We start from the raw sequence: 53,815 nt of genomic DNA on the forward strand, positions 1-53,815 counted from the left end.
GACAACGATGATCCGCACCGTTCGCGCCCCGGTACTGTTGGTACGCTGACATAGCCGGGGACGCGCCGGACCTTGATGCGCGGCGTCGGCAACTGCTGGCGCTTCGCGATCAGCTCGTCGCCGATGATGCGGCGGCCGAGGAAACGCGCGCCCCGGTCACGCTCGATCAGGAAAGCGTCGGCCGCCTGTCGCGGATCGACGCCATGCAGGTGCAGGCAATGGCACTGGCGGCGCAGCGGCACCGGCAAGCCGAATGTAGCCGCATCGACGCCGCACTGATGCGGATCGACAGCGGCGATTATGGCTGGTGCGTCCGCTGTGGTGAGGAAATCGAGGCCAAGCGCCTCGATCGTGCGCCCGCGACGACGATGTGCCTCGCCTGCGCCAAGGAGGGCTAGGCCCGAAAGGAAGGCATCATGCCGACCGGAACGATCAAATACCTCGACCGTGGTGGGGCCTGGGGCTTCATCTCTCGTGACGACAAGCAGCCCAAGGTCTTTGTCCACGTCCGAGCGGCGGAGCGCGCCGGGTTCACTGAGCTACGGCGCGGGCAGCGATGGCGCTTCACGCTCGTCGAGCGCCCCAAGGGCGGGTTTGAGGCCGATGATCTGGAAATGCTGTTCGACGAACCGCCCCCGCCCGGACGATAAGCAGTTTCCCAAAAACGAACCAGTGACGGGAATGCCGAGCCGCCGATCGCGCTGACGGACGCCTGCGGGTTCCGCTTTCCCAAAACCTGTTCCCGATTTACAATTCCCGAAACTGCCGATTTTGACGGGGAAACGGGAAAGATGCTGATCGGCTATGCGCGTGTCTCGACGGCCGATCAGGATTTGACGTTGCAACTCGATGCACTGGCAAAGGCCGGGTGCGAGAAGGTGTTCACCGACAAGGCGAGCGGTGCGAAGATCAACCGGCCGGGGCTGGTCGAGGCGCTGGGCTTCGCACGCGCCGGCGACACGCTGGTAATCTGGAAACTCGATCGGCTCGGCCGCTCGATCCAGGGTCTGATCGCGCTGGCTGCGGACCTGTCTGAGCGGGGGATCGACTTTCGATCGCTGACGGATGGGTTCGACACGTCGACGGCATCGGGCCGGCTCCTGTTCCACATCCTCGCATCGGTCGCGGAGATGGAACGCGAGCTGGTAAAGGAGCGGACGATCGCCGGGCTGGCGGCGGCGCGCGAGAAGGGCAGCACGGGGGGAGGGCGCAAGCTGGTGATGACACCCGACAGGATCGACACGGCCCGCAAACTGCTCGCCGTGGGCGAGAAACCGGCGCGGGTCGCGAAGCTGCTGGGCGTCGGCCTCTCTACCTTCTACCGGCAATTCCCGGCGAGCGAACGGGAGGCCGCGTCCAGCACCGAAGGGTGATGCCTAGCCACCCGCGCGTCCGATTATGCCGGCGATTGTGAGGCCACCTTCACGGTGCGAGGCCATTGGAACACCAGCGTGTCGCTCTCGTCACGAACCTCGACGCGCTCCGCCAAACCCATGTCAATGATCTCGCGGGCGTGATCCTGGACGGCGGTCAGGGGATGACCTTTCCAAGTCTCACTACCATCCCGGCGGTGTCCGTTGTTGAAGCGGATGATCTGGTAATCCATCGATCGGTCCTTTGGATGCGAGGGGTGAAGATGAACAAGCTGACCAGCGACGCCATCGAGGTCGTCAACCGTAACGCACTCGTCACGGTCGCCCTGAACCAAGGTTATAACGCCTATCTGCCTGTCTATGACAACGGCATCGACCTGATCCTGCACAACGAGGCCACGGGCGACACGCGGCTTGTTCAGCTCAAGGGTCGCTGGACGATCAATCAGAAATACCTTCGCCGCAATATCTGGATCGCCTTTCCTGATCGCGGCAATTGGTATGTCGCTCCCCACGATGAAATGGTCCGGCTCGGCGAGCGCCACACTAGGACCGCGAGTTGGGCAAAAGGCGAATATAGTAAGATGCCGCTCAGCGAGACCGACTGCGAAGACCTAGCAGAATACCGCTTCGGCGACCCAGAACCTGTGATTGCGGAGGCGGAGAAGCTGATGCTGTAAGGTACGTTGCGGGGCGCCTATATTACGAGCCAGCGCAACTCATGAACAGCGAAGGGGGAGGAACAATGACGGGGTTCTATGCTCGGTTGAGGCAGACCCGCGGCGATAGCGACGAGCTGGCCGCGTGCATCGAGCGCGTCGTCAACCAGCTCGAGGATGTCGATACGACCGGTGATCGGCCGGGGATGCTCCTGGGCAAAATCCAGTCGGGCAAAACGCGCGGGTTCGTGGGGGCGATTGCGCGTGCGTTCGATCGGGATTTCGATATCGCGTTGGTGCTGACCAAGGGCACCAAGACCTTGTCAGCGCAGACCGTTGCCCGCCTTAGCGCCGATTTTGCCGAGTTCATAGACGAGGACGAGATGATCGTTCTCGATATCATGAAGTTGCCTGGTAAGCTGACGCGCAGCGAGCTGAAGCGCAAAATCGTCATTGTGGCGAAGAAGCAGGCGCAGAATCTTGACCGCCTAATCGAATTTATGGAGGCCCATGCCGATCTGCAAAAGCGCAAGGTGCTGCTGATCGATGATGAAGCGGACCTCGCCAGCGTCCGGTTCGTGCGCAAGCGCGGGCAGCAAGCTATCGAGCAGGGCGCCATCGCTGAGAAAATGGACGATCTGCGCCGCATGGTTGAGGGCATTGCCTTCCTCCAGGTGACCGCGACGCCTTACTCGCTCTACCTCCAGCCGGAGGGCTATGAGGCAGCCAACGCCGGCGGCAACTTCGTGTTCAAACCCAAAAAGCCGGCGTTTACCGAACTGCTGCCGATCCACGGCGGTTACGTCGGAGGCGACGATTATTTTGGTGGCCACGATACCGACGATCCGCGTCACCACCTCATCGTAACGGTCAGCGACTTGGAGCAGGATGCGCTTCGCCGCCCCGACAAGCGACGCATTCATCCGAACTCGGTGTTGGACAGTCCCAACACCGTCGGTCTTCGGCGCGCCATCATCACTTTCGTCCTGGCCGCGTGCGTGCGGCGCTGGCAGCAGCACGAGGCCGGCGAGCGCAAGCGCAAGTACGCGATGATAATCCACAACGATACGCAGAAGGCGGCGCACGCTTGGCAGGATCAGGTGATCGAATGGATTAGCGAAGCGATCTTGGATCACGCGGAAAACGATCCGGAGACGCTGCGGCCACTGTTCGATGCGGCTTATGATGACCTCGATACGTCGGTCAGCGCCGACAAGGGTCGTATGCCCTCGCGCCAAGAGGCGTTCGAACTTTTTATTGATGCGCTGCAAAGCGATGACGTGGTGCGGGAGACGGTGAACTCCGACAAGGATGTGATGGCGCTGCTTGACACGCAAGCCGAGCTGAAGCTGCGCACGCCGTTTAATATCTATGTCGGCGGCAATATCCTCGACCGAGGCATCACCATCCCGAACCTGATCGCCTTCTACTACGGCCGAAACCCCCGAACGATGCAGGCTGATACCGTGCTTCAGCACTCACGCATGTATGGCAACCGGTCACGGCCCGATCTGGCGGTGACGAGGTTCTACACGTCGCAAGGGGTGTATGATCGGCTGTTCACGATCAACGGCTTTGAGAACGCGCTACGGGAAGCTTTCGAGACGGGCGCCCACGACCGCGGCGTCGTGTTCATTCAGACCGACCCCTTGCAGCGGGTGCGCCCGTGCGCGCCCAATAAGGTGATGCTCAGCTCGGTGGTGCCGGTCCGACCGAACGGCATGGTTTTGCCCACTGGGTTCCAGACGATCCGCGGTCGGGCAATGGCCGCGGCCCAGGCCAAGATCGATGCGCTAATTGATCCTCGATGGATCAACGCCGCCGGTTTCGCCGAGCTGGACCGCGCCCGCGCGATCGAGATTATCGACGCCATCGAGGAGACGATGGAGTTTGACGACACGGAGTTCGAGTGGGACGCCATGCGCGGCCTGATCGACTATTATTCCGACGTTCGCGACGGCGGCGACGGCAACCTGGTCGTGCTAGCAGAAACAGGGCGTCGGCTGACCAAAGGGGGTTCCGGTGACAAGTCCGGCCGCTCGATCTTGGGCACCGCGCTTCGATCAACCGTGATGGACCCTGGACGCTCGAAACCGGCGCTGGTGCTGCTACAACAGGAAGGCACTAAGGAGCAGGGCTGGAGCGGCCATAAGTTCTGGTGGCCTATCCTGGCAGCCCCTGCCGATGTGGAGCCCTGCATCTTCGCAACAAAGGTTGCGGCTTAGAAGCAGGCGAGGGGGAGCGCCGACACGCAGGCACCCGCGATGAGCTACTCGTCGGTGTCGGCGCCATCTTCCCGCTCCACGGATTCTGCGCCCCCCAGGGCCTGATATCGTCGATCGGCAAGCCATTGCAGGCGCTTTGCCTGGATCAGCATGACCCGCCGCAATCCACCTTGAACCTTTCGCTCGGCGATGACCTGGGCAAGTCTGGCGATGATGAGCGCACGTCGGGCAATCCTAAAATCAGGGTGCGAGCGGATCGCGAACACCTCATCAGAAACGATGCGTCCCCTGAACGATGGCGGTGCCTCGATCTCGACCTTCGCCAGCGGTGGGTCTTTCTCGTTCAGGATAGCTTTGAATCGGCTCTTTTCGATCGCCTGATCGTAAACCTTACGCTCCAGTGCATTGAGTTGATCGACGGCCGACTCCCATGCCGCCCAACGCGCGTCCGTCTTGCTTCTCGGCTTCGACACCTCTTGTAGGGCCGGAAGCGGCCAAACCTCGATCTCGTACACCTCGAAAGGGTCAAGCACAGACATAGCAACGGCATCGGTGCGTTGATTGGTCAGATGGCGCCGGATGCGAGTGCGAAGCTGCTCGTTAGTTTGCCCGACGTAGATCGGTTCCCCGTCATAATCGAAGAAGGCGTATACGCCCCACTTGAAGTTGCCGACTTTCGACGCAGCGGCAGCTCCTTCGGCGGTGAAGGCACTATCAAGATAACGTGCGAGATTCTTACGCAAATCCTCCGTTTCAAACGGAGGGAAGTTGATCTCGTCTGGATTCCGACCGTCCATGCACGCTCCACGTTTCAGTGACATATAGCTCGGCAGGGGAATAGGCGCGAGCCCGATCGGCCTTGCAAATTAGGAACACATGTAGAACATACTGGACAAGGTCAAAATGTGGCGCCACAATGGCGCCATGACTACGTCTTCCAAGCCCGCCACTGTGCGCGATCTCGATCGCATCAACCTCCGCCTATCGGCCGAGACGTTCGCTCTGATCGACGCGGCGCGCGCCGATCGCCTCGGCAACGTCTCGCGCAACACCTGGATCACCGAAGCCGTCGCGGAGAAGCTGGCGCGCGAGACGAGCGCCAACGATCGCCACGGGGAAGGGCGGGTCGCTAATGGCTAAGTTCTACGAGTTCTTCGCTGGCGGAGGCATGGCGCGCGCTGGCCTGGGGGCGGGTTGGACCTGCCTGTTCGCCAACGACTTCGACCATAAGAAGGGGCTCACCTACCAAGCAAATTGGGGCATGGGCGGCGAGCTGACGGTCGGTGACGTGAAGCAAATCACCGCCGCCAAGCTGCCCGGCGTGGCCGATCTCGTATGGGGTTCATTCCCCTGCCAAGACCTGTCACTGGCGGGGGGCGGGGCGGGGCTGCGCGGAGAGCGCTCGGGCACCTTCTACCCGTTCTGGGACGTGATCCGTGGCCTCATCGCGGACGGAAGGGCACCCAAGCTGATTGCGCTCGAGAACGTCTGCGGCACACTGACCTCGCATGAGGGCAAGGATTTCGAGGCGATCTGCCAGACCTTCGCGGACGCGGGCTACCGCTGCGGCGCCTTGGTCATCAACGCGGATCTCTTCCTTCCGCACTCCCGTCCTCGTCTATTCGTGATCGGTGTCCATGCCGACGTGACAGTCGACTCGACGCTACTCGCGCCTGGGCCGATTGAGCCGTTCCATACGCGGGGCCTGCAAAGCGCAGTCGAGCGGCTGCCGGCCGAGCTGCGACAGGGCATGTTGTGGTGGAACATGCCGACGCCCAACCGACGCAACACGACGTTCGCCAGCATGATCGAGGAGAACCCGTCGAGCGTGTCTTGGCACACGTCTGCGGAAACGCAGCAGCTCCTCGGCATGATGTCGCCCATCAACCTCGCCAAGGTGAACGCCGCCAAGCGGGCAGGGCGCCGCATGGTCGGAGGCGTCTACAAGCGCACGCGAGTTGAGGGAGGCAAAAAGGTGCAACGCGCCGAAGTTCGTTTCGACGACGTATCTGGCTGCCTACGCACGCCCGCCGGCGGCTCCAGCCGCCAAGTGATCGTCGTCATTGATGGCGCGAAAGTGCGGTCGCGACTGATCTCCGCGCGCGAGACAGCGCGTCTCATGGGTCTAGACGATGACTACAAGCTGCCGCGCAACTACAATGAAGCATACCACCTGACCGGCGACGGGGTGGCGGTGCCGGTTGTTCGGCACCTCGCCCACCATATCCTAGAGCCCCTGTTGGGCATGGCGGAGGCTGCCGAACGGGCTGCTGCATGAGCGTCATACCGTGCGAGCAGAACAGCGATCTGCGCGCGCAAATCGAGCGGTTCGCCGAGGTTCTGAAAACCGAGGCGCACCGGCTCGGTGATCATGGCCTGGACGAACGTGACTTCTACAATTCGGGCCTGTTCCGTGGTGCCGTCGAGCGGGTGAGAGGGCAATTCTCCGCGACGATGCGCACCAAGCGCGAGTTCGTCCAGCACGTCCTCAACCACATGGAGGACGAAGGCTTTATCGCCGGGTGGGATCTCACCGACGATTCCAGCCGCAACGACTATCGGGTCCGGCTTCCATCAGGTCGCACTGCCGTCATCGACCTCAAGGGTTGCTTAGACGGCAACAACACCAACATATTCGAGCGGCCGGCCGATGCCGACGAGTTTGTGATTTGGAGCATCTGCACCAACCTCGGCGCCGATCCACGTCGCAATGCTTGGTCGGGGATCCACACGCGCTTGAGCGTTGAGATGATCTCCCGCAACCAGCGTGTTGATGGCCTGATCGTCTGGGACATGGTGTGCGGCACGATCGGCCGCCCATGTCCCAAGGTCGCCGGTGACGATGGAGCACGGCTCACCGACATTGGCCCATTTCGCGTTCCGCCGGCCTGCACCTACCTGTTTCCAAGCATCGTGCCGTCCAGCGCCGCCCCCGCTGCTTCAGCTCAGCCGATCGAAGCGGTGGAGCTGCTGTTGGCGTTCCACCGCTGCTTCAAAGGCAACGATGCTGAATTGAACCATGTGGATTTCGAGCTGCTGCAAAGCGGCTCCGACCTCATGCGGCGCACCACGATCCGGCGTGCTGGCGTGGTCCAGAAGGTGTCGGACATGGCGCCGATCCGGCGTGCTTAACCGTCGAGGAAGCTGACCAGACGGCGTGATAGCTGGTCGGCATCCCGCATCTCGCATTCCCACAGCACCAGGACGCGCCAGCCTTCGTTTTCGAGCTGCTGCCGCGCCATTCCATCCCGCTCGACGTTCCGGGCGAGCTTGGGGTGCCAGTATGCCGCGTTGCTTGAAGGGCGGCGTGATCCGCGCGGACAGTCGTGCTGATGCCAAAAGCATCCATGCACGAATATCACCGCTCGGCGCGCGGGGAACACCAGGTCGGGGCTACCGGGTAGATCGCGGCGATGAAGACGGAAGCGGTAGCCGAGCCGATGGGCTAACCGCCGCACCACTATTTCCGGCCGAGTGTCCTTGCCGCGGACTCGGCGCATACGTTCTGATCGAGCGGCGGGTTCAAGCGTGTCCATCGCCCATTACCTACCATGCCGCATTGGCATTCGATCGCGCGGAAGAAAGGTAGACCTTTCTACCTCCGATAATGGCGACCCGTGTGCGCCATGGCAAAAATAGCTGACTCTACCCGCCTCCTGATGCCGCGTTCGCGGTCGCCGAAAAGCTCAAGGAATGATCGATCAGGCGGCAACGCTCCACGCTCTGAAGCTACTATCTGCGCCCTTGACCCTGATATCATCGCGCCTGCGTGTAGCCACGCCGATCGAAGCCATGTCGACCGTATCATAGAGATTGAGATATTCCTGGCTCGTATAGGATCGATCCGCAGCGGTGACGGGGAAAATGAAAACGCGCCGGGACGGATGGGTGAAGGCATCGAAATAGCCCAATTCCCACGGACACCACTTAGACTTGGTGGCATTCGCCGAATGCAGATAGAGCAGCGTCCGGCACTGCCGCATCCGCCCTCTGATCTTCTCGGCGGTCGCCCGCGTTACGGCGGTACGATCTAGCAGCGGATCGTCGATCCAGTCGACATAGACGGACAACCCTTTTTCCTCGAGCAGTTGCTTCGCTCCTAGGACAAGTTCCTGATCCATGAAAGAATGCGACAGGAATACATCGAATGAAGATTGGTATGTGTCACGCGATTCGCGCAACAAAATGCCCGCGGACTTGAACGTAGCTGCTTTCGCACGAGCAGCGGCAGCCCGGACCTCAGATTCGGTAACGTAGGACATGATCGATCTCGCCTTTAACGACCGGCGCGCTGGGCAGCGGCTTCAACCCACGACGAAAAGTTCTTTCTGCCGTCACCCTGCAACCAGGAATAAGTAGGGTAAGTTACTCTGGTCCCGAACCGATCGGTGGGACTGTCAGGAATTTTGTGCGGGAGGCCATAGGATGGAATGGAAGGGACCATCGATATGGCAATCGACAAGGACGTTTTGGACCAGCTTCTGGCTGGTCGTGACCCGCAGGAGCTGTTTGCAAAGGACGGTCTGCTCGACGAGCTGAAGAAGGCGTTGTCGGAGCGGATGCTGTCGGCTGAGCTCGACGATCATCTGGAAAGCGAAGGCGCCGCAGGCACCATCAACCGGCGCAACGGGTCATCGAGGAAGACGATGCTGACGGGCACGTCGAAGGTGACGCTGGACGTGCCACGCGACCGGGCGGGGACGTTCGACCCGAAGCTCATCGCCAAATACCAGCGCCGTTTCCCCGACTTCGACGACAAGATCGTCTCGATGTACGCGCGCGGGATGACGGTGCGCGAAATCCGCGGGCACCTCGAGGAGCTGTACGGGATCGGCGTCTCGCCGGACCTGATCTCGACCGTCACCGATGCGGTGCTGGAGGCGGTTGCCGAATGGCAGGGTCGGCCGCTCGACGCCTGCTATCCGCTGGTGTTTTTCGACGCGATCCGGGTGAAGATCCGCGACGAAGGGTTCGTCCGCAACAAGGCGGTCTACATCGCGCTGGGCATTCAGCCGGACGGGACCAAGGAGGTGCTCGGCATCTGGATCGAGCAGACCGAGGGGGCCAAATTCTGGCTGCGCGTTATGAACGAGCTCAGGAACCGCGGCGTCGCCGACATCCTGATCGCCGTCGTCGACGGCCTGAAGGGGTTCCCGGAGGCGATCAACGCTGTCTTCCCCGAGGCCATCGTCCAGACCTGCATCGTCCATCTGATCCGCAACAGCATGAGCTTTGCGTCCTGGAAGGAGCGCAAGTTCATCGCCCAGGCGTTGCGCGGCGTCTACCGTGCCGAGACGCCCGAGGCCGGCATGGCTGCGCTGGAGGCGTTCGAGGCAGGCCCCTGGGGCCAGAAACACCCGGCCATCGCCATAAGCTGGCGGCGACACTGGGACCAGGTGATCCCGTTCTTCGCCTTTCCCGAGGGCGTCCGCCGGATCATCTACACTACGAACGCCATCGAGGCCCTGAATTCGAAGGTTCGCCGTGCCGTCCGTACCCGCGGCCATTTCCCCGGTGACGATGCCGCGATGAAGCTGTTATATCTCGTGCTCAATCACGCGGCGGACGAATGGAAGCGCCCACCGCGCGAATGGGGTGAGGCCAAAAGTCAGTTCGCCGTAATCTTCGGTGAGCGCTTCGTCATCTAATGACGGTAACCGGCCTCCCGCACAAAATTCCTGACAGTCCCGCGATCGGTAAGCGCAAGCTTTGCGATCGGATCGGCCCCGGCCGGATCAACGGTGCCGTTACTATCCTTCATGCCAGCTAAGTGCACACCAAGGATGCCGCGTCCCTCGCGGTGGGCCTTGCGGATCTCATACTCCACCCACGGCCTCATATGCGTATCGCGACCGATCAGTACCGCTACCACGCTACTGCCGTTCATCTGCGTATCGATCCAGTTCTGGATCGCCTGCGGGCCATTGCGCATGATTTCTTCCCACGACGCATGATCGACAATGGTGTTGGAATCACGGTTTCCCGGCAACATCCAGGCATTGCGGACCTGCGACACGCGCCATGCATCTCGCGTGAAGTGAAAGCTGAAGAATACCCGCCTCGCCAATGCCGTTCTCCCAGATGTTCATCACAAACGATTTTTCAGCGTGCGATCCGCTTAATGATTTTCAAAACCGCATCAGCGAGTTGATCTGGCGTTGCCGAGGCGTCTGACAATATGCGCAACTCATCGTCCGTGGGGCGCCGGGCATTACTGCCAGTCGACGGAAGGGCTGATGTCAGCAACCCATTGGCGATAACCGAGGCAGCGCCTCCGGTGGCTCCGACAGGCAATAGAAATGCACCTCTACCATCGGCGAGGGCGCGCTCTTCGAACACACCGGTGGCAGACACCAGTTCGCCGGACTCGATCTTCGCACCGCCAACGAAAACCACGATACCCGCCAAGCGCGCCAACTCACCACGCAGCTCTGCCCAATGCTGACGATCCGGCTCAGCGTCACCGACCGGTTGCGGAAAGGGACGAACAACCAACCGCCGATCAAAGTCCCACTCACCGCGCCCCTGCATGGTTTCGAGGAACCCTGACAGCGAAGCTGATCCGACCAACAGCCCGGCCCCGGATAGCATGAAAAGATCTGTCGATCCGATCCTACGCCCGATCGCGCGCGCTACATCGTGAACGAACCCCGCGCTAGAATCACCGGCATTGAGCGGCCAGCTACCCGACACCCATATCCGACGACGTGCCACACGCCGTTCGAGTTCATCCATCAATTCATCAATTTCAGCGAACGCATTGATCTCGACGACGACAAGACCATAGCGTCGTAAGTCGCGCACCCAATAGTCATGCCGCTTCAACCGGGCGGCGTGGGCATCATCAGACCCAAAATCCGCCCGCTGTGGCCGCCGTGCGATCATGAAGTGTCGGGGCGGGGTCGTTGGAAAATGCTCACGCAGCAAGGCAAGCACGTGGCGGACGTTCGGGTCCGTCAGGCTCATACCCACGAACAGGAAGGTCATTCCTGTCAGATGAGCGTGCAGCAGACCCAAAAATGCACCGCGCCGCTGCCGGTACAGTTCGTAATCCTCGGTGGAAATTACCAGATCATCAACTGCATCGATGGTCCCGTGCATCTTGTAAATGCGGACCGCTCCCGCGCGGCGCTTGCGCAGTGCCAACTGCTCCTGGTTGGCCCGAACATCAACCGGGCGCCCAAGCTCGCCGAACGCACGCTCGATCAGCCGGTCGTAATTCGTCGTCCACACCTCGCGGATCGGCAGCCTTGCCAGCGACAGCAACGCCGAGGGGATGGCATGATCCGGCTCGATCTGCTCCCGTATGGCATTTAGTACGGTCGTGCGGTTCGAATGATCCGCACCAATCGCCCATTGAGCAACTGCCGTAAGATCGTCGACGTCCTCAATTTCGAGGCCGAGATCACCCGCAATTTCCTGCAGCAAGCCCTTCCACGAGGGATACCCCGCGGCCATGGAAGTGCCGGCACCGACAAGAACCGAAGCACCATCCTCAGCAAGTGCTGAGGTGTACTCTCTCAAAAATACATCGCGATCGCTCAAAGGGTACCGGCGAAGATTATCAGTATCATTCGTTCACATTACGTTCTTCCGAGGAGCGTTTCAAGCCGTGCGGTCTGCCATCGGCCATGACCAGCCGCGGCGCGCAATGCGTATCGATCCAATCGGTGATCTCGCCAGCCTCACCGCTGCTATATCATTCGAGATAGCTGCCTTCATCAGCACCGCCTGATTGGGTGTTTGACGTAGCGCAGCCCTAGTTACGATTCTCGCGGAGTGATATGATACGGCCATGCGCACGGTCCCCTTTCCCCGCACACCCGCCCAGGTCCGTGAATGCCTTGCGCTGGCAGCCGAAGGTGCGATCGCAGTCGAACGCGACGGATCGCCGATGATCGCCATCGTGCCGGTCGAAGAGTATGAGCGCCTTGTCGCACTCGACAGGACGGAAGCTGCGGAAGACTGAGTGAAGCCCGGCAAACGGGACACACGCGAAACACAACTTTCTACCTCGGCTTACATCTCCATACCGTAGTCCCGTTCGCGGCCACCTCCGCCCATGCCGGGGCCGTCGAGGCGTAGCTGGCGCTCGGGGATGCGGGCGTCGAGCGCCTTCTCCAGCGCCGGCTGCCGCGTCATGCGGTTCTCGAGACGCTCGAGGCGGCGCTCGGCCCGGTCTTCGATCCGCGGCGTTTTGCCCGCACCCCGGTCGCCCGACGCCGACCGCCAGTCGGCAACGAACCGGTCGGCATAGGCGCGAGGATCGGCACGCGCCTGCCCCTCCTCCGCCCAGACCTGCCGCAACTCTCCCGGAGCGATCTGCTCCAGACCCCGTACCGGGTCGGCGCTGCGGTCCAGCACGATCCGCAGATCCTCGGCCGCATAGGGCCGGACCCGGTCGAGCGCGGCCGAGGCCGCGTCCAGCTCGCGCACCTTGGACGGCGACAGCTCCCGCCCGTCCTCGCGCATTCGCTCAGCCGCCAGGAACAACTGGGCGTAACGCTCCAGCGCCCGGTCGAGCGGGGAGCCCGCATCCGGCAGGCGGATGGCGTCGGTCGCCTGGCCACGCTCGACCACATCAAGCGCCGAGGTCTTGTCGCCGGTGTTGCGGGTGACGTGCCGTTCGACCTTCCGCCCGTCGTCGAGCACCAGTCCCACCTTGTCCGCCACGCGGGTGAGCGCGACCAGGAACGACCGTTCGGTCAGCAGCTTGCGTTCCGACGAGCGCATCGCCACGATGCCGTGCTCGGTGGTGACCCCCTGTGCGACATGGACGTTGATCGCATAGGCAAGGTCCAGTCGCTCGGCCATATGATCGCCGGACGCGATCTCGTGCACTGTGCCGTCGACGAGGGAGGACACGACCAACCTGCCCCGCCCTACTTCCTCGACCCGCGCCATCGCACCGTTGTCGAGTCCGCGGGTCCGGTCGTTGTCGCTCCAGCGGATGCGATCACCGACGTGCAGCTCGACCTCCTTCACTGCGAAGATCGACACGGCATCGCGGTCGAGGTTCCTGGCTAACCGGCCGGGCCGGAACAGCTTCTCGCTACCGTCCGCCATGCCGAGCCGCACCCGGTCGCCCTCGACGCCGGTCACGACACCACGGTCGCCCCGAACCAGGCCCTGGCTGGGCAGGTTCGTGCGGACCTCGACCACATGGCCGGGCCGATAGGCGCGCATCAGTCGCGCGCCCTCCCTGATGGCGTTGACACGGTCGAGCACGGTGAACGACTTGCCCGTGGCGGCGATCTCGCCGCTCGCCTTCAGCTCGGCCTGTACCGCCTGGTTGGCCTCGCTGCGCATGGCGCGACCGGCGGTCAGCAGGAGGGTGGCGTCGCGTTCGCCTAGCGGCAGCGCTGCCCAACGCGCCGCGGCCGTCGTCGCCACCGCGTTCCCCGGCACCTCGGTCGTCGCGGGCCTGAGGATCACGAACGTACCCGACACATCGCCGCGGTCGAGCGCGGCGGTGACAGCCTTCATCTGATCGGACCGGGAACGCAGATTCTCGGTGATATGGGCCGTGGCGACGCCGGCTTTCTGGCTCGCCTCGAACGGCTTGCCGGCCGCAATCGCGGTCAGCTGGCGGGTATCGCCGGTCTGCACGACGCGGGCGACGCCCGTCATGTTGGCAAGACGCACGATCCGCTCCATGTCGCGCGTACCGAGCTGTCCGGCTTCCTCGACCATGACGATCGCACCGGCCAGCTCCGCCTTCACGCGGGCGACCTGTTCCGGTCGGGCCGTGCCGTCGATCACGCGGGCATGACGCGCGAGGAAGCGGGCAACCGTGCTCACGTCAGCACCGGTGTCGCGCCCGAACTCGCTCGCCTTCGCGCTGGCGATGGCGAGCCCGATCACCGCCCGTCCTTCTGCTTTCGCTACCGCCGTCACCGGCGCCATCGCGGTCGACTTGCCGCGTCCCGATCCGCCCTGCACGTTCACCACCCGGTCGGACGAGGACAGCATCAGCACGGCCGCGGCCTCCTGACCCGGGTTGAGGCGATGCAGCCCCAACTCGCGTGCTGCCTCCTGCACCCGGATCGCGGCATCGGCCGGCGGAACGATAGGAGCGGACTGCCCCCTCCCCGCCTCGACGGTGGCAAGGTACGCCTGCTCGAGCCGCACCGACCCTTGCGTCGTCACCATCCGATCGCCATCGCCGAGCAACAGGCCTTTCGCCTGCAGCAGCGCCAGTCGGGCCTCGACATCGGCGACCGTCACCGGCCCGCTGCGCGACAGGCTCTCCCGGATGAGCTCCAGGCGGTCGAACGCCGCCTCCCGCTCGCCAAGATCCCGCACCGCCGATGCGACCGCCTGCGCCGCGGCATAGGCGCGCGGCTCCAGTCGTCCCAGTCGCTCAGGGACCAGCGGATCGCCGTCGCGCGGGGTCAGCCCCATGCGTCCGGCGATGGCAAGACCGCGCTCCCCTATTCCGCGCACGCCCCGCATCGCGCGCGTCCACACATCATGCCCCCGCCCCGCCTCAGCCAGCGCGGCCTTCACCAATGCTGCCGGATCCAACCCCTTCTCCGCGGCCAACCGCCGCCACCCTTCCGCGCGCTGCTCCGGGGCAATCTCGGGGGATTTGGGATCGCGGGTAGCCAGCGCCGCATATTCGCGCGTCTGCGCCGTGTTCTCCAGCCCGCGCGCCTTGATGTACGCATCGATCTCGGCCGAGCGGACGGAGAATGCTTCCACCACAGCGCGGGACACACCGGCGATCTCAAAGGCGCCGTTGCGACCATCGTGCCGAGGAATTGTCGCAAAGCCGAGCGTCTCGACCCGGCTGCGCAGCGCAGACAGGAACACCGCATCCATGACGTGCTGGCGCTCGTACAGCTGGTCCGCGTGCAGCGCCCGCCACTTGCCGTCGGCGGTGCGGGTCGCATTGGCGATGACGTTGTGAACGTGGAGCTGCGGCTCGCCGCTGCGGTTCACGTCGTGGAGGAAGGTCGCGGCCACGAAGCGGCCGGTCGTCTCGGGCGCCTGTCCCCTGCCGTTCCAGACCCGCCCTTCCGCGATGTTGCGCTCCGTCCAGGCAAGGGTGGAGGCGGCCGATTCCCGTACCGCGACCACCAATCGCGCATCACCGCCCACCAGCGCCAGGATCGACACCGACTTGGGCACGGACATGGTGAGGTCCCAGCCCGCCCGGTGCCCACCCCGTTTGGCGTCCAGCACGACACCGTTGGGGAGTTCACCGGTGAGCACCTGTTCGAACCGCTCGGCGTCGACCGGCCCGGACAGACCCAGTTCTGCCGCCCCCTCGCCTGCCCAGGCGCTGGTCCCTTCTGCCTGATCGGCGGTGTAATAATTGTCTTGGGCGTAATAGGCGGCTGCGTCGGAGGCCGAACCGACCGCAGCGACCGAGATCATTGTCGGCCCTGCGACGTGCCGGGCCTCGCCCGCACCACAATCTTGCCTGCCTTGCCCTCGAACTGCGTCCGGCAGCTGTCGGTCGCGAGCCGGTAATTCACGAGCGCGCAGACCGCCTGATCCCCGCCGCCCAGCAGGAAATTAGCCGAGCGGACCGCGAACCACGACGGCGGCAGCGCCATCGCCGCAAGGAAGTAGCTGCCGACGCAGAGCAACCATACGATCGACAGCGCCGCACCGACCTTGCGACCCGACCAGTCCCTGTCCCAGACGGTGTAGCTGACCTTCGTCCGGGGCTGCTGCTCGAGGCTCCTGATGGCGGCGGTGTTCTCCCGCAACGCCTCGGTGTGGTCGCGCTGCCGTTCGTCGATGGCATCCAGACGCGGCTGCTTGTCGATCCGCTCGGCAAGCAGCCGCATCTCCGCCCTGATCGGATTGAAGCTGGCGGTAATGCGCTCCGGCATGCCCTTGATGAACTCGGTCCGGGCTCGCGTCAGCGCCAGCTGATCCTCGCGCTCCAGCCTGTGCATGTCGCTCTCATGCGCTGCCCAGGCTTGGGCGATGCGGTCGATCTCCATGACCGCCTTGTCCAGCCTAGCGCCGAAGGCGACGACGTCACCGGGGCCTAGTTGCTCAGGCCGGTCGAATACGGCCCGCCCCTCCCGCCACGCATCGAGACATTCCCGAACGAACGATTTGGCCAAGGTGGCGCGCTCGACGCCGCGCTCGGCCGCGCAACGGGTGAGGTCCGCATCGTCGTCGTCGCCGAGGCGCACATTGACCTGACCGCCCATAAAATTCCTGCCCCTGTCCGGCGTAATGCTGGTCGCCGGCACCGCTCCCGTGCCATGATAGCATAGTGGCACTATTGCGCCATAGTGAGCAGGATAATACAACAGGCCATGGCGACGTGAGCGGCGCATCTACCATCGGCGAACGGATCAAGGCGGTACGGCTCAGGACCGGGTTGGGTCAGGACGCGTTTGCAAAGGCGCTGGGCTATTCGAAGCGCGCACTGGTCAGCTGGGAACTGGGCGGGGCTGAGCCGCCGGTCGCCCTAATGGCGAAGCTCCGGCGCGACTACGACGTCGATCCCGAATGGGTGATCTTGGGCGAGGACACCGTGCCCCGGAGCTACTACGGGCCGGTCGACTGGGACCGGCTCGACCGCCTGCGAGCCGACGTGGACGCCGTCTGCAGGGACGTCGGGCTGAAGCTGCCTGACGAACGCAGCCAGGCGCTCGCGCGCGTGCTATACGACGGAGGCGCGGAGGCGGGAGCCGCTACCCGCAAGCAGCTGCGCGGCACGCTACTCGCCTTGTCGCTGGGGGACTGAAGATGGGCGGACCCTCGAAGGAACAGCTGGCGGCCTGGACGGCCGAGACGCGGCGGGTCGGGTTCAAGCGACGCAACTGGCCGGTCGTGCGCCGATTAGCGGCGCTGTGCACAGGACTGCTGCTGGCAGGTCTGGCGGCCCGTCTGCTGGGCTATGCCCCTGCCCTCGCGGCTGCCTGCTGGATCGCCGCAGCTGTCACCGGCGCGGTCATGCTGATCTGGTTCTTCGACCCGCGCCGCTTCCGCGCACGGCCACCCGGTACGTCCTGACCGCGCGGTAGCAAGCACGCGCCGCTGAACCCGACATCCGCCGCTGCTGACGCACCGGTCTTGTCCATGACGCCCGACGAGAGATGAACCCGTGCTTCCAAGGGGAGCAGTGCACGGGTCGCTTGCTTGCGATCCTCATGTCGCTGCGCAGCCCGGCAAATCACGGCTTCCGTAGCGCTGTAGCGCCCTTGTAGCACGTCACGGGGCAGCTTTCGCGGAACCCGCAGCACAGCCAATATCCTGCTACAGCTCTGAGAACACGAGATTTTATGGTGTGGACACGGTCGCTATCCATAGCGTGGTGTGTGCTCCTTCCCTGCATGGTCCAGACGCTGCGGTGCTGATGCCGTGCTGCTCCGGCATTCATTCCGGCTTTCGGCGGGGCACCCGGGCCGGCGTGTCAGCCGGCCAGCAAGCGAACTGTCATTTTACCCGGACCGCCTTCTGGGCGGTGCGGCAGCGGGTTCAGCGGGAGATCCGGGACATATCGCCTGTCACCGGCGCTGCCGCTGCCAGGATCTTCTCAGCGGCACGACGCTCGCGGACCTGGGCGCGTTGCTCTTCGGCGATCCGGGGATCACTGCCTTCCGCCTCCAAACCGGAAGCAGGATCCGGTTCCTCCATCATCCGGATTCCCTTGGAACGTCGGACCGCGTCCTTGCGCTTGGCGCGCTCCTGCTGGACCGCGCTGGTCATGTCGGATCTCAGAAGGACGTAATCGGGTTCGTACCGATGCTGGCGCATCAACTCGGCGAGCGCGTGAATAGCCAGGTCGTCACCGACCGCGGCATGAACTGCCCGCAGCCAGCGCGGTGAGGCGTAACGATGCCGCAACGTCCAGATCCCCCGCGCCATCTCGGTCACGAACAGAGCCACCCAGAGGACGAGCATGCTTCGTCCGACGACGGCCGGTCTGGCGCCGATCGCCTTGGCGATACCGATCGTCATGATCAGCATCGGCAAGAAGGCCATGACGCTGATCGCGTAGGGCACGACGTTCAGCTGGCTCACCTCCCATCGTGCAATCAGCCGGTCGGCCACCGGGACGCGCTCAGTCACGCCAGGGATCATGGCTGCTCGCCGACCAGCTGTCGTGATGCTGGAAATGGTCATGAGCGCCGCTGTCCCAACGATCGTGGCGCTGCCAGTCGGATTCGTAATCGTGCGAACGGGTAGAACCGTAGGGATTGCCTGCGACGTCGGGGGTCCCCGCTCCCGCGATTGTAGGTAATCCGGTCGCCGGATTGATGTCCGTGCCGTCGCTGCCGATCCCCGGGCGGGCCAGGAGCGTCCAGCCTTCGAACCAGGTGGCGATGCGCTCGAACAGTCTCATGTCAGCACTCCCGATCGGAAACCTAGAAGATATACGCTTTCCGTATATCTCTCAAGCCGGTCTAGATGCTTCGGGGTGCCCGCCTCCCCTGCCCCATCCGATCTGCACGCCCGCATCGTCGCTGCGCTGACCCTGGCACGGCGGGACGCCAGGCTTCGTCAGGTCGACCTCGCGAAGCGGCTCGGATGGCAGCAGGCCTATGTATCGCGCTACGAAACCGGTGAGCGGCAGTTGAGCGTGGATGAATATGTCGCGGTCGCCTTGGCGATCGGCGTCGATCCGGTGGCCTTGCTCGGCGAGCTTCTCTCTCAAGACTGCTCGTAATCACAGCTCAGGACCGCCCATCCAAGCGATGCCCAGGCGCATCTGCAGACGATAACGCCCACGCGGTTAACGTCGCGAACATCTGCTACGATACCGAACGCGCGTTCGATGGCCTCTACGGTCCGGCATGATCGCACACACCGGCGAACCCGACGATCGGTTCGGGGTATCTCCCCACCCTGCCCTTTCAACGGGCGTCACGCTGACAGGTACACACCGCCGGATCGGCTTGGCTTTTCCCGGAAGCCTGCGGCCGTCAGGCCGCTCCTGTAACGGCGGTAGCCGGCACGTAACGAAGGGCCATTGCCGAAGGGGCAATTCCGCATTCCCTTTCCTTCCTTTTGAGCCGGGTCTTGGGGTTAAGTGATTCTGTTAAATAGGAATCGTTAAGAAGGTTAAGTGTCGAAAAGCGGCCAAAAAACCGCGTCTTCGTAATACCTTGAGAATCTGCCCGGTGTGTGATCCCACGTGATTCGGTGTGTGATCCCACGATAGTGCGGTGTGTGATCCCACGACGCCCGGGTGTGTGATCCCACGATGATCGCTTGCCTGTTTGCGGGTCGATTATTGCTCGATCCACACTCTCAACGCCTGCTGCCCGCCTCCGCCTCTGATACGGATGGGCCTTGCGGTGTGTGATACCACGATAGTCAGCGTTCTCCGGCGAGCTTGTCCATCAGGTCGTCCACCTCGGCGGCGCGGCGGCGATCGGCATCGAATCGGTTCCGCCGCTCTTGCTCGGCTTCCAACTTGGCAGTCAGTGCCAGCGCCTCCGCTTCACCCCGAAGTCGAAACAGCACGGCAGGACTGCCATCGGCTGTTGCGGCCATGTGCATCGCATAATCGGGGAGCTGGTCGGCTTCCACCACTTTGCGCAGCATCCGGTTGAACTCTTTTGGTTTGCTGTCGCTGCCTGTCTTGTCGCGCAGCACCTCGACGCGACACGTCCACCCGCCCTTCTGATTGCCGGCGTGCTTGCGCGCGATACGATACAGGGCGCGTTCCAGCCCCCCGGTCAGCAGGAAATAATCTTGGTGCATGGTGAGCAGTGACCGCTCCCCCATAATACCCTCATACACCCAGTCCGACAGCGTAATGGTCATCCCGCGCGGTTGGTCAGTGTCCGGGTCCACCTCCAGCGTCCATTTGTCGAGCCAGTTGAAACCGGCCTTAGTCCGCCGCTTGGGCGCGCGGATCGAGGTCGATATGGAAGTCGTTTGAAGCCGCTGGAGTGCAGCCTGCAACTCCTGATAAGCCCGGCCGCTGGTGTCGCGCTTGATCGCCCGCAACAGGTCATAGGACGTAGTTCTAAGTGTCCGGGGAAGGTCGTTGACCCCCTGCTCCCGCATCCGATTGAGCGTGGACGCCGCCCATATCAAGATATCGGCGTCCCAGATCGTGGCCATGCCGTAGGCGGGGATCGCCTCAATCTTGACCCACGTCTCGCCGTCCGGGCTGCTATATTCGATCGGCTTCACCCGCTTGCGCTTCTGGAGCGAGAAGAACGGCCGCTCCATCGTCTCCCGCTGATCTTTCAGCGGGAGGTCGCCCATCAACGGGATGAACAGATCAAATTCGGGGTTGGGATTTTGGCGCTTGGTCATGAAGGATCAATCCTGCCATCCTGCATTGTTGCAGGTGTGCACATCGTCACACACGGCCGAATTGCTTGTCGGCTTCATACTTGGCGACCAGTTCGCTGATCGCTTCAGCAAGGAGATCTTGGTGACTCCGCCGGGTCCGCGCTGCCAAAACGCGAAATGCCTCCGCCGTGGGATCTGCAGGATCAAAATATGCCCCGAGGTGATACTTACCCGGTCGCTTGCCACCTGATCGTGCGGCACTCGGCGGCAAGGTCGCCGGAGCCGACTGGCGTTCCAGCTCGGGTTCGCGAGGGGAGGGTGCCGCTACTGCCGGCCCCAACAGGGAAGTCCGTTTCGCCATAATCAAGCTTTCACATTTGCAGGTGTGCAATTGATCACATCATCAAATATGTGCTTCTGCAAGGCTGCAATTTCCAAGGCAGCTTTACCTTTCGGCTCATGCTCAATGACGCCCAAGCCGTAAGGCCATGCCGCTCGGTAGACGCTGCGCTCCCGCAATACGGCACGCGCCACCCGTAAGCCGGTTGCCTCGGCAAGCGTTTTGGCATCGTCCAGCAATGTGGTTGCGGTAGGGGGGGCGGCATTCAGCACGACCACGCCCGTTCGCCCCGTGCTGGTGATAAGCTGTGCCGTGCGCTTGATCGCATCAAGATCGATCAATGACGGACGGCAGGGGATAACGACCAGATCGGCACGCTGCGCCGCTGCGGCGGCTTCCGCGCCCGCCGCTGGCGGTGTGTCGATGATAGTAAGTGCAAAGCCGTTGGCCTCAGCTGCATCAATCGCTTGGTCGAGGCGTCTCGCACTGATTGGCTCGACGTGCGGCAGCTCGGCCGTTCGTCGCTCGCTCCAAGCGGTCGCGCTCTCCTGCGGGTCGAGATCAAAGAGAGCCGTCTTGATCCCGACCGCTTCAGCAGCGACCGCCAAATTCACCGCGAGCGTCGTTTTGCCAACGCCACCCTTCTGAGCTGCAAGAGTGATAATATGCACGTGTGCACACCTTCAATAATTCAGATATGATATTATGCAGAACGGCAAGGTCGCACAAGTGCTATGGTGAGGCGCTCTGCTCCTAAAGCATGGCAACGCATGGGCATGCGCTGGATAAATCTGTACGATGCGCCGCTGCCACCGAGGCCCGGAGCATAGTTGGAGTGATCTGATGCAGAAGGGCAAGGCCTTGGACGAGACGATAAAAGGTGAGGTCCGCTTGTGCATCGAGGGCGGTCTTGCCCATTTCCCCGGACTGGCGGAGGAGCAGACGGTCTCGTTTGACGATCTCGCCACCTTGGAGTGCCAGGAGATCGCCAGTCTCGCCGATCAGGCGGACTTCTTCAGCTGCACGCCTGCTAACTGTAGCGGCCTGCAATGATGCCCGGCTGAACGCGCAATAAAGAGCGGTTTCCGGGGCACATTGTTTGAGACGGATAGGATCGCCCGACGCGCATTCCGTGAGACGCAGCGCACGATCGGTGAGACGGACGCACATTGTTAATCCGCCGACGCATTGAGCCTGAGCGGGCGATCACAGCCAGCCATTGTTCCGAGCGACCCGGCCTGCTTCGATACGATTGGCCGCACCGAGTTTTGCCGCAGCATCGGATAGATAATTGCGAACCGTCCCGGGTGATAGAACGAGGCGGCGGGCAATTTCCTTGTTGGACAGCCCCTGCTCGGCAAGGCGCAGCGCGTCGCGCTCCCGGTCGGTCAGGGGATCGTCGCCCGCCTCCCATGTTGCTGCGGCGAGATCGGCGCGAATGACCTGTCCGCCGGTGGCCACGGTGCGTATCGCTGCGGCAAGTTGATCGGCGGGCGTGTCCTTGAGCAGGTAGCCACGCACCCCGACCGCCCTCGCACGGGTGAGATATCCTGGCCGGGCAAAGGTGGTGACCACGATCGTGCGCGTCGGCAACCGCTCGCCCCGAACAGCGCGAGCGAGATCCAGACCCGACAGCCCCGGCATTTCGATGTCGGTCAGCAGGATGTCGGGTCGGAGCACACGGACATGATCGAGCGCGGCATCGCCGTTCGTCGCACACGCCACCACGGCCAGATCGGGTTCGAGCTCGAGAAGGGCGGCGATTGCGCCGAGCACCATCGCCTGATCCTCCGCCACCACGATGCGGATCGACGGCAGGGTCATGCCGGCACCGTCGCACGGAGTTGTGTGCCCGCGCTATCGGTGACGATCGAAAGGTCGCCTCCTGCTGCGGCGAGCCGCTGGCGCATGCCGGTCAGCCCGTTGCCTTCCCTGAACGATCCGCCGCGGCCGTTGTCGGCCACGGTCAGCGTTGCGCCGTTCGCGCCGCAAGCAATATCGAGGCGGCACTGCGATGCACCCGCATGGCGGATGACGTTGGTCACCGCTTCGCGCAGCGTCATGGCGAGGATCGCTCCGGCACCATCGGCAACCTGGTCGGGATCGCCCACACGCTCGATGGCGACGCCGGCGGTGGCGAGTGCGGCTTGCGATGCCGCCAGTTCGTGCGACAGGCTGCCGCCTGACTGGCCCGCGAGCGCCGCGCGCACCTCCGCCAGCCCGCCGCGCGCCGCGCCGGCGATGGCGGCCAGTTCATCCTTGGCGCGGTCGGGATCGCGGTCGACCAGCCTGCCGGCAAGATCGGCCTTGAGCGCGACCAGCGTCAGTGTGCGGCCGATCACGTCGTGCAGGTCGCGTGCGATCCGCTCGCGTTCGGCGGTGCCGGCGAGGCGGCGCACCTCCTCCTGGGTGCGCAGCAAAGCCTGCGCCCGCTCATAGAAGGCCTCGCGCGACACTGTGGCACTCCCGGTCATGACCACCAGCAAGACGCCGGGCAGCCACCAGAGCGTCGGCTGTGACAGACCGAAGCCGGCTGCTGCTGTGACAACGGCGATCGCGGCGATGGCAACAAACGCGGTTTGCCGCGGACGCGCACGGCCGATCGCCGCAGCGGCGTAGATGGGAAACACGGTCCAGCCCACCGGCAGCGGTGCCAGGGCTATGCCGATGGCGGTGATGGCTGCGGTGGCCCCGATGAGCCGAACTCCCCGGACCCGATGCGCGGCGAAGTACAGCGGCAGGAACAGCGTGAGGCCTATCCCCGTCAGGGAAAGCGTCGCAAGATCGGGCGCTCGCCACAGCCACGGCAGGGGCAGGAAGACGAGATAGACCAGCCAGGGCCAGGGGCCGTCCCACCAACGCTCGCTCGCCGTCCGCATCCCGCCACCTTCCATCGCGACGATGGAACGGGTCAAGCCGGACTCCGCCGCCAGCCTGTCCACGCCCAGAGGGCTGCCACGCCGGTCATTGCCACCGTCATCACGCCATGCACCTCCAGCGATCCGATCGTGTCGGCCCCAACGATGGACCGGGCGATCTGGCCGAGGTGATAGGCCGGTGTCGCTTCACCGATCCCGCGCATCCACGCTGGCAGCATCGCGGAGGGTATCCACAGGCCGCCCAACACGGCCGATCCTAGGAACAGGGCGTTGGCGACCGCCACCGCGCCCTTTCCGCTCATCCGCATACCGATCCCGAAGCCGATCAGCGCGAAGGGAACGGCGGAGGCGAGATGGAGTGCGGTCAGTGCCACCCAGTTGGCGGGAGAAAGCCGGACACCGGCGACGATCGCGAGCAGGTCGATCGCGATGACCGCCATCGCCGTGGCCAGCACCGCGGCTGCGAGCTTCGCGATGACGTAGGCGCTGGCGGGCATCGGCGAGACACGCTTCAGTTCGATGAGACCCTGTTCACGCTCCATCGCCACGCCCGCGCCGAAGCCGAACAGCGCCGGGCCGATGGCCGCGAACACGCCATAGCCGGCTAGGCTCGCCGCAGCTGCGACCGGACTCGGTGCCTTGGCGATTGCCAGCGTGAACAGGCCGTAGAACGCTGCAGGAGTCAGCACCGTGGGCAGCAGGAACTGGGGTAGGCGCAGGCTGCGCTTTACCTCGACCAAGGCCTCGCGGCGCCAGACGCCGGGGGGAAGAGTGTAGGCGGTCATGCGGCGATCCTTCGGTCGGGTGCGAGCAGGGCGGCAATGGCGTCTTCCAACGTGGCGTCGGCGACGCGCAGCGCGGAAAGGGTCGGATCGTCATCGAGCAGCGCGCGTACCGTGGCGGCCGCATCGCTGCTGACGATGCGTAGTTCCGTCCCCTCCGTTGCCGCTTCGCGCGCACCGGGCAGTGCGGACGCGACCGCCGGCGTCATTCTGCCGCGGCAGCGGATCACTGACCCTCCCGCCCGCGCACGAATGGCGGCGGGCGTATCGTCGGCGACGATCCGGCCCCCGGCCATCACCACCACCCGGTCGGCGAGCGCGTCCGCTTCGGCCAGGTCGTGGCTGGTCAGCAACACCGCGCCGCCGCGGTCGGCGACTCCACGGACGGTACGCCACAAGCCACGCGCAGCCTCGCGGTCCATCGCGGCGGTCGGCTCGTCCAGCACAAACAGGTCGGGGCGGCCGCAAATGGCGAGCGCGTACTGCACGCGCCGGACCTGCCCGCCCGACAGCGCACCGCAGCGGCAATCGGCCAGTTCGGCCAGACCCGCCAGCGAAAGCGTTTCGCTCAGGCTGAGCGGATGATGATAATAGCCGGTGTGCAGCATGACCAGTTCGCGGACCGTCAGCACGTCCGGCAAGCCGGCCGCCTGGAGCATGACCCCCATCCGGCCGCGGGCCTCGGCCCGGCGCGGATCGAGATTGAACAGCCGGACCGTTCCCGCGTCGGGCGACAGCCGACCAGTGAGAAGAGAGACGGTAGTCGTCTTGCCGGCCCCGTTGGGGCCGATCAGCGCCGTGACCACGCCGGTGTCGAGCGTCAGGTCGAGGGCCTCGAGAACGGGCCGGCGTCCCAGCATCTTGCGCACCCCGGTCAGCCGTGCTGCGGGGGTACGAGCGGTCATCGTGCGGTGCTCCGCTTCAGGGCCGCGTCGATCGCTGCCAGCACTTTGGGCCAGCTATCGGTACGTGCCGCGGTCGTGCCGGCACTCGTGCCCCCGAAGAAGCTCAGCATGGCGGCGTTCTGCGCACTGGCCTCCACGGGCGGTCCGAACGCGGCGTGGCCTGCTTCGGGATACGAAAGCAACGTGACCGGATGCGTGAAACTGCGGGTCCGCAGGCGTTCCTGGATCGCCTGCGACATCGGGCAGGAGGGCCAAAGGGAATCGCGCTCGCCGCAGACCATCACGATCGGTCCGTTGACCCGCTCGGCAGGGATGCTTGCACGTTCGACCGCCGCGGCGTCGTTCAGTCCATCGGCGTATAGCGCGTGAATGCCCTTCCATTCGCCGGTCCATCCGTACGGCACGAAGGGCACCGGCTTGCCGTTCTCGCTCCACGACGCTTCGGTCACCAGGTTGGCATTGTCGATCCCCGGCCAGGTGACGCTGGACGGCACACCCAGCACGGTAATCCTGATATCGGAGCGGCGCGATGCGACCAGCAGCGCGGCTTCCGCACCTTTGGAGGTGCCGATCACGCCGATCCGATCTCCGGCGACCTCGGCCTGTGCCTTCAGCCAGTCGAGCGCGCGGTCGAACGTCTCCACGGGGATCATCTTGAGCGTGGCAGGCTGCCCGGGACTGCCGAAATAGGAAAGGTGCAGAACCGCATAGCCTCGTTCGGCAAGCAGCCGCGCCTCGCGTGCGCCGCCTTTGGACAGCCCACCCTCGGAACCGCCCAGCAGGAGTATGGCCGGCACAGGGCGGGACGCGGCAGGAAGATAGAAGTCCGCGACCATCTCGGGCGTTCGAATCCGCCGTGGCTCGCTCTCTGACGGCATGGCCACGACCCCGGATGGTGTCGAATCCGGCATCGCCACTTGCGCTGCGGCAACGGCGAAAAGAGTGGCGAGAAGCATGACACGGCCCTTTGCAGATGAGCCGTCATTGTGATCGGCAAAGCGGCTGCCGCGTAGTGACGTTTGTCATCTCGACGTGATGACAAAAGGCACGTCTGCTCGACATCACCGCAAGGAAAACGGAGATTTGCCTGCCCATCGCCATGCGAGTCCGCTCGCGTTGCCAAACCGGCCTGTTCGACGTAAATCTACCCGGTAAAGAAAACTAGGGCAACATAGACCTGCCGATGACGACTTTCTTCCCAAACCGCGCCCGATCGGGGCGCCACCGGCCCTACGCATGAAAATCGGTTACGCCCGCGTATCGACCGCCGAGCAGAACCTGGACCTCCAGCGTGATGCGCTGAAGGCTGCCGGCTGCGAGAAGGTCATCACCGACAAGGCCTCCGGGGCGACTGCCGCTCGCCGTTGACAATTGGAAAAGGTGAAGGAGCTGCTTCGCGCCGGCGACACACTGGTGGTCTGGCGCCTCGACAGGCTCGGCCGCTCGCTCCGTGATCTGATCGGATGGATGACCTACCTCGACGAGGAAAAGGTCGGGCTGCTGAGCCTGCACGAGGCGATCGACACGACCACCACGTCGGGCAAGCTTACCTTCCACCTGTTCGGGGCATTGGCGGAGTTCGAGCGCAACCTGATCCGCGAGCGGACCCAGGCCGGTCTCACCGCAGCCCGCGCTCGCGGCAAGAAGGGTGGCCGGCCGGCCGCACTCGGCAAGGACAAGCGCGACCTGGCCGTCAGGCTCTACCACGAGAACACGATGCCGATCGCCAAGATTTGCTCGATGCTCGGCATCTCCAAGCCAACACTCTACGCCTATGTGCGATCGGCCGAGACCAAGCCGGTAGCCGCGTAGCGACGCTCGCCGACAAATAGCGCGATCAGAATGCCGCCACTTAGCGCGAGCGTTTACAGCGGCCCGGCTGCGATCGGCGCGATCCTCACGCAATCGACCGTTTGCGCGAGACGGGGTGATTGCAGCACCTACGCAGTCGCATGTTGGTCGAGCAAGTCGATCACGGCGCAACTTGCCGCCCCGTCGCCCCCGCAACGGTCGATAGTCGTGGCGAGCACGCTTTCGAGCTGCGCCAGATCGACCATCTTGGCGCGAACACGCTCCAGATGGTGGGCCGCGATCTCGCGGACCTCACAGCATGACGCCTGCGCGGGACCGCCAAGTGATAGGATCGCGCGCACCTCGGCCGGGGTGAAACCGAGTTCTCGCGCGCGACGGATGAATCCAAGGGCGCGGACGTGATCGGCCCCATATACCCGCCGCCCGCCGCTCGTGCGGGGTGGCGTTGTGAGAACGCCGACGCGCTCAAAATATCGGATTGTCTCGATGTTCACACCAGTCCGGCGCGACAGCTCGCCTATCGCGATGCTTTGCTCGACGCGCATAAATCGCTTGCTCCTGTAGCCGCTACAGGAGGCATAGCGGGTTATTCCTCCGGAGACGACCGATGAACCAAGGGACGATGCCGCACGAAACTCTGGGTCCGCCCGCGCCGACCCGTCGAGCCGACACGGGGCTATCCGTCCTCGCCGCGCTGACTAGCTTCGGCGCGGTCCTGGCCGCTGCCTCCTGCTGCGTCCTGCCGCTCGCGCTTGCGGCAATGAGCGTTGGAGCCGGCGTTTCCAGTACCTTCGCCGCGCTGATGCCGCTGCGCTGGCCGCTGACGGCACTCTCGCTCATCGGTCTGGCTGCCGGGTGGTGGGCCTATGCGCGGCGCCGAAGGGCTTGCGCTGCGGATCGGTCCTGCACCGTGCCGCTGCCTTCTAGCGCCACTCCGATCGTGCTCGCGATCGGCACGGTCCTGACGGTGGTCGCGTTAATATGGGATCGCCTTGAAGCGCCATTGATGAAGGCGCTTTCCTGATGCAGCTCACCTCCGCCCTGACCTGCCCCAAGTGCGGCGGGGTCGCAACCGAGACGATGCCCACCAACGCCTGCCAGTTCTTCTATGATTGCCGGCATTGCGCGGTAGTGCTGCGCCCCCTGCCGGGAGATTGCTGTGTGTTCTGCTCGTTCGGCGACGTACCGTGCCCGCCGATACAGGATGCGAACGCGAATGGAAGTTCGCCAATCTGCTGCCAAGGCTAAGCCCTGAGGAGCTGGAAAGCTCAATCGCTATCCGCCGAAAACCAAAGGCCGCCTCCTAGGAAGCGGCCCTGGCCCTTAGTTCCCTTTTGGGAAACGGACGCCTTTCGACGCCGCACGTAACGCTTGTATAGAGCAAATCCTGCCGCTCGGCAAAGCTCCAAGTTGCAGTCATTCGCCTCAGGCCCTACTATCGTGAACATGCTTCGGCGTATGTTCTCACCCTCCCAGCCCCGTGCGCGCGGCGCTGATCGCCCTTCTCGCGCTGATGCTGGTCATGCGGGTCGGGCCGATCTGCGAGGCTGTCGCTATCGCGGCCGTCCCGAGTGCGTCGGCAATGCCCGGTTGCGAGGGCAAGGGGCATGGCACCCCGGAGAAGAAGGCTCCTACTGCCGCCTGCTCGATGCCCTGTGCCGCCGCGCTCGACGGCGCACCGATCGCCCGTGTCGCGCCGCTGGCCTACGCGGCGCCCGGCCCCTGGCCGGTGCGACATGCCGGCCTGCTTGAATTTGCTCGGGCACCTGCGACGCCCCCTCCGCGAGCTGTGTGACGCTTCCAACCTCACACTGTTCTATGGAGAGTTTAAATGTCGAAGTTCAAGCTCATTGGCGCGGCCGTCGCGCTCACCCTGTCCTCCACCGCTTTCGCCGCGACCGCGGCCGATTGCTGCCCGGACATGACGTGCTGCAAGGAAGGCGCGGACTGCTGCGATCACGCCAAGAAGGCCGGCGATCACGCCGATCATGCGGGCGAGATGCAGCGCCGCTGACGGTGTTGGTATGGGGGCGGGCAACCGCCCCCATATTCACGGGTCAAGAAGCGCGTCGTCCTCGGACATTGCCCGGTATCTCCGTCTGGATCGTGGCCTGCTCGATCCCGAACCGACTTCGAGCGGAGAGGCGATCGCCTTCCTCACAGCGCCAAACTCCGCTCGAGTTATTGCAATGACATGGAAACCTTTCCGTGGTAAGCGTCAATTCGTGCGAGCCTTTCTGCCTCTCCTGACATGCCTGATGCTGGTCCTCACCAGCTTCGCCGGCATGGCTCACGCCGCCGATTTGGCGGGAGGAAGCATCGCGGGCGTTGAGTTTACCGTCCATACCGCGGGCGACCGCGATGAGGTGCCGTCAGATTCGGACAAGAACGTCCCGCACCACCACAATTATTGTCACGGGCATGACGTGGGTGCGCCTGCGCGCGCGACAATGGAATACACCCTTGTCCTCACGGCGCCCGAGCCGACAATCTCTGCCTCTGCATCGCTCGATGGCCACACCGGCATGGTCCATTTGAGGCCCCCCCAAGCCTGACGCCCGATTCGGGTGTGCGTTGGCGCGCGCCTGTCGATCAGCGTCAGGAGTTTTAGTCTCATGCATCGTATCTTCGCGGCCATGCTGGCCGCAGCGTCGTGCGCAACTATGGCGCAGGCGCAGGTCGGACCGTCCGCGCCTGTTGCGCAGGACGCGCCGGTCTACACGCTTGACCAAGCGGTCAGTGCGGCGGGCGGTTCGGCCCCCGCTGCGGAAGCCGCGACAGCTGCGATCGACGCGGCCCGTGCGGGCCGCACGGTCGCCGGCTTGCGGCCCAATCCGGTGGTCCAGGGTCAGGTTGAAAACATCATTGGCTCGGGGCCATATCGGGGGGTCCGCAGCGCGGAATCCACGGTCGGCTTTGCGATCCCGATCGAGCTAGGCGGCAAGCGCGGCGCCCGCGTTGCGGTCGCCAACGCACAATTGTCCCGGGCCGAGATCCAGGCTGCGATCATCGCAGCGGATGTCCGGCTTCAGGTGACGCAGCTCTACGTCGAAGCGGTCGCCGCCGACCGGCGGGTAACGACAGCGCGGGACCAGGCCCGGATCGCCAGCGACGCGCTGCGCGCCGCGAGCGTCCGCGTGCAGGCGGGGCGTGCCTCTCCGCTGGAGCAACAGCGTGCGGACGTCGCCCGGATCAATGCCGACGCCAATGTGGAGCGGCAGCTTCGCTTGGCCGAGGCGGCTCGCGCCAATCTGGCGCGTCGGATCGGACGGCCGATCGACGGCCTGCTCGATGACACGCTGCTCGATCGCCTTCCCGGTGCGAACGTCTATGGGCCGATGGCACCGGCCAACACGACCGGCACACTCGCGCTGGCCGCAGCCAACGCGGACTTCTCCATTGCGGAAGCCGGCGTGCGGCTCGCGCGCGCCAATCGCGTCCCTGACGTCAATGTCGGGCCTGCAATCCGCCGCCTGGAAGCGACCAACGACATGGCGGCGGTATTCAGCGTGTCGATCCCGATCCCGGTGTTCAACAATGGTCGCGCCGCGATTGCGCAGGCGACCGCGCAGCGGACCCAGGCAGATGCGCAGCGCCGCCTGACCGCGCTCGACATTGAACAGGCGATCACGGACGCGCAGGCGCAGGCGGCCAATGCGGCGACCACCGCCCGCGCGGCGTCAGGGCCGGCGCTGGCGGCGGCCCAGGAGGCCGCCCGCATCGCGCGGATCGGCTATCGCGAGGGCAAGTTCGGCCAGCTCGAATTGCTCGATGCGGAACGCACGCTCGCCGAAACGCGGGTCGCCGCGATCGATGCGCTCGCCAACTACCAGAATGCCCGCGCGCAAGTGGAGCGACTGACCGCTCCCGCGCCCAATGGGGGAAATCAGTGATGAAGAGTTTCTATCTCGCGGGCGCGGCGTCGCTCGCCCTGCTGTTGGCTGCCTGTGGTGGCAAGGACGCCGGGAACGAGGCGGCCGCCAATGGGGCAGCCGGCAACGAAGCGGCTGCTGGCGCGGAAAAGGGCGGCGCTGAAGGCGGTCATGCCGATGAGGGCGTCGTCACATTGGGTTCCGATCAGATCGCGGCGGCGGGCGTCCAGGTGGGACGGCCGATCATCGGCGGAGCTGGAACGATCGAGCTTCCCGCGATCATCGAGGGCGATCCCCAAGGGACGCAGGTTGTCTCGGCCGCCATCGCGGGACGGGTGGTTGCGCTGACGCGCAACCTTGGCCAGTCGGTCGGGCGCGGCCAGACTATTGCGGTGATCGAGAGCCGCGAGGCGGCGCAGATTAAGGGCGAGGTCGAGGCGGCACGGGCACGGCTTCAGCTCGCCAATTCGAACCTCGCGCGCGAGCAGCGGCTTTTCGCCCAGAAGGTATCCCCTGAGCAGGATCTGATCGCTGCCCGCACGGCGGCGACGGAAGCGCGAATCGCGCTGACGCAGGCGCAGAGCATGGTGTCGGCCGCCGGTGTCGGCGGCGGCGGTCTCAACCGGCTCGGCATCGCCGCGCCGATCTCGGGCCAGATCATCGCGCGCCCCGTGACGCTGGGACAGACGGTCGCGGCGGACGCCGAACTCTATCGCATCGCCAACCTGAGCCAGGTGTCGATCGCGCTCAACCTGAAGGCTGAGGATGCGGGCCGGGTGCGCCCCGGCAACACGGTGCTCGTCAAGGCAGCGGGCCGTCAGGCGACCGCGCGCGTCACCTTCGTGTCGCCGGCGCTCGATCCGCAGACGCGGCTCGTGCCGGCGCTCGCCACCCTCGACAACCGGGGCGGCGAATGGCGGGTCGGCGAGCCGGTGACGGCCGCCGTCCAGCTCACCGGCAGCGGCGGTAGCGGCGCAATCCGCGTGCCGACGACGGCGGTGCAGAGCTTCGAGGGCAAGTCGGTCGTGTTCGTTCGCACACCTACGGGCTTCAAGGCGACCCCGGTGCAGCTCGGCGATGCGTCGGGCGACACGGTGATCGTCCGCTCGGGTCTCACCGGCAACGAACAAATCGCCACCACCGGAAGCTTCACGCTCAAGGCCGAGATCGGCAAGGGCGAAGCGAGCCACGAGGATTAAGCCATGATCGCCCGCATCGTCACATGGGCGGTCGAGAAGCGCTGGCTTGTCCTGCTGCTCACCGTCATCGTCGCCGCCATCGGCGCGTTTTCCCTCTACCGGCTGCCGATCGACGCGGTGCCGGACATCACCAATAATCAGGTCCAGATTAACGTCCGCGCACCCGCGCTCTCGCCCGAGCTGGTCGAGAAGCAGGTGTCGTTCCCGATCGAAACCGCGCTCGCCGGCACTCCCGGCCTTGAATATACGCGCTCGCTGAGCCGCAATGGCTTCGCGCAGATCACCGCCGTCTTTTCGGACGCCACCGACATTTATTTCGCCCGTCAGCAGGTGGGTGAACGTCTGCAGGGCGTGCAAGAGAACCTGCCCGATGGCGTGAACCCCGAAATGGGTCCGATCGCGACCGGCTTGGGCGAGGTGTATATGTACACCGTTCGTCTCGAGCATCGCGACGACGACAAGCACAAGCCCGGTGAACCGGGCCAACAGCCCGATGGCAGTTACATCACGCCAGAGGGCGAGCGACTGACGACCGAAGAGGATAAGGCGACCTACCTGCGCACCGCGCAGGACTGGATCGTCACGCCGCTTCTCAAGAACACTCCGGGCCTCGCCGGCGTCGACTCGATTGGCGGTTACGCCAAGCAATTCCTCGTCGTGCCCGATGTGCAGAAGCTGGCTTCACTCGGCATCACGCTGACCGACCTTGGCAACGCGCTGGAGCGCAACAACACCAGCGTTGGCGGCGGCTTCGTCAATCGCAATGGCGAAGGTCTGGCTGTCCGCTCGGATGCGCTCGTGCGCAATGCCGGCGAGTTGGCCAGGACCGTGATCGCGACACGTAACGGCGTGCCGATCACGGTCGAACAAGTCGCGACCGTGAAGACGGGTCAGGCGATCCGCATGGGTTCGGCCTCGGAGAATGGCACGGAGGTCGTCGTCGGCACCGCGATCATGCGGATCGGCGAGAACAGCCGCGTCGTGTCGACGGCGGTCGCGGAGAAGCTGAAGACGATCAACGCTTCGCTGCCCCCGGACGTGGTGATTCAGCCGGTGCTCAATCGCACCGAACTGGTCAACTCGACGATCAAGACGGTTGCCAAGAACCTGTCGGAAGGCGCGGTGCTGGTCATCGTCGTGCTCTTCGTGCTGCTCGGAAACTTCCGCGCGGCGCTGATCGCGGCGCTGGTCATCCCGATCACCATGATGCTGACCGGCTTCGGGATGCTGCGTGCTGGCGTCTCGGCCAATCTGATGAGCCTCGGCGCCCTGGACTTCGGTCTGATCGTCGATGGCGCCGTCATCATTGTCGAAAACGCGCTGCGCCGGCTTGCCGAGCAACAGCATCATGAAGGCCGATTGCTCAGCGTCAAGGAACGGCTCGCGACCGTGGCAGCCGCTGCGCGTGAGATGATCCGTCCCTCTGTGTACGGGCAGGCGATCATCATCCTCGTCTACGTACCGCTGCTCACGCTGACCGGCGTGGAGGGTAAAACGTTCGGACCGATGGCGCTGACCGTCATCATCGCGCTCGCCTTCGCCTTCATCCTCTCTCTCACCTTCGTGCCGGCGATGATTGCGATCTGGCTGTCGAAGAAGGTCGAGGAGAAGGACGGCCGCATCATCACGTGGCTGAAGAAGCGCTACGAACCCGGTCTCGACCGGGCCATGAAGCGCCCGACGCTGACGATCGGTGCGGGTGTGGGAAGCCTTGTGGTGGCGGCGCTTGCTTTCACTACGCTCGGCTCGGTGTTCCTGCCGCAGCTCGACGAAGGCGATTTGCTGATCCAGTCGCTCCGCATTCCGGCAACGTCGGTCCAGCAGAGCCAGGCGATGCAGGTGCCGATCGAGCGGATGATGTCGAAGCAGCCGGAGGTGCAATTCGTCTATTCCAAGACGGGCACCGCCGAGCTGGCGGCCGACCCGATGCCGCCGAACGCGACCGACATGTTCGTCATCCTGAAGCCGCGCAAGGATTGGCCGGATCCTGAGCTTCCCAAGGAGGAGCTGGTCAGCCGGATCGAGGGTAATCTCGCAAAAATTCCGGGCAACGCCTATGAGATCACCCAGCCTATCCAGATGCGCTTCAACGAGCTGATCGCCGGCGTGCGCGGCGACATCGCGGTGAAGGTGTTCGGCGACGACTTCAACACGATGAACCGGACGGCCGAGCAAATCGCGGCGGTGCTGCGCAGAACGCAAGGCGCAGCGGACGTGAAGGTGGAGCAGACGACCGGTCTTCCCATGCTCGACATTCGCGTCAACCGCGACGCGATGGCGCGGTTGGGCGTTACGGCTCAGGATGTGCAGGACACCGTGACTGCGACGATCGGCGGGCGAACATCGGGCCAGATCTTCGAGGGCGACCGCCGCTTCCCGGTGGTGATCCGCCTGTCGGAGACGCAGCGCGCTGACATTGGCCTGCTTGAACAGGTGCAGGTGCCGGTGGCGGGGGGTGGCTATGTGCCGCTGTCCAGTGTCGCCGACATCAAGGTCGTGGATGGTCCCAACCAGATCAGCCGCGAAAACGGGAAGCGGCGCGTGGTGGTGCAAGCCAATGTGCGTGGTCGCGACGTCGGTAGCGTCGTTGCAGACGCGCAGGCGGCGATCGGCAGCCAGGTCCGGCTGCCTGCCGGTGCCTATCTCGAATGGGGCGGTCAGTTCGAGAACCTGCAATCGGCGAGCGAACGGCTGAAGCTGGTCATTCCGGCCTGCTTCATCCTGATCCTGTTGCTCCTCTACGGTGCGCTGGGATCGGTCCGCGATGCCGCGATCGTGTTCACCGGCGTGCCCTTCGCGCTGGTGGGCGGCGTCCTGTTGCTCTTCCTGCGCGGCATGGACTTCTCGATCTCGGCGGCGGTGGGCTTCATCGCCCTGTCGGGCATCGCGGTCCTCAACGGCCTCGTGATGGTCAGCTCGATCCAGGATCTGATCCGGTCGGGGCTATCGCGCGAAGAGGCGGCCCATGTCGGGGCAATGCAGCGTCTGCGGCCCGTCGTCATGACCGCGCTCGTCGCCAGCCTCGGCTTCGTGCCGATGGCGCTTGGCGAGGGCGCGGGCGCGGAGGTGCAAAAGCCCTTGGCGACCGTCGTCATCGGCGGCCTGATCTCGGCCACGCTGCTGACGCTGTTCGTGCTGCCGACGCTCTATGCCCGGTTCGGGCAGAAGGCGATCGAGACGCCCGAGCACTACAACGAAGAGCATGAAGGGGACGACCACGGTCAGACCTTCGCGAACGACTTGGCCTGAAGGGTGAGCGGGGCGATCCGCGATCGCCCCGCCCATCTCTTGGAGATGGGGATATGCCTCGAACCATAACCAGCTTGATGCTTCATGGCGGGCCATTGCGCATCTGGTCGGTGCTTACCGATCCGGATCATCGCCGAGCATGGAGCCCGCTCGTATCTCTCGATAATCCGTCCCGCCTCGGCGACACGGAATGCGCCTTCGCGATCCAGGGCATTACCCGGCCGATCCGGACGCCCGCCCGGGTCAATCAAATCGACAAGCCGCACGCCTACGCTTGGTCCTGCGGTATCCCCTACCTGTTCACGCTCGAAGAGCGGTACGAGCTGGCGGGGGACGATGGCGGCACCAGGCTGACGCATAGTTGCACGCTTCGTGGGGCGCTTTCCCTTCCGTTCGCGGCGATGATGTTACGCCGCCTGCGGTCCCTGATGATCGAGGCCGACGATCGGCTTGCGACCTATCTGCGCTGGCGGGTGGGTCAGCCTACCCGTGGGATCAATCGTCAGCGCGTCCCCTCCCGCTACAGGAGGAAGGCGCGATGATGCTTGGTAAGCGGATACTGCCCGCACTGATCCTCGTTGTCGGGCTGACGGCTTGCTCGGAAAGCAAGCCGCCAGCGCCGCCAACCGAGCAGCAAATCCATTCATCCGACAGCGCCGTGGCGACCGGGGAAATGGGACGGCATCCCTACCGCTGTTCCGACGGGGAACCACTGTTCGTCGATTACAAGGACGATGGCCTGCAAATCGATTTGCGGCGCTCCGGCAATGGGCCGCCGATGACGCTGACGGCGCCAGCGCAGGGCCTGCAATATGTCGGCGAGACGGCCACCGCGACCTTCAAGGGGTCGCAACTCACGATCGTGGAAGGCGAAGGCCGCACGCGGACATGCGAGCGGGAGGGCGTCCAATGAACCGTCCCGTCCTCCGACACATCGCACTGCAACGGGGGAGAAGCGATGTCTGACACGTCGATCTCGAATGTGATGGCCATTCGCGCCGAAGTGATCGCGCGAAGCCGCGCTTTGCGTGAGGCGCAGCCGACGGCACCGCCCGGCGTGACGCCGACCGCTCCGGCGTCGAACTTCGCCGACACCCTCAATGCCGTGGTCGCAAAGGTCAACGAGACCCAGGAGCAGGAGGATGTCGTCACCGAAGCATATGAGCGTGGCGAAACCACCGACATTGCAACCGTCGCGCTCATCCAGAGCCGCGCATCCATTACTTTCGAGGCGACCCTGCAAGTCCGGAACAAGCTGCTGTCTGCATATCGGGACATCATGAACCTGCCGATTGGATGACGATCGCGAAGATATTTAAGGCGCAATTGATATGATAGTCGGCGCGAGGCCACGTTTTAGGCAGATCATTATTGAGGTTTGGAAGCCTCTCACGATCCTGTTCGTGTGGGACGTGGCGGTGACGGCATTCCACATGATGACCCCGATCAAGGAACCGCCTTTGCCGACGGCGCTGTTCGGCACTGCCATCGCGCTCTTCATGGGGTTTCGGACCAACGCCGCTTATGCACGCTGGTGGGAAGCGCGAACTCTTTGGGGCGCGCTCATCAATGCCTCGCGCAGCTTGGCCCGGATCACGCGCAGCCTGACCAAGGGGGAACCCGAGGGCAGTGAGATGCGGCACAACATCATCCTGCGGCAGATCGCCTTTGCGCACTCGATGCGCTGCCAGCTTCGCCGACAGTCGCCCTATGAAGAGATTGCCCGGGTCGCTGGAACGGAAGTCGCCGATATGGCGGTCGCCCGCCTGAACCCTGCCAACGCGCTCCTGGAGGACATATCGGGCATTTACGCCGACGCGCTCGCGGAAGGTCGGATCACCGAAATCCAGCAGGCAACTGTGGAGCGCGTCCTGATCGACATCGCCAATGCGCAGGGCGGCATGGAGCGGATCAAGAACACGCCGCTGCCCAATGGCTTTCGGTTCTTCCCGAACCTCTTCACGCGTGTGTTCTGCGTGCTGCTCCCGATCGCGCTGGTCGAATCCCTGGGCCTTGCCACGCCGATCGGATCGACGCTGATCGGACTCGTCTTCCTCGCGGTGCTGAGCATCGGCGAGGATCTGACCGATCCGTTCGCCAATAGCGTCCACGATGTCCCGCTCACGGCAATGTGTCGCACGATCGAGATCGACCTTCTCCAAACCGCGGGACTTCCGGCCCCCGAGCCGCTGACACCTGACCACGGGGTGCTGTGGTGATGGGCATGCGCGCCTTGCTGCATCTGCCCGGGCTGACGATCGCGCGCGTTGGCGTCGTTCTCGTCACCGGCGTGATTGTAGGGGCGTGCAACCCGGCTCCGAGCGAACCTGTCGAACCGGCTCACGACAAGCGTGTGACGCCAAGGCTGATCGCGCAGCGCATCATGTATTGCGACGACGGCACACGCGCCGATGTCGACTTCATCGACGACGGCCTCAAGATGGCCGTAACCTGGCTGCCGAAGGGCAGGACCGAGATCCTGCGCGCCCAGCGAACCGGTGATGAATTTCGCGGCAACCAGTCACGGGCCGTCGTGGCGGGCGGGGCGATCGCCTTCATGCGGCGCGGGAAAATCCACGTCTGTCACCGAACCCCGGAGGGATCATAGGATATGCAGGCACTGCTTTACACGCTTGCGCCTGTGCTGGCGGTCGTGCTCGGCGCGATCATAGCGAGCCGCACCAAGTTGAAGCCCAACCTTGTGGCCGGCCTCCAGCATCTCGCGGCAGGGGTCGTGTTCGCGGCGGCCGCGACTGAAATCCTGCCGCAGGTCAAGCATGAGGCGTCGCCCAGCGCGACGTTGATCGGCGGGGCGGCGGGCGTTGCGACGATGCTAGGGCTCAAGGCATTCGAAGCCCGCTTCAAAGGACCGATGGCGCTGCTCGCCGCGATCGGCATTGACATTCTGGTCGACGGCTTGGTGCTCGGCCTCGCCTTCGTGGCGGGCGAAAAGGCGGGTTTCCTGCTGACGATCGCGCTGACGCTGGAAGTGTTGTTCCTAGGGCTGACGCTGACCGACGAGCTGGCGGAAACCTATCGCTCGCGCCTTCGCATTATCGTGATCGTGTCGGCATTGGCGCTGCTGCTGCCGCTCGGCGCGCTTGCGGCCGTGCCCGTCGCCACGCTGTCGCCGGTGATGGTCGCCGGCTTCCTCAGCTTCGGGCTGATGGCGCTGCTCTATCTCGTCACGGAGGAGCTGCTGGTCGAGGCGCACGAGAAACCCGACACCCCGCTCATCAGCTCGATGTTCTTCGTGGGGTTCCTGGCCCTGCTCACGCTTGAGGAGATTATGGGATGATCTCGAGCAATGACAACAACGGCGGACAGGAGCGCCGCACCCTCTGGATCGTCCTGCTGCTGAACGCGGCGATTGCGGCAGGCTTCTTCGTCTCGGGCTTCTTCGCGGATTCGAGCGCGCTGATCGCCAACGGCGTCGACAACCTGTCAGACACCGCCGTGTACGCGCTGAGCCTCGTGGCGCTCACCCGGGGCAAGACATGGAAGACACGCGCCGCGATGGCGTCGGGCGTCATGCTGCTGATCTTCGCGGGCGGCATTCTGCTCGATGTCGCACGGCGCTACGTGCAAGGCAGCGAGCCGATCGGACCGACCATGATGGTCATGTCGGCGATCGCCGGCGTCGTAAACTACCTCTGCCTGCGGCTGCTCCAGCGGCTCAAGGATCCGGACGTCAACCTACGGGCCGCCACCACCTTCAGCTTCAATGACTTCATTTCCAATGGCGGCATCCTGATCGCGGGCGTGCTGGTGCTGTGGCTGGGCACCAACTGGCCGGACCTGCTGGTCGGCTTCGCGACCGCCATCATCGCCATCAAGGGCGGTGTCGAAATCCTGCGCGACGCGCGCGCCGAAACCAAGAAAAGCGAAAGGAGGTCGTCATGAACGACAAGCTCGAACTCGATATTCCAGTGCTGTTGCCGGGTCTGCCTGATGCGGCCGATGCCTGCCTGGACCGTCTCGTATCGACCCTGTCGAAGCGCGAAGGCGTGGAGCGGGCGCATGTGATCTGCCTCGACGGCGACACGCCGGCGGCGCTGTGCATCCATTTCGACGCTGCCAAGCTGCCGCTGCCGCGCTTGCGCGAAATGGTGCGCGCCGCAGGCGCCGAGATCACCGAGCGCTACGGCCATGCGATCTGGCAGGTGACGGGTATCAATCACGAGCGCCGGGCGCGCACCGTCAGCGATGCGCTGTGCGCCTTGCCCGGCGTGGTCCAGGCAAGCGCCAGCACCAGCGGCTCGGTTCGGGTCGAGTATGATCGACGCGAAACCACCGAAGAGGAGGTCCGCGCCGCACTTGGCAAGCTGAAGGTCGGTGTGGGCAAGCGGGTCGCGGCCGACGACCATGCCGGCCACGACCACGGGCCGGGGGGCCACGGCATGAGCGAGGAGAAGCACGGTCCCGGCGATGGCCACGACCATAGCCATGCCGAGTTTCTTGGCCCCAACACCGAGCTGATCTTCGCGCTCGCCTGCGGCGCGCTGCTGGGGATCGGCTATGCGATCGAGAGGCTAGTTGCCGGCGCACCGGAGTGGCTGCCGACCGCCTGCTACATCACAGCCTACTTTTTCGGCGGATTCTTCACGCTGCGCGAGGCGATCGATAACCTTCGGATGAAGAAGTTCGAGATCGACACGCTGATGTTGGTCGCTGCCGCCGGCGCCGCTGCGCTGGGCGCATGGGCCGAAGGCGCGCTGCTGCTGTTCCTGTTCAGCCTTGGTCACGCGCTCGAGCATTACGCGATGGGTCGCGCCAAGAAGGCGATCGAGGCGCTGGCGAAGCTCGCCCCGGAAACCGCGACCGTGCGTCGCGACGGGGAAACTAGCGAAATCCCTGTCGAACAGATGGTCGTCGGGGACATCGCCATCGTGCGCCCGAATGAGCGCCTGCCCGCCGACGGCTTCGTCATCAAGGGCACGAGCGCGATCAACCAGGCCCCGGTGACGGGTGAAAGCATCCCGGTCGACAAGGTGCCGGTCGCCGACGCTGCGGCGGCACGCGCAAAGCCCGATGCGGTGGACGCGGAAAGCCGGGTTTTTGCCGGTACGATCAACGGCGGCGGCGCGATCGAGATCGAGGTGACGCGCCGTTCCAACGAAAGCGCACTCGCCAAGGTCGTGAAGATGGTGAGCGAAGCGGAGACGCAGAAGTCGCCGACGCAGCGCTTCACCGATCGGTTTGAGCGGATCTTCGTGCCTGCTGTCCTGATCCTGTCGGTGCTCCTGCTCTTCGCATGGGTGGTCGTCGACGAGCCGTTCCGCGACAGCTTCTATCGCGCGATGGCGGTACTGGTTGCGGCAAGCCCGTGCGCGCTCGCCATCGCAACGCCGAGCGCTGTCCTGTCTGGCGTTGCCCGTGCAGCGCGGGGCGGCGTGCTCGTGAAGGGCGGTGCACCGCTCGAAAACCTCGGGTCGCTCAAGGCGATTGCTTTCGACAAGACGGGCACGCTGACCGAAGGTCGTCCGCGCATCACCGATGTCGTGCCCGTCGATGGCGCCGACGAAGGCGAGCTGCTGGCGCTGGCCGTCGCTGTCGAAGCGTTGAGCGACCATCCTCTGGCCCAAGCGATCGTCAAGGACGGCCGCGAACGACTGAACGATCGTGCCGTGCCGACTGCCGGCGACCTCAAGAGCCTGACCGGTCGGGGCGTCACCGCGAGCGTGGATGGCGAGACGGTCTGGATCGGCAAGGCCGAGATGTTCGGGAGTGAGGGCATTCCGGCGCTGGGGCAGGGGGCACAGGACGCGATCGCGAAACTGCGCGAGAACGGTCGCACGACGATGGTGGTCCGCAAGGGGGACCGCGACCTGGGCGCGATCGGCCTGATGGACACGCCCCGCGAAGCGGCAAAGACCGCGCTACGCCGGCTGCACGAAATGGGCGTATCGCGGATGATAATGATCTCTGGCGACCACCAGAAAGTCGCCGAAGCGATCGCCAACGATGTCGGGATCGACGAGGCGTGGGGCGACCTCATGCCCGAAGACAAGGTTGCCGCGATCAAGAAACTCGCCGGCGAAGACAAGGTCGCAATGGTGGGTGACGGCGTGAACGATGCCCCGGCGATGGCAAGCGCCACGGTCGGCATTGCGATGGGCGCGGCGGGGTCGGACGTTGCGCTGGAGACAGCCGACGTCGCCCTGATGGCTGACGATCTGGCGCACCTGCCATTCGCGGTGGGCCTAAGCCGGCATACGCGTGGAATCATCCGGCAGAACGTCTTCGTCAGCCTGGGTGTCGTCGCCTTCCTCGTTCCTGCGACCATCCTTGGCCTCGGCATTGGGCCAGCGGTGGCGGTTCATGAGGGATCAACGCTGCTTGTTGTCGTCAACGCGCTCAGGCTGCTCGCCTACCGCGATCCGGCGGGGAAGGCGGCATGAAAACGCCCCCCATCAAGCCTGACAGGATCGCTGACGCAGTTTAAGGGAGATAATCTCAGTGAAGCCAACGTATCTTTTAGCAACCGTCGCTATATGCGCCCTCGGCGCAGGATGCTCACCTTCCATATTAAACGATCGTATAAAAATTACTAGATATCCAAACATGCTTGTTTCATCAAATATATATGCCAAAGGCAGCGGAATTATACTGATCGGCAACGTCAGTCACTCCATTGGACACTATCCAACTCACGGATATATGAAAGCCTGTGCTACGTGGTCTTCAGGAAACCGCGAGTGCAAAGAGAGATTTGTCCTCATGACTGACAGTTCTCGCCGACGTGAAATTCCATTCAAATTTGGGTTCAATGGGTCACCCGATCAACTGATGAGCATGGAACTAGAATTTATCAGGCCCGAGAAGTCTCGCCCCCAATAGGCTCTGTCGATTTGCCGTCGGCCTCGCCGACGAAAAGAACGAGGATCGGGGCAACCAGATTGCCGCTTCTGGGCAGGGGAAGGCATGTTTCAAAGCTCGTGGATCGAAATAGCTACCCATATTGTCAGTCTCGCCATCGCCTATGGGCTCGCCCTTCCTGTTGGCTGGGATCGCGAGAAGGACGCCCGCAGCGCAGGCATCCGTACATTCCCGTTGGTTGCCATCGCCAGTTGCGGCTTCGTGCTGGTGGGCATTGCGATCCTCGGCCGCACGTCTCCAGCGCAAGCCAGGTTGCTCGAAGGTCTGATTACGGGAGTCGGCTTCATCGGGGGCGGCGCGATTCTGAAGAAGGGCGACAAAGCGTCAGGCACGGCGACGGCGGCCAGTCTGTGGGCGACTGGCGCACTCGGCGCGGCCGTGGGCTATGGCCTATACGACATCGCCTTTATCCTGAGCGCTACCACCTTCCTCACCCTGCGCTGCTCTCGTCCGCTCAAGCGCGCCACCAATGGCGACGTCGGCAGCTCGGCAAGCCGATGACGAGCCCTTGGGCGAGCCGATGGATGCGGCCTGTGCGATCCCTTACCCGGCGCCGGGCACCGGCGAGGACCATCGCGGTGCGTGACCGCCAACATCGCTTGCTGCGCTGGGCGACGCTGCTGGAGCGCAATCCCCACCAGATCATCGGCCTGCTGTCCCCTTCTTGGGCGGGCGGCGACGCGCACGGCACGATGGTCGATCGGCCGAGCGCGATCGATGTCGCATGGAGCGACGTGGTGCTGCGGGTGATGGGGTTAGCGGGACGATCGCGCGGTGAAGCAAAATCGTTCTTCGGGTTGTCGGATGCCGAGCTGGATCGGATTGCCGCAGGTTCGTGGCGGTGTCCGGTTCGACCCGCTTGGCAGGTCGCCGTGCGGATCAGGAACGTCGAATGTCCGCGCCTGGAAAATCGGATCGTTGGGTCCGTCGTCGCCCTCCTGCTCGTGATTTGCGCGATCTCCTATTGGATCTTCTGACGAGGCTGGTTTGTGTTCGACATCATAACATCGATCCTCGCGTCACTCGGCGGCTTTGGCGTTTTCCTGTTGATGCTGGCCGAGAACGTCTTTCCGCCGATCCCGTCGGAAGTGATCCTGCCACTTGCAGGCTACACCGCTGCCCAAGGGCGCGGCTCGCTGTGGGTAGTGGCGATCGCTGGTACCCTCGGATCGGCTACAGGGGCAGTGCTGTGGTACTATGCCGGTCGCTGGATCGGCATCGATCGATTGAAGCGCTTTGCGTCCCGCCATGGCCGATGGCTGACGTTGACGCCCGATGAGGTCGATCATGTCGACCGCTGGTTCGACCGCTACGGTCGTTGGGCGGTTCTGTTCGGGCGCATGGTCCCGGGGGTCCGGACCCTGATTTCCGTACCCGCTGGGGTCAGCGGGATGCCCCTTGGCCCATTCTTGGTCTCGACGCTCGCAGGCTCGGCCATATGGACCGTTATCCTCGTGCTGGCGGGCTATGAGCTGGGCGAGCGCTATAGTCAGGTGGCGAACGTCATCGAACCGGTGAGCAACGCCGTGCTCGCGCTGGCCGTCATCTGGTATCTTTGGCGGGTCGTGATGTTCGGGCGATCAAGAGGTGGCCATTAATGGCTGGCCTGCTGCCCATATTCCCTGCCGGACTTTGGCTCATGGCAGCTTCGATGCTCATCCGCATCACACGTTTCGCACGCGCCTTTAGCTTGATCTCTCCGGCCAGCGCCCTCGTTCTCATCAGGTGGGTCGGTAGACTTTACCGCAGCGGGTTTCAGGCATGGCGTCGCAACGGGGGAAAGTGGCGTTGGGCTGGAATATGGAGAGGATCAACATAATGGGGAATAGTAAGCAGTGGGTGGCCATCGCCGCTGCCCTAACGATCATTCTGGCCGGTTGCGGGGTGATTAAGCCGCGAGATGCGGGTTATTTCCGCTTCCACGCGGACGAGGCGAGACTGGTCGTCACACGCTGCGAGCGGGGTCAGGAAACCGGCAGCGACTGCGAGGCGGCGGCGCAGGCCGTGGCCGATCTCGACGCGGCGGCGCGGCGACAGCCCCCTACCCAGTCCAGACGCTGATGCTCCCGATCGGCTTGCGGCGCGCGGCGAGAAGCCGCGCGCGTCCCGTATCGCGTCGATCGGCTCACCAGTCATAATGTCGATGGCGTGGCGCAGCGGGATCATGCGGGCCGCCATCGCGTCGCGGTAGCCCCAGGCATCGGCATAGACGGTCGGCTCGGCCGCCAGATAGGCCATGACGATCAGCATATCGTCGGAAATAACGGCATCGCAGTTGCAGAGGTGGAGGGCAGCGGCGTGAACGGGTTCACCCCGCGCGCTGGGCGCGTCCATAGGTGTGCCACGTGGCACACCCGTCTTCATCGTTGGAACGATGCATCCGACCCGGCTGAGCGATATGCCGGAGGAATGACCTGCCGGATCACGCTGTCGTGTCGTCGTTGTCCGAAACAGGCTGTGCGAGACCCGTATCGACGACGGCGGGCAGGGCTTCCACCGTTTCGACTTCGGCGGCAGCCGTTTGCAGGCGGATCGAGCTTCGCACCGATGCCGCGTCGAGCCGATCCTGAAAGTAGGTCTGCGACCATGCCATGTCAGCCCATTCGTCGGGACGTGCTTGATAGGCGCCGACGCGACCAACCAGACCGCACAGCCAGTCGGCGCACTGGCACGTCTGGTAGCGTTCGCTTTCGACTTGGAAGGGAGGCTCGATGATGCGGCGGCGGGGGGAGGGGCCGCCATACATGGCTTGGCTCGCGCGGGTCAGGATAGCCTCGCGATCCTGATGCTCGTCCATGACGATGACCATATCGGCGTTGTTCTGATCGGCATATTGGTTGAGGCGCTTCATCGCCTCGCCCAGAACCGTGAGGTAGTGAGGTGGTCCCGGAAAGCTGGACAGGTTGCTAAGCTAATCCCGACGTGAGGAACGAACGGGAATGAAGACGACGAGAAAGCGCTACAGCGCGGATTTTAAGGCGAAGGTGGCGCTGGAGGCGATCCGTGGCGATATGACGCTGGCGGAACTGGCTGCGAAGCATGGGGTGCATCACACGATGATCGCGGCGTGGAAGCGTCAGGCGATCGAAGGGATGTCGGCGACGTTCTCCGGTGCCGGTGAGGCGGCCAGGGCGGCGAGCGATGCGGAGGTGGACAAGCTGCACGCGAAGATCGGGCAGCTACTGGTGGAGCGGGATTTTTTAGCGAAGGCCTCCGGTCGATGAGCGTGGCACGGAGGCGGGAGCGGATCAATCCTGCTCACCACTGCCTGTCGATCGCGGCGCAATGCCGTCTGCTGTCGATCAGCCGGTCGAGCTACTATTACGCGCCAGTGCCGGAGACCGAAGAGACGCTGGCGCTGATGCGGGTGATCGATGCGGCGTTCCTCGACATGCCGTGGTACGGCAGCCGCCAGATGGTCCGGCATTTGCGCCGTAATGGCCATGATGTTGGACGACGACGGGTGCGGCGGCTGATGGCGAAGATGGGGCTGTCGCCGATCTACCAGCGGCCGCGCACGAGCGATCCGCACCCGCAGCACAGGGTCTATCCCTATCTGCTGCGCAAGCTGGCGATCGAGCGACCGAACCACGTCTGGTGCGCGGACGTGACATATATCCCGATGCGCCGGGGCTTCCTGTATCTGGTCGCGGTCATGGACTGGGCGACGCGCAAGGTGCTGGCCTGGCGGCTGTCAAACACCATGGACGCGGGCTTCTGCGTCGCGGCGCTGGAGGAAGCGCTTGCGCGCTTCGGAAGGCCTGAGCTCTTCAATACCGATCAGGGCAGCCAGTTTACCAGCTTCGCCTTCACGAGCGTGCTACGCGACGCCGAGGTACGGATCAGCATGGATGGCCGGGGTCGGTGGATGGACAATGTGTTCATCGAGCGCCTGTGGCGCTCCCTCAAATATGAGTGCGTGTATCTGCACGCGTTCGAGACCGGCTCGGAGTTGCGCGCTGGCCTTGGCCGGTGGATCACCTATTACAATCACCAGCGACCCCACTCGGGGCTAGCCGGGCGAACCCCGGCGGAAGCCTATGGGTGGCTCGGCGCTTCAGATCATGGGGGGCATGCCCCCCATGATCTGATGACCAAAATGGCGGCATGATCGACAACCCGGATTAGCTTAGCTCAGCCTTAAAACTGTCCAAATAGGCGGGACCACCTCAGTAGAGCGCCTGCGCCTTGAACTCCGCGACGGGGCGGTTCTTCTCGAGTCCAACGTAGAAGACATGTCCGCCGCACGCGCGGATCTTGTTGAGGATGCGATTGGCCGCCGTGCGAACCTGTCGATATTTCTCGACGTTCATGGTGGTGAAGAGGGCCGAGCCCTTCTTCTCCCATGTCGCGGGATGCTGGCCGCTTTGCCCGATCTCCCAAGCCAGCATGTTGCATTTGAGCTGGTAGAACCAGGTCGAGAACTGGCGAACGGACGATGCGGGGAGTATCATGCCGCCGAGCCCGAAGACGGGACTGTCATTGTATGCGGGATCGTCGCGCGCGACATACGGACCGATGTGGCCGAACTCGTCAAGATAGGCGAAATACAACATACAGGTCCCCAGAAACGCGAAAGCCCACGCTAAGCGTGGGCCTCGGAATTGGGGCAGCCCGTGAGCCGCGTCCGCCGATGGATATGAGGGATAGGCCCGGTTTTGTCAAGCACGGTTGCTGAGTAGACCTGCCATTCTAACGCCGGCTGACTTTGCTCGCATGGTCAGGATCGCGGTAGTCACCGTGCCAGTCATGCTCCGCGGCGACGGGATCGACCGAAGTTGAGAGCTTCGGCACCCTGAAGGCGGGAGGCAAAGGTTTGTACACAGGATATGGGAAGGAGACGGCTGGGTAGCCGCCATAGTTTCCGCCCTCATAGGCGTGGCCCCGTCCCAGTTCACCCCACCATGGCTCCCGCTCCAGCTAACGCCGGCACCATGTGTGTTACGTTGCGCAAGCGCAGGCGAGGTCGCCAGACCTGCGATGATCAACGCACCTAACCCAAGGTAAATCTTCCTGATCACGGTGGACTCTCGCTCATTGCCCTATGCCCGGCATCGACCGAGCGAAGTTCTGTTCCGGTTCGCTCAATGCCGGAACAAGCCTCCAAGGAATCCACCACGGCGATAGCCGCCGTGGTGGCTCTCACGATGCCCGCCATGATGCTCATCGCCATACCCGCCGCCCCAAGGTCCCGGCTGGACATAGCCTGGGCTCGGCACGGGAGGGACCGAACTCGGCTGAGGCGGAACGACAGCCGCTTCGTAGGCGGCATTGCGCTCGATGATCTTGTCGAGCTCACCGCGATCGAGCCAGATGCCCCGGCACTGCGGGCAATAGTCGATCTCGATCCCCTGCCGGTCGGCTAGTACGAGGTCCACACGGCACACTGGGCAAAGCATGCCCTGCGTTCGCGAGGTGGTCGGGTTCGAGGCAGATGATAAATCGGCCATTACAAAACTCCTTATGCCAAAGTACCCCGCCTGCTAGCGGGATGCCCTTGCGCCCTAGCGAACTCAGTAGCCGTAGTAGCGATTCCCGCCACGATGTTCGCGGCGCTCGCGACGCTCATGCCGCTGTTTTTCCCGCCATTCGTGACGTGCGGCTCGAGCGTTGTAGGCACGATCGTCATAACGGTGGTCGTTGTAGCTACGGTCGTTGTAGCCATAGCCCGGCCCGCGATCGTGATATCCGCCGGATCGCTCATAGCCCGAGCCATCGTAACCTCGGGCATGCGCCTCGCCCCGATAGGTCTGCCCACCATATCCACCATAGGACTGAGCCATGGCCGGTGAGCCGAACGTGAGTGCAGCTACTGCGGCGATCAGGAAGCGTTTCATGATCATTTCCTCAAAGCGGAGTGGCCGGTCGCCACGCCTTAAGGGTGTCGTAGACCAAGCGGGATGAATGCGGTGGGAACCGAGCCGGCAGGCGTCATTCATCTGCTACGTAAGTGGTCAATGATGCCCCCCGCCATGGCCCCCACCGTGTCTCCCTCCATGATGCACTCCGCCGAAGTGGCCGCCGCCAAAGCCAAACCCTAGCCCGAACGATCCATAGCGCCGGCCGTAATAGCCTCCTGGATAATAAGCGCGACGGTAGTCGGCCGCCGACACCGCGACTACGCAGGTCGGCACTGCGCCTGTGAGATCAGAGAAAGGCGCGTTCGACGGAACAGGAAGCGGGCCGAGGGCGACCGGACCGGCTTCAAGGCCAATGGGCTGGGCAAGGACAGCGCCCGGTGTGGTGCAGGGCACCCGGTAATAAGCATAACGGGGTGCATATCGCCCGGTCGCACATCCTGCCAGCAACGTGGCTGAACCCACGGCGAGGCCGATCAGCCTCAATGTCGGAAACGACATCGCTCTCTCCTGCCGGTGAACGCCGCTACCGGCTTGTTTTCATGGCTTCTTATTAGGCCATGCAGCCCGCCGCGCCAAGCCGTCCGGATTATCCCGTCGGCCTTTGTCCTCCGTTATTCGTGCCAAGAGTCTTCATGTCTTCAGTGCCGGGCGAACAGCCTTTGCTCTGCCGGCCCAAACGCAACGACCGCATAGGGCTGGGCCGGTCTGCCCGGCATTTCCATCCCCGGCGAGCCTAGCGGCATTCCTGCAACGGCAAGACCTCGAACCCACTTGGGACGCTGCGTTAGAGCACGCTTCATATCCACGATCGGAACATGACCCTCGAAGGCCATCCCATCGACCAGCGCGGTATGGCAGGAACTCAAATCGGTCGACACGCCTACATGTAGGCGCTTGCAATCGTAGCGGCGTCTGCTCGCAAACGGAGCGATTTTCTGCTCACCCTTTCTGCCACTGGCGCATGGCCTCGTGCTCGAATTATCTGCCAGTGTGCTCGCCATCATCCGGCGCTGCTTGCAAACGGGGCGTCGTGCTCACACTCCCTGCCAGTGGGTTCTCCAAACCCGTCGCCGGCAGACGCTTTTGCGAAGCGGGTTTCCAGAACAGTTTTGACACGCGGCGGGCCGCAGAAATGCGTTGCGGTCATGGCCCGCCGGCAGGATCGTCAGAAAGGAAGGTTTTCGCGAACAGGGCCAGCGCATAATAGGCGATGACACCACGCAAGCGGAAAGGGTGCGATGACCAAAACCGAAATGCTGGAGACGATGAAACGCCTCGACGCCCATGCGAATGCCCTGCTGCTGATCGGTGCTTCCGATATCGATCTGCTCGGCGGCATGTTCGACGTGATGCCGGACTTCAAGGCGCTGCTCGATGCCGGATACGGCGAAGAGATCGAGAGAAACGCCGGTCGCTTCCCCGGCCTGCACCGCTACGCCGTCATGCTCTCAAATATCGCCGAAGGGATCGCGGACGGCTCCATCCGGGTGCCACGCTGACGCCACTCCCGCTGGCAGATAATGTGAGCAGGCGACCATGACTGCGAGCAGCGCCGGATGATGGCGAGCACATTGGCAATTAGCGTGAGCAGACTGCTCCGCCCATTGTCAGATAATCCGAGCAGAAAATCGCTCCGTTTGCGAGCAGACGCCGCTACGATTGCAAGCGCCTACAGCTAGGTGAGGGGTAGCGGCAGGCGTCACCTCTCACACGTGCCGCTCAGCAAAATATGGTGACAGGATCGTCACCGATGTCGGCGTGAACAGTTGCTGACAGATGCATTCAGAACTGCTTCAACCCGAACAACTTACCAAGGTCTCACGTGATTGAACGATGAGGAGAACAGAAATGTTCGGCAAAATGTTTGCGGCTGTCGCACTGGTCGCCTCTACAGCTGGTGCTCTTGCACCAAGCGCGGCGCTTGCCCGGGATCGCAACCATAGCGGTTGGCAGAATCGAGATGGTCATTCTCAGCGCGGGTATGGCAACCGTGGGTATAATCGTCGTGGTGGGCATGGTTATAACACTGTCAACAGGCAATATAACGGCAATCGCAACGGTTATTATAATAACAGTGGTTACTACCCTCGACAGCATGGCTACGAGCGGCAGCATGGGTATGATCGCAGCTATAATCAGCGCTACCAAGGCGGCCACGACAACTACGTAAGCGTGGCCTGAGGGCCGCCTTGCCCGTTTGGCCGTAGCCGGGATGCTTATCGTCTTTGACGAGGGCGCGGGCGGTGCGGGAAGTTTTCGGTTCTGAGACTGGTCGTACGAGCGCTCGTACGACTGGTCGTGTGGAGGTGGTCGGCCGGGTATCGGGCCGACGGAGCTGGTCGGACGCGGAGAAGCTGGAGATCCTGGCCGAGGCGTTCCGGCCGGGCGTGCGGGTCCGTGATGTCATCGCCCGGCGCGAGGTGTCGAGCAGCCTGATCTATACGTGGCGCAAGCAGGCGCGGCTGGGCAAGCTGGGCGGGGTCGCGCCTGCGCTGCCGGCATTCGCCGAGGTGCGCGTGGCCGATGTCGCCGCACCTGCGCCGCAGCCGGCGACATCCACGTCTGGCCTCATCTGCATCGAATTTCCGGGTGGCGTCCGAGTGAGCGTGGACGGGTCGGTGGACGCCGGCGCGCTGGCGCGAGTGTTGTCGGTGCTGCGTTGAGCCCCACGCCGTTGCCGACGCGGGTGTTCCTGGCGTGTGGCGTCACCGACATGCGCAAAGGGTTCGATGGCCTGGCGGTACTGGTGCAGCAGGTGCTGGCCCAGAACCCGCACTCGGGCGCGTTGTTCGCGTTCCGGGGCAAGCGGGGTCATCTGGTCAAGCTGCTGTGGTTCGATGGGCAAGGCCTGTGCCTGTTCTCCAAGCGGCTCGACCGGGGTCGGTTCGTCTGGCCGGTGACCGCGACGGGCACGGTGACGCTGACGCCGGCACAATTGTCGATGCTGCTGGAGGGCATCGACTGGCGTCGCCCAGAGCGGACGTTCACGCCGACGCTGGCGGGGTGAAAACGGCGGTTTTGCGACGCTTTTTCTCGCCCGTCGATGCGTGATCTGTTATGAAATGCGGGTGCTGGAAGCGCCTGTTTCCCCTGCTGATGCCACCGCGCGGATCGCCGCACTGGAGGCATCGCTCGCCCGGGCGAATGCCGCGCTCGCCGCCCGCGATCTGCTCATCGACACGTTGCGCGGGCAGATCGCTCGACTGCGGCGGATGCAGTTCGGTGCCTCCTCCGAGAAGTTGGGCCGCGAGATCGAACAGCTCGAGCTGGCGCTGGAAGAGCTGGAAACGGAGCGGGATGTTTCGGAAGTCGAGACTGCGGTGCCTGGAGTAGCGCCGCGCCTGGCACCGGTCCGCAGTCTGCCGGAGCATCTGCCGCGCGAGGAGGTCGTCCACGAGCCGGCGTCCGGTATCTGCACCTGCCCGGACTGCGGTGGTGCGCTGCGCCGGCTGGGCGTGGACGCGCACGAGATGCTCGACATCGTGCCGGTGCGCTGGCGGGTCGTGCGCAACGTCCGCCCCAAATACAGCTGCGGGTCTTGCGAGAAGATCGTCCAGGCACCCGCGCCGGTCAGCGCTGTGGCGCGGGGCAAGGCGACCTTCGCGACGCTGGCGCACGTCGTCGTCTCCAAGTTCGACCACCATCTGCCGTTGTACCGCCAGGCCGAGATGATGGCCGCGCAGGGGCTCGAGATCGACCGCTCGACGCTCGCGGGCTGGGCCGGGCAAGCTGCAGCACTGCTCGACCCGGTGGTCAGCCGTATCCGTGACGAGGTGCTCAAGGCCGACAAGATCCACGCCGACGACACGCCGGTGCCGGTGCTCGAACCCGGCCGTGGCAAGACCGCGACCGGGCGGCTGTGGGTGTACGCCGCCGACGACCAGGCGTCCGGCAGCACGACACCGCCCGCAACATGGTATCGCTTCACGCCCGACCGCACCGCGGCGCACCCGCAGGCGCATCTCGCCGGCTTTCGCGGCTTTCTCCAGGCCGATGCCTATGCGGGCTATGACGCCCTGTACCGCGGTGGCGTCACAGAGGTGGCATGCTGGGCACACTTCCGGCGCAAGGTGTTCGACCTGCACGAGCGCCTCTCCACGCCGCTGACCACCGATATCCTAGAGCGCATCGGCGCGCTCTATGCCGTCGAGGCGGAGGTGCGTGGTCAGCCGCCGGATGTACGCCGTCGAGCGCGACAGGAACGAAGCCAGTCGCTGGTCGACGCCTTGCGCGAGGTGCTCGACGCTGCCCTTCGCCGCCTGTCGCCCAAGTCCGACATGGCCAAAGCCATCGCCTATGGCACCAAACGCTGGCCGGCGCTGTGCCGCTTCCTGGGTGACGGGCGTCTGGAGATCGACAACAACATCGCGGAGCGGGCCCTGCGCGGCGTCGCCGTGGGAAGGCGCAACTGGCTGTTCGCGGGTTCGCGCGCAGGCGGCGAGCGAGCCGCCGCCATCTACACCGTCATCCAGACCTGCAAGGCCAACGGCGTCGACCCGCAGGCCTATATCGCCGATGTCATCGCCAGGGTCGCCGGCGACTGGCCCGCCACCCGCTGGGACGAGCTGATGCCGTGGAACTGGGTGCCCCAGACAGATCAGCCAACAGCCCAAGCCGCATAAACTGCGGTCCTCACGCCACGCTTACACAACTACCGCGGTCACTGATCTAGGTTCGCATCCCGAGACTTAACCGGATCGGGATGCGAGCACTTATGTTATATTTTCGGTCGATGCTCCAACCGGCTTACTTGTCCTCGCTGGCGCGGAGCGAGTTGTGAATCGCCGTCGCTGCCTGCGCGGCCTGACCCATTGCAACGCTGATCTGATCGAGACTTTCGACGACATCGCCAGCCGCGTACAAACCGCTAACCGAGGTCTGTTGATGGGCGTCGGTGACAACGCAGCCGCCTTCGCCAAGCTTCACGCCGATCCCGGCGACGAGTTGCGTATGCGGCGAGGAGCCAAGTGCCGGATACAGGGTATCAAACGAGAGGCGACGCCCATCTGCCAGTCGAACCGCGATCTGATCGCCTTCGATCGATATCTGGTTCACCGCTTCCTTGATGACGTCGACACCGAGCCTAATAAGCCGCGCCTCATCCGGCCAGGAGAGTTCGGGCGAGCGCTGCGCCAGCAGCGTCACCCGCGCGCCATAGGGGCGGAGGAACTCGGCCTCGGCAGCACCATGATCGTCACAGCCCAGCACAGCGATATTGGCGCCCTTCGCTTCGTAAGCGTCGCACACCGGGCAATAGCGGATCAGGCCGCGCGCCAATGCAGCATCGTGCGACGCCTGAGGCATTGAAGGCCGGTGATTTCGGACGCCGGTCGCCAAGATCACGGTACGGCCTTGCCAGCTTGTCGTTTCCGTCGCGACGGAGAACCCGTCCTCGACGATCGCCAGGCGAACCACCTTGCCCTGCTCGATCGTCGCGCCGTAAGCCTGTGCTTGCCGTTTCATCCGCGATAGCAGATCAGCACCACCAATCCCGTCTGGAAAGCCCGGCAAATTGTGTGACCGCGGAATCGAACTCGCACGCCCCGCTCCCGC

64 protein-coding genes and 2 pseudogenes (1 of these 66 cut by a window edge) are annotated in these 53,815 nt (G+C 64.1%); 40 read left to right on the top strand and 26 right to left on the bottom strand.

Annotated features, from left to right (window positions below; genetic code table 11):
• The first annotated feature begins 203 nt into the window (after positions 1–203).
• The 3 genes from ACZ1JS_RS19710 (at position 204) to ACZ1JS_RS19720 (ending at position 1,373) form a co-directional block, all read left to right on the top strand.
• A complete protein-coding gene (locus ACZ1JS_RS19710) occupies positions 204–398 on the top strand; it encodes a TraR/DksA family transcriptional regulator (protein WP_004213295.1) in 195 nt (64 codons plus the stop codon).
• An 18-nt stretch (positions 399–416) separates the two neighbouring features.
• On the top strand, positions 417–650 hold the full coding sequence (locus ACZ1JS_RS19715; protein WP_004213294.1) for a cold-shock protein: 234 nt from the start codon (positions 417–419) through the stop codon (positions 648–650).
• Between the two features lie 141 nt (positions 651–791).
• The gene (locus ACZ1JS_RS19720; RefSeq protein WP_047867230.1) at positions 792–1,373 is read left to right on the top strand and encodes a recombinase family protein; all 582 of its coding nucleotides are present in this window, start codon (positions 792–794) and stop codon (positions 1,371–1,373) included.
• Between the two features lie 23 nt (positions 1,374–1,396).
• Here the strand turns inward: ACZ1JS_RS19720 and ACZ1JS_RS19725 are convergent, their stop codons facing one another.
• On the bottom strand, positions 1,397–1,606 hold the full coding sequence (locus ACZ1JS_RS19725) for a hypothetical protein (protein WP_047867231.1): 210 nt from the start codon (positions 1,604–1,606) through the stop codon (positions 1,397–1,399).
• Between the two features lie 30 nt (positions 1,607–1,636).
• Here ACZ1JS_RS19725 and ACZ1JS_RS19730 point away from each other — a divergent pair, with 30 nt between their 5' ends.
• Together ACZ1JS_RS19730 and ACZ1JS_RS19735 are read left to right on the top strand one after the other, a co-directional pair.
• On the top strand, positions 1,637–2,053 hold the full coding sequence (locus ACZ1JS_RS19730; RefSeq protein ID WP_053058616.1) for a hypothetical protein: 417 nt from the start codon (positions 1,637–1,639) through the stop codon (positions 2,051–2,053).
• 65 nt (positions 2,054–2,118) lie between these two features.
• Complete coding sequence (locus tag ACZ1JS_RS19735; RefSeq protein ID WP_047867232.1) at positions 2,119–4,257, top strand: Z1 domain-containing protein; 2,139 nt, start codon at positions 2,119–2,121, stop codon at positions 4,255–4,257.
• A 44-nt stretch (positions 4,258–4,301) separates the two neighbouring features.
• Here the strand turns inward: ACZ1JS_RS19735 and ACZ1JS_RS19740 are convergent, their stop codons facing one another.
• Positions 4,302–5,054 (bottom strand): GIY-YIG nuclease family protein, encoded by a 753-nt coding sequence (locus tag ACZ1JS_RS19740; protein ID WP_047867233.1) that lies wholly within the window; start codon positions 5,052–5,054, stop codon positions 4,302–4,304.
• Between the two features lie 127 nt (positions 5,055–5,181).
• Here ACZ1JS_RS19740 and ACZ1JS_RS19745 point away from each other — a divergent pair, with 127 nt between their 5' ends.
• Genes ACZ1JS_RS19745 through ACZ1JS_RS19755 form a run of 3 tightly spaced genes read left to right on the top strand, consistent with a single transcriptional unit; the run spans position 5,182 to position 7,389 of the window.
• The gene (locus tag ACZ1JS_RS19745) at positions 5,182–5,397 is read left to right on the top strand and encodes a hypothetical protein (RefSeq protein ID WP_047867238.1); all 216 of its coding nucleotides are present in this window, start codon (positions 5,182–5,184) and stop codon (positions 5,395–5,397) included.
• Entirely contained in the window at positions 5,390–6,535 is a 1,146-nt protein-coding gene (locus ACZ1JS_RS19750; protein ID WP_047867234.1) for a DNA cytosine methyltransferase, read from the top strand. The genes ACZ1JS_RS19745 and ACZ1JS_RS19750 overlap by 8 nt, the downstream gene beginning before the upstream one ends.
• The gene (locus ACZ1JS_RS19755) at positions 6,532–7,389 is read left to right on the top strand and encodes a hypothetical protein (RefSeq protein ID WP_047867235.1); all 858 of its coding nucleotides are present in this window, start codon (positions 6,532–6,534) and stop codon (positions 7,387–7,389) included. Before ACZ1JS_RS19750 ends, ACZ1JS_RS19755 begins: the two co-directional genes overlap by 4 nt.
• Here the strand turns inward: ACZ1JS_RS19755 and ACZ1JS_RS19760 are convergent.
• Both ACZ1JS_RS19760 and ACZ1JS_RS19765 read right to left on the bottom strand, forming a co-directional pair.
• The gene (locus ACZ1JS_RS19760; RefSeq protein WP_076711808.1) at positions 7,386–7,793 is read right to left on the bottom strand and encodes a very short patch repair endonuclease; all 408 of its coding nucleotides are present in this window, start codon (positions 7,791–7,793) and stop codon (positions 7,386–7,388) included. The genes ACZ1JS_RS19755 and ACZ1JS_RS19760 overlap by 4 nt on opposite strands.
• 165 nt (positions 7,794–7,958) lie before the next feature.
• Positions 7,959–8,519 (bottom strand): toll/interleukin-1 receptor domain-containing protein, encoded by a 561-nt coding sequence (locus ACZ1JS_RS19765; protein WP_076711807.1) that lies wholly within the window; start codon positions 8,517–8,519, stop codon positions 7,959–7,961.
• Between the two features lie 186 nt (positions 8,520–8,705).
• On the opposite strand from ACZ1JS_RS19765, the gene ACZ1JS_RS19770 reads away from it, so the two are divergent.
• Positions 8,706–9,905, top strand: coding sequence for an IS256 family transposase (locus ACZ1JS_RS19770; RefSeq protein WP_093068508.1), 1,200 nt, complete (start codon positions 8,706–8,708; stop codon positions 9,903–9,905).
• On the opposite strand, the gene ACZ1JS_RS19775 is transcribed toward ACZ1JS_RS19770, so the two are convergent.
• Positions 9,902–10,324, bottom strand: a complete 423-nt coding sequence (locus ACZ1JS_RS19775; RefSeq protein WP_053058627.1) for a TIR domain-containing protein — start codon at positions 10,322–10,324, stop codon at positions 9,902–9,904. The genes ACZ1JS_RS19770 and ACZ1JS_RS19775 overlap by 4 nt on opposite strands.
• A 35-nt stretch (positions 10,325–10,359) precedes the next feature.
• Positions 10,360–11,802, bottom strand: a complete 1,443-nt coding sequence (locus tag ACZ1JS_RS19780) for an SIR2 family protein (protein WP_047867307.1) — start codon at positions 11,800–11,802, stop codon at positions 10,360–10,362.
• A gap of 250 nt (positions 11,803–12,052) precedes the next feature.
• Between ACZ1JS_RS19780 and ACZ1JS_RS19785 the strand changes: the two genes are divergently transcribed.
• Positions 12,053–12,226 carry a hypothetical protein gene (locus ACZ1JS_RS19785; RefSeq protein WP_157085196.1) on the top strand — a complete coding sequence of 58 codons (174 nt, stop codon included), beginning with the start codon at positions 12,053–12,055 and terminating at the stop codon, positions 12,224–12,226.
• Between the two features lie 50 nt (positions 12,227–12,276).
• On the opposite strand, the gene mobF is transcribed toward ACZ1JS_RS19785, so the two are convergent.
• Positions 12,277–15,639, bottom strand: coding sequence for a MobF family relaxase (mobF, locus tag ACZ1JS_RS19790; RefSeq protein ID WP_465169042.1), 3,363 nt, complete (start codon positions 15,637–15,639; stop codon positions 12,277–12,279).
• Positions 15,636–16,433: a hypothetical protein gene (locus tag ACZ1JS_RS19795; protein ID WP_047867251.1), complete on the bottom strand. Its 798-nt coding sequence runs from the start codon at positions 16,431–16,433 to the stop codon at positions 15,636–15,638. Before ACZ1JS_RS19795 ends, mobF begins: the two co-directional genes overlap by 4 nt.
• Before the next feature lie 116 nt (positions 16,434–16,549).
• On the opposite strand from ACZ1JS_RS19795, the gene ACZ1JS_RS19800 reads away from it, so the two are divergent.
• Together ACZ1JS_RS19800 and ACZ1JS_RS19805 are read left to right on the top strand one after the other, a co-directional pair.
• Positions 16,550–16,975, top strand: a complete 426-nt coding sequence (locus ACZ1JS_RS19800; RefSeq protein ID WP_047867250.1) for a helix-turn-helix domain-containing protein — start codon at positions 16,550–16,552, stop codon at positions 16,973–16,975.
• Between the two features lie 2 nt (positions 16,976–16,977).
• A complete protein-coding gene (locus tag ACZ1JS_RS19805) occupies positions 16,978–17,244 on the top strand; it encodes a hypothetical protein (protein WP_047867249.1) in 267 nt (88 codons plus the stop codon).
• Positions 17,245–17,709: 465 nt separating this feature from the next.
• Here the strand turns inward: ACZ1JS_RS19805 and ACZ1JS_RS19810 are convergent, their stop codons facing one another.
• Together ACZ1JS_RS19810 and ACZ1JS_RS19815 are read right to left on the bottom strand one after the other, a co-directional pair.
• Positions 17,710–18,285, bottom strand: a complete 576-nt coding sequence (locus ACZ1JS_RS19810) for a hypothetical protein (RefSeq protein ID WP_076711804.1) — start codon at positions 18,283–18,285, stop codon at positions 17,710–17,712.
• A gap of 10 nt (positions 18,286–18,295) precedes the next feature.
• Positions 18,296–18,577: a hypothetical protein gene (locus ACZ1JS_RS19815; RefSeq protein WP_047867247.1), complete on the bottom strand. Its 282-nt coding sequence runs from the start codon at positions 18,575–18,577 to the stop codon at positions 18,296–18,298.
• A gap of 75 nt (positions 18,578–18,652) precedes the next feature.
• Here ACZ1JS_RS19815 and ACZ1JS_RS19820 point away from each other — a divergent pair, with 75 nt between their 5' ends.
• Positions 18,653–18,901: a helix-turn-helix domain-containing protein gene (locus ACZ1JS_RS19820; RefSeq protein WP_198930551.1), complete on the top strand. Its 249-nt coding sequence runs from the start codon at positions 18,653–18,655 to the stop codon at positions 18,899–18,901.
• 650 nt (positions 18,902–19,551) lie between these two features.
• Here the strand turns inward: ACZ1JS_RS19820 and ACZ1JS_RS19825 are convergent.
• Genes ACZ1JS_RS19825 through ACZ1JS_RS19835 form a run of 3 tightly spaced genes read right to left on the bottom strand, consistent with a single transcriptional unit; the run spans position 19,552 to position 21,495 of the window.
• Entirely contained in the window at positions 19,552–20,505 is a 954-nt protein-coding gene (locus ACZ1JS_RS19825; RefSeq protein ID WP_047867245.1) for a replication initiator protein A, read from the bottom strand.
• 46 nt (positions 20,506–20,551) lie between these two features.
• A complete protein-coding gene (locus ACZ1JS_RS19830) occupies positions 20,552–20,845 on the bottom strand; it encodes a ribbon-helix-helix domain-containing protein (RefSeq protein ID WP_373853882.1) in 294 nt (97 codons plus the stop codon).
• Between the two features lie 2 nt (positions 20,846–20,847).
• Positions 20,848–21,495, bottom strand: a complete 648-nt coding sequence (locus ACZ1JS_RS19835; RefSeq protein ID WP_047867243.1) for a ParA family protein — start codon at positions 21,493–21,495, stop codon at positions 20,848–20,850.
• A gap of 172 nt (positions 21,496–21,667) precedes the next feature.
• On the opposite strand from ACZ1JS_RS19835, the gene ACZ1JS_RS19840 reads away from it, so the two are divergent.
• Positions 21,668–21,877: a protealysin inhibitor emfourin gene (locus ACZ1JS_RS19840; protein ID WP_047867242.1), complete on the top strand. Its 210-nt coding sequence runs from the start codon at positions 21,668–21,670 to the stop codon at positions 21,875–21,877.
• A gap of 153 nt (positions 21,878–22,030) precedes the next feature.
• Here ACZ1JS_RS19840 and ACZ1JS_RS19845 read toward each other — a convergent pair whose 3' ends face one another.
• The 5 genes from ACZ1JS_RS19845 to ACZ1JS_RS19865 are packed head-to-tail and all read right to left on the bottom strand — an operon-like array spanning position 22,031 to position 26,346.
• Positions 22,031–22,648 carry a response regulator transcription factor gene (locus tag ACZ1JS_RS19845; RefSeq protein WP_047867241.1) on the bottom strand — a complete coding sequence of 206 codons (618 nt, stop codon included), beginning with the start codon at positions 22,646–22,648 and terminating at the stop codon, positions 22,031–22,033.
• On the bottom strand, positions 22,645–23,739 hold the full coding sequence (locus ACZ1JS_RS19850) for a sensor histidine kinase (protein WP_198010912.1): 1,095 nt from the start codon (positions 23,737–23,739) through the stop codon (positions 22,645–22,647). The genes ACZ1JS_RS19845 and ACZ1JS_RS19850 overlap by 4 nt, the downstream gene beginning before the upstream one ends.
• Positions 23,736–24,488: an ABC transporter permease gene (locus ACZ1JS_RS19855; protein WP_035386401.1), complete on the bottom strand. Its 753-nt coding sequence runs from the start codon at positions 24,486–24,488 to the stop codon at positions 23,736–23,738. The genes ACZ1JS_RS19850 and ACZ1JS_RS19855 overlap by 4 nt, the downstream gene beginning before the upstream one ends.
• Positions 24,485–25,390, bottom strand: a complete 906-nt coding sequence (locus ACZ1JS_RS19860; RefSeq protein WP_465169043.1) for an ABC transporter ATP-binding protein — start codon at positions 25,388–25,390, stop codon at positions 24,485–24,487. The genes ACZ1JS_RS19855 and ACZ1JS_RS19860 overlap by 4 nt, the downstream gene beginning before the upstream one ends.
• Complete coding sequence (locus ACZ1JS_RS19865; protein WP_082132090.1) at positions 25,387–26,346, bottom strand: acyl-CoA thioester hydrolase/BAAT C-terminal domain-containing protein; 960 nt, start codon at positions 26,344–26,346, stop codon at positions 25,387–25,389. Before ACZ1JS_RS19865 ends, ACZ1JS_RS19860 begins: the two co-directional genes overlap by 4 nt.
• A gap of 280 nt (positions 26,347–26,626) precedes the next feature.
• On the opposite strand from ACZ1JS_RS19865, the pseudogene ACZ1JS_RS19870 reads away from it, so the two are divergent.
• Positions 26,627–27,202 (top strand): annotated as a pseudogene (locus ACZ1JS_RS19870) (recombinase family protein).
• Between the two features lie 128 nt (positions 27,203–27,330).
• Here the strand turns inward: ACZ1JS_RS19870 and ACZ1JS_RS19875 are convergent.
• Entirely contained in the window at positions 27,331–27,747 is a 417-nt protein-coding gene (locus tag ACZ1JS_RS19875) for a MerR family transcriptional regulator (protein ID WP_047867282.1), read from the bottom strand.
• Between the two features lie 62 nt (positions 27,748–27,809).
• Here ACZ1JS_RS19875 and ACZ1JS_RS19880 point away from each other — a divergent pair, with 62 nt between their 5' ends.
• The 19 genes from ACZ1JS_RS19880 (at position 27,810) to ACZ1JS_RS19970 (ending at position 43,999) form a co-directional block, all read left to right on the top strand.
• Positions 27,810–28,226, top strand: a complete 417-nt coding sequence (locus tag ACZ1JS_RS19880; RefSeq protein ID WP_047867281.1) for a hypothetical protein — start codon at positions 27,810–27,812, stop codon at positions 28,224–28,226.
• On the top strand, positions 28,226–28,450 hold the full coding sequence (locus tag ACZ1JS_RS19885; RefSeq protein ID WP_082132098.1) for a GDCCVxC domain-containing (seleno)protein: 225 nt from the start codon (positions 28,226–28,228) through the stop codon (positions 28,448–28,450). The genes ACZ1JS_RS19880 and ACZ1JS_RS19885 overlap by 1 nt, the downstream gene beginning before the upstream one ends.
• Before the next feature lie 232 nt (positions 28,451–28,682).
• On the top strand, positions 28,683–28,997 hold the full coding sequence (locus tag ACZ1JS_RS19890) for a hypothetical protein (RefSeq protein WP_047867280.1): 315 nt from the start codon (positions 28,683–28,685) through the stop codon (positions 28,995–28,997).
• 36 nt (positions 28,998–29,033) lie between these two features.
• On the top strand, positions 29,034–29,216 hold the full coding sequence (locus ACZ1JS_RS19895) for a hypothetical protein (protein ID WP_047867279.1): 183 nt from the start codon (positions 29,034–29,036) through the stop codon (positions 29,214–29,216).
• Positions 29,217–29,460: 244 nt separating this feature from the next.
• Positions 29,461–29,757 (top strand): hypothetical protein, encoded by a 297-nt coding sequence (locus ACZ1JS_RS19900; protein ID WP_047867278.1) that lies wholly within the window; start codon positions 29,461–29,463, stop codon positions 29,755–29,757.
• A 60-nt stretch (positions 29,758–29,817) separates the two neighbouring features.
• The gene (locus tag ACZ1JS_RS19905) at positions 29,818–31,095 is read left to right on the top strand and encodes a TolC family protein (RefSeq protein ID WP_286749327.1); all 1,278 of its coding nucleotides are present in this window, start codon (positions 29,818–29,820) and stop codon (positions 31,093–31,095) included.
• Positions 31,095–32,273: an efflux RND transporter periplasmic adaptor subunit gene (locus tag ACZ1JS_RS19910; protein ID WP_188821256.1), complete on the top strand. Its 1,179-nt coding sequence runs from the start codon at positions 31,095–31,097 to the stop codon at positions 32,271–32,273. The genes ACZ1JS_RS19905 and ACZ1JS_RS19910 overlap by 1 nt, the downstream gene beginning before the upstream one ends.
• A 3-nt stretch (positions 32,274–32,276) precedes the next feature.
• Positions 32,277–35,522 (top strand): efflux RND transporter permease subunit, encoded by a 3,246-nt coding sequence (locus ACZ1JS_RS19915; protein WP_465169034.1) that lies wholly within the window; start codon positions 32,277–32,279, stop codon positions 35,520–35,522.
• Between the two features lie 53 nt (positions 35,523–35,575).
• Positions 35,576–36,064 (top strand): SRPBCC family protein, encoded by a 489-nt coding sequence (locus ACZ1JS_RS19920; RefSeq protein WP_047867275.1) that lies wholly within the window; start codon positions 35,576–35,578, stop codon positions 36,062–36,064.
• On the top strand, positions 36,061–36,435 hold the full coding sequence (locus ACZ1JS_RS19925) for a hypothetical protein (protein WP_345907588.1): 375 nt from the start codon (positions 36,061–36,063) through the stop codon (positions 36,433–36,435). Before ACZ1JS_RS19920 ends, ACZ1JS_RS19925 begins: the two co-directional genes overlap by 4 nt.
• A gap of 45 nt (positions 36,436–36,480) precedes the next feature.
• Positions 36,481–36,822 carry a flagellar hook-basal body complex protein FliE gene (gene fliE, locus ACZ1JS_RS19930; RefSeq protein ID WP_047867274.1) on the top strand — a complete coding sequence of 114 codons (342 nt, stop codon included), beginning with the start codon at positions 36,481–36,483 and terminating at the stop codon, positions 36,820–36,822.
• Positions 36,823–36,853: 31 nt separating this feature from the next.
• Positions 36,854–37,741: a bestrophin family protein gene (locus ACZ1JS_RS19935; protein WP_465169035.1), complete on the top strand. Its 888-nt coding sequence runs from the start codon at positions 36,854–36,856 to the stop codon at positions 37,739–37,741.
• A gap of 5 nt (positions 37,742–37,746) precedes the next feature.
• Positions 37,747–38,130: a hypothetical protein gene (locus tag ACZ1JS_RS19940; RefSeq protein ID WP_053556597.1), complete on the top strand. Its 384-nt coding sequence runs from the start codon at positions 37,747–37,749 to the stop codon at positions 38,128–38,130.
• A gap of 3 nt (positions 38,131–38,133) precedes the next feature.
• Positions 38,134–38,820: a ZIP family metal transporter gene (locus ACZ1JS_RS19945; RefSeq protein ID WP_053556568.1), complete on the top strand. Its 687-nt coding sequence runs from the start codon at positions 38,134–38,136 to the stop codon at positions 38,818–38,820.
• A complete protein-coding gene (locus ACZ1JS_RS19950; RefSeq protein WP_053556569.1) occupies positions 38,817–39,425 on the top strand; it encodes a cation efflux transmembrane domain-containing protein in 609 nt (202 codons plus the stop codon). Before ACZ1JS_RS19945 ends, ACZ1JS_RS19950 begins: the two co-directional genes overlap by 4 nt.
• Positions 39,422–41,923, top strand: coding sequence for a heavy metal translocating P-type ATPase (locus ACZ1JS_RS19955; RefSeq protein ID WP_465169036.1), 2,502 nt, complete (start codon positions 39,422–39,424; stop codon positions 41,921–41,923). Before ACZ1JS_RS19950 ends, ACZ1JS_RS19955 begins: the two co-directional genes overlap by 4 nt.
• A gap of 523 nt (positions 41,924–42,446) precedes the next feature.
• Entirely contained in the window at positions 42,447–42,902 is a 456-nt protein-coding gene (locus ACZ1JS_RS19960) for an MgtC/SapB family protein (RefSeq protein WP_126015091.1), read from the top strand.
• A 98-nt stretch (positions 42,903–43,000) separates the two neighbouring features.
• Positions 43,001–43,378 carry a hypothetical protein gene (locus tag ACZ1JS_RS19965; protein WP_126015099.1) on the top strand — a complete coding sequence of 126 codons (378 nt, stop codon included), beginning with the start codon at positions 43,001–43,003 and terminating at the stop codon, positions 43,376–43,378.
• Between the two features lie 12 nt (positions 43,379–43,390).
• Entirely contained in the window at positions 43,391–43,999 is a 609-nt protein-coding gene (locus tag ACZ1JS_RS19970; RefSeq protein WP_047867287.1) for a DedA family protein, read from the top strand.
• Positions 44,000–44,258: 259 nt separating this feature from the next.
• On the opposite strand, the gene ACZ1JS_RS19975 is transcribed toward ACZ1JS_RS19970, so the two are convergent.
• Both ACZ1JS_RS19975 and ACZ1JS_RS19980 read right to left on the bottom strand, forming a co-directional pair.
• Positions 44,259–44,651, bottom strand: coding sequence for a hypothetical protein (locus ACZ1JS_RS19975; protein ID WP_465169037.1), 393 nt, complete (start codon positions 44,649–44,651; stop codon positions 44,259–44,261).
• A 172-nt stretch (positions 44,652–44,823) separates the two neighbouring features.
• Complete coding sequence (locus ACZ1JS_RS19980; RefSeq protein WP_465169038.1) at positions 44,824–45,252, bottom strand: DUF3800 domain-containing protein; 429 nt, start codon at positions 45,250–45,252, stop codon at positions 44,824–44,826.
• Positions 45,253–45,340: 88 nt separating this feature from the next.
• Here ACZ1JS_RS19980 and ACZ1JS_RS19985 point away from each other — a divergent pair.
• Positions 45,341–46,512, top strand: a protein-coding gene (locus ACZ1JS_RS19985; protein WP_184504135.1) for an IS3 family transposase whose coding sequence is annotated in 2 segments (ribosomal slippage) — positions 45,341–45,605 and positions 45,605–46,512 — 1,173 coding nt in all. Because the reading frame shifts where the segments join, the coding sequence is not laid out codon by codon here.
• Between the two features lie 58 nt (positions 46,513–46,570).
• Here ACZ1JS_RS19985 and ACZ1JS_RS19990 read toward each other — a convergent pair.
• The 4 genes and pseudogenes from ACZ1JS_RS19990 to ACZ1JS_RS20005 all read right to left on the bottom strand — a co-directional run.
• The gene (locus ACZ1JS_RS19990) at positions 46,571–46,957 is read right to left on the bottom strand and encodes a DUF3800 domain-containing protein (protein WP_465169039.1); all 387 of its coding nucleotides are present in this window, start codon (positions 46,955–46,957) and stop codon (positions 46,571–46,573) included.
• A 528-nt stretch (positions 46,958–47,485) separates the two neighbouring features.
• Complete coding sequence (locus ACZ1JS_RS19995; RefSeq protein ID WP_233420134.1) at positions 47,486–47,851, bottom strand: TFIIB-type zinc ribbon-containing protein; 366 nt, start codon at positions 47,849–47,851, stop codon at positions 47,486–47,488.
• 63 nt (positions 47,852–47,914) lie between these two features.
• Entirely contained in the window at positions 47,915–48,238 is a 324-nt protein-coding gene (locus ACZ1JS_RS20000; RefSeq protein ID WP_126053655.1) for a hypothetical protein, read from the bottom strand.
• 662 nt (positions 48,239–48,900) lie between these two features.
• Positions 48,901–49,143, bottom strand: a pseudogene (locus ACZ1JS_RS20005) (DUF411 domain-containing protein); the annotation flags it as partial.
• 384 nt (positions 49,144–49,527) lie between these two features.
• Here ACZ1JS_RS20005 and ACZ1JS_RS20010 point away from each other — a divergent pair.
• The 5 genes from ACZ1JS_RS20010 to tnpC all read left to right on the top strand — a co-directional run bounded on the left by ACZ1JS_RS20010 (position 49,528) and on the right by tnpC (position 52,884).
• Positions 49,528–49,761, top strand: coding sequence for an arylsulfatase regulator (locus ACZ1JS_RS20010; protein WP_231372556.1), 234 nt, complete (start codon positions 49,528–49,530; stop codon positions 49,759–49,761).
• Positions 49,762–50,110: 349 nt separating this feature from the next.
• Positions 50,111–50,443 (top strand): hypothetical protein, encoded by a 333-nt coding sequence (locus tag ACZ1JS_RS20015; RefSeq protein WP_465169040.1) that lies wholly within the window; start codon positions 50,111–50,113, stop codon positions 50,441–50,443.
• A 125-nt stretch (positions 50,444–50,568) separates the two neighbouring features.
• A complete protein-coding gene (gene tnpA, locus ACZ1JS_RS20020) occupies positions 50,569–50,925 on the top strand; it encodes an IS66-like element accessory protein TnpA (protein ID WP_086011137.1) in 357 nt (118 codons plus the stop codon).
• Between the two features lie 50 nt (positions 50,926–50,975).
• Complete coding sequence (gene tnpB, locus ACZ1JS_RS20025) at positions 50,976–51,269, top strand: IS66 family insertion sequence element accessory protein TnpB (protein WP_119184635.1); 294 nt, start codon at positions 50,976–50,978, stop codon at positions 51,267–51,269.
• Positions 51,270–51,324: 55 nt separating this feature from the next.
• Complete coding sequence (tnpC, locus tag ACZ1JS_RS20030) at positions 51,325–52,884, top strand: IS66 family transposase (protein ID WP_037447103.1); 1,560 nt, start codon at positions 51,325–51,327, stop codon at positions 52,882–52,884.
• 124 nt (positions 52,885–53,008) lie between these two features.
• On the opposite strand, the gene ACZ1JS_RS20035 is transcribed toward tnpC, so the two are convergent.
• Positions 53,009–53,815, bottom strand: the 3' portion of a protein-coding gene (locus ACZ1JS_RS20035) for an NAD(P)/FAD-dependent oxidoreductase (RefSeq protein WP_016510913.1). The gene runs 129 nt beyond the window's last position; only the last 807 of its 936 coding nucleotides appear in the window; its start codon lies off the right edge, out of view; it ends in the stop codon at positions 53,009–53,011.

The organism is Sphingomonas sp. BL-S-05 (assembly GCF_055521695.1).

Bases quoted from the DNA above. Each gene is read 5' to 3' on its own strand.
- ACZ1JS_RS19710 (WP_004213295.1), top strand. From the start codon at position 204: ATGCAGGTGCAGGCAATGGCACTGGCGGCGCAGCGGCACCGGCAAGCC.
- ACZ1JS_RS19715 (WP_004213294.1), top strand. From the start codon at position 417: ATGCCGACCGGAACGATCAAATACCTCGACCGTGGTGGGGCCTGGGGC.
- ACZ1JS_RS19720 (WP_047867230.1), top strand. From the start codon at position 792: ATGCTGATCGGCTATGCGCGTGTCTCGACGGCCGATCAGGATTTGACG.
- ACZ1JS_RS19725 (WP_047867231.1), bottom strand. From the start codon at position 1,606: ATGGATTACCAGATCATCCGCTTCAACAACGGACACCGCCGGGATGGT.
- ACZ1JS_RS19730 (WP_053058616.1), top strand. From the start codon at position 1,637: ATGAACAAGCTGACCAGCGACGCCATCGAGGTCGTCAACCGTAACGCA.
- ACZ1JS_RS19735 (WP_047867232.1), top strand. From the start codon at position 2,119: ATGACGGGGTTCTATGCTCGGTTGAGGCAGACCCGCGGCGATAGCGAC.
- ACZ1JS_RS19740 (WP_047867233.1), bottom strand. From the start codon at position 5,054: ATGGACGGTCGGAATCCAGACGAGATCAACTTCCCTCCGTTTGAAACG.
- ACZ1JS_RS19745 (WP_047867238.1), top strand. From the start codon at position 5,182: ATGACTACGTCTTCCAAGCCCGCCACTGTGCGCGATCTCGATCGCATC.
- ACZ1JS_RS19750 (WP_047867234.1), top strand. From the start codon at position 5,390: ATGGCTAAGTTCTACGAGTTCTTCGCTGGCGGAGGCATGGCGCGCGCT.
- ACZ1JS_RS19755 (WP_047867235.1), top strand. From the start codon at position 6,532: ATGAGCGTCATACCGTGCGAGCAGAACAGCGATCTGCGCGCGCAAATC.
- ACZ1JS_RS19760 (WP_076711808.1), bottom strand. From the start codon at position 7,793: ATGGACACGCTTGAACCCGCCGCTCGATCAGAACGTATGCGCCGAGTC.
- ACZ1JS_RS19765 (WP_076711807.1), bottom strand. From the start codon at position 8,519: ATGTCCTACGTTACCGAATCTGAGGTCCGGGCTGCCGCTGCTCGTGCG.
- ACZ1JS_RS19770 (WP_093068508.1), top strand. From the start codon at position 8,706: ATGGCAATCGACAAGGACGTTTTGGACCAGCTTCTGGCTGGTCGTGAC.
- ACZ1JS_RS19785 (WP_157085196.1), top strand. From the start codon at position 12,053: ATGCGCACGGTCCCCTTTCCCCGCACACCCGCCCAGGTCCGTGAATGC.
- mobF (WP_465169042.1), bottom strand. From the start codon at position 15,639: ATGATCTCGGTCGCTGCGGTCGGTTCGGCCTCCGACGCAGCCGCCTAT.
- ACZ1JS_RS19795 (WP_047867251.1), bottom strand. From the start codon at position 16,433: ATGGGCGGTCAGGTCAATGTGCGCCTCGGCGACGACGACGATGCGGAC.
- ACZ1JS_RS19805 (WP_047867249.1), top strand. From the start codon at position 16,978: ATGGGCGGACCCTCGAAGGAACAGCTGGCGGCCTGGACGGCCGAGACG.
- ACZ1JS_RS19815 (WP_047867247.1), bottom strand. From the start codon at position 18,577: ATGAGACTGTTCGAGCGCATCGCCACCTGGTTCGAAGGCTGGACGCTC.
- ACZ1JS_RS19825 (WP_047867245.1), bottom strand. From the start codon at position 20,505: ATGACCAAGCGCCAAAATCCCAACCCCGAATTTGATCTGTTCATCCCG.
- ACZ1JS_RS19830 (WP_373853882.1), bottom strand. From the start codon at position 20,845: ATGGCGAAACGGACTTCCCTGTTGGGGCCGGCAGTAGCGGCACCCTCC.
- ACZ1JS_RS19840 (WP_047867242.1), top strand. From the start codon at position 21,668: ATGCAGAAGGGCAAGGCCTTGGACGAGACGATAAAAGGTGAGGTCCGC.
- ACZ1JS_RS19845 (WP_047867241.1), bottom strand. From the start codon at position 22,648: ATGACCCTGCCGTCGATCCGCATCGTGGTGGCGGAGGATCAGGCGATG.
- ACZ1JS_RS19855 (WP_035386401.1), bottom strand. From the start codon at position 24,488: ATGACCGCCTACACTCTTCCCCCCGGCGTCTGGCGCCGCGAGGCCTTG.
- ACZ1JS_RS19860 (WP_465169043.1), bottom strand. From the start codon at position 25,390: ATGACCGCTCGTACCCCCGCAGCACGGCTGACCGGGGTGCGCAAGATG.
- ACZ1JS_RS19865 (WP_082132090.1), bottom strand. From the start codon at position 26,346: ATGCTTCTCGCCACTCTTTTCGCCGTTGCCGCAGCGCAAGTGGCGATG.
- ACZ1JS_RS19875 (WP_047867282.1), bottom strand. From the start codon at position 27,747: ATGCGCGTCGAGCAAAGCATCGCGATAGGCGAGCTGTCGCGCCGGACT.
- ACZ1JS_RS19880 (WP_047867281.1), top strand. From the start codon at position 27,810: ATGAACCAAGGGACGATGCCGCACGAAACTCTGGGTCCGCCCGCGCCG.
- ACZ1JS_RS19885 (WP_082132098.1), top strand. From the start codon at position 28,226: ATGCAGCTCACCTCCGCCCTGACCTGCCCCAAGTGCGGCGGGGTCGCA.
- ACZ1JS_RS19895 (WP_047867279.1), top strand. From the start codon at position 29,034: ATGTCGAAGTTCAAGCTCATTGGCGCGGCCGTCGCGCTCACCCTGTCC.
- ACZ1JS_RS19900 (WP_047867278.1), top strand. From the start codon at position 29,461: ATGCTGGTCCTCACCAGCTTCGCCGGCATGGCTCACGCCGCCGATTTG.
- ACZ1JS_RS19905 (WP_286749327.1), top strand. From the start codon at position 29,818: ATGCATCGTATCTTCGCGGCCATGCTGGCCGCAGCGTCGTGCGCAACT.
- ACZ1JS_RS19910 (WP_188821256.1), top strand. From the start codon at position 31,095: ATGAAGAGTTTCTATCTCGCGGGCGCGGCGTCGCTCGCCCTGCTGTTG.
- ACZ1JS_RS19915 (WP_465169034.1), top strand. From the start codon at position 32,277: ATGATCGCCCGCATCGTCACATGGGCGGTCGAGAAGCGCTGGCTTGTC.
- ACZ1JS_RS19920 (WP_047867275.1), top strand. From the start codon at position 35,576: ATGCCTCGAACCATAACCAGCTTGATGCTTCATGGCGGGCCATTGCGC.
- ACZ1JS_RS19925 (WP_345907588.1), top strand. From the start codon at position 36,061: ATGATGCTTGGTAAGCGGATACTGCCCGCACTGATCCTCGTTGTCGGG.
- fliE (WP_047867274.1), top strand. From the start codon at position 36,481: ATGTCTGACACGTCGATCTCGAATGTGATGGCCATTCGCGCCGAAGTG.
- ACZ1JS_RS19935 (WP_465169035.1), top strand. From the start codon at position 36,854: ATGATAGTCGGCGCGAGGCCACGTTTTAGGCAGATCATTATTGAGGTT.
- ACZ1JS_RS19940 (WP_053556597.1), top strand. From the start codon at position 37,747: ATGCGCGCCTTGCTGCATCTGCCCGGGCTGACGATCGCGCGCGTTGGC.
- ACZ1JS_RS19945 (WP_053556568.1), top strand. From the start codon at position 38,134: ATGCAGGCACTGCTTTACACGCTTGCGCCTGTGCTGGCGGTCGTGCTC.
- ACZ1JS_RS19950 (WP_053556569.1), top strand. From the start codon at position 38,817: ATGATCTCGAGCAATGACAACAACGGCGGACAGGAGCGCCGCACCCTC.
- ACZ1JS_RS19955 (WP_465169036.1), top strand. From the start codon at position 39,422: ATGAACGACAAGCTCGAACTCGATATTCCAGTGCTGTTGCCGGGTCTG.
- ACZ1JS_RS19960 (WP_126015091.1), top strand. From the start codon at position 42,447: ATGTTTCAAAGCTCGTGGATCGAAATAGCTACCCATATTGTCAGTCTC.
- ACZ1JS_RS19975 (WP_465169037.1), bottom strand. From the start codon at position 44,651: ATGCTGATCGTCATGGCCTATCTGGCGGCCGAGCCGACCGTCTATGCC.
- ACZ1JS_RS19980 (WP_465169038.1), bottom strand. From the start codon at position 45,252: ATGAAGCGCCTCAACCAATATGCCGATCAGAACAACGCCGATATGGTC.
- ACZ1JS_RS19990 (WP_465169039.1), bottom strand. From the start codon at position 46,957: ATGTTGTATTTCGCCTATCTTGACGAGTTCGGCCACATCGGTCCGTAT.
- ACZ1JS_RS19995 (WP_233420134.1), bottom strand. From the start codon at position 47,851: ATGGCCGATTTATCATCTGCCTCGAACCCGACCACCTCGCGAACGCAG.
- ACZ1JS_RS20000 (WP_126053655.1), bottom strand. From the start codon at position 48,238: ATGAAACGCTTCCTGATCGCCGCAGTAGCTGCACTCACGTTCGGCTCA.
- ACZ1JS_RS20010 (WP_231372556.1), top strand. From the start codon at position 49,528: ATGAAACGCCTCGACGCCCATGCGAATGCCCTGCTGCTGATCGGTGCT.
- ACZ1JS_RS20015 (WP_465169040.1), top strand. From the start codon at position 50,111: ATGTTCGGCAAAATGTTTGCGGCTGTCGCACTGGTCGCCTCTACAGCT.
- tnpB (WP_119184635.1), top strand. From the start codon at position 50,976: ATGCGCAAAGGGTTCGATGGCCTGGCGGTACTGGTGCAGCAGGTGCTG.
- tnpC (WP_037447103.1), top strand. From the start codon at position 51,325: ATGCGGGTGCTGGAAGCGCCTGTTTCCCCTGCTGATGCCACCGCGCGG.